This is a genomic window from Lentzea rhizosphaerae (assembly GCF_042649515.1).
Lineage (GTDB): Bacteria > Actinomycetota > Actinomycetes > Mycobacteriales > Pseudonocardiaceae > Lentzea > Lentzea aerocolonigenes.
Genome location: NZ_JBHRZI010000056.1, coordinates 1 through 54114 on the forward strand (window position 1 = coordinate 1; position 54114 = coordinate 54114).

The 54114-nt window shown below is 69.3% G+C and carries 60 protein-coding genes (1 of these 60 only partly in view); 31 read left to right on the top strand and 29 right to left on the bottom strand.

Translation table 11 applies throughout. From position 1 onward, the window contains the following. Positions 1-280: 280 nt before the first annotated feature. Positions 281-1531, bottom strand: a complete 1251-nt coding sequence (locus ACFOWZ_RS44040; RefSeq protein ID WP_382380035.1) for an RNA polymerase sigma factor — start codon at positions 1529-1531, stop codon at positions 281-283. 7 nt (positions 1532-1538) lie between these two features. Then, a complete protein-coding gene (locus ACFOWZ_RS44045) occupies positions 1539-1769 on the bottom strand; it encodes a hypothetical protein (RefSeq protein ID WP_382380037.1) in 231 nt (76 codons plus the stop codon). Positions 1770-1917: 148 nt separating this feature from the next. Between ACFOWZ_RS44045 and ACFOWZ_RS44050 the strand changes: the two genes are divergently transcribed. After that, entirely contained in the window at positions 1918-2040 is a 123-nt protein-coding gene (locus ACFOWZ_RS44050) for a hypothetical protein (RefSeq protein WP_382380039.1), read from the top strand. On the opposite strand, the gene ACFOWZ_RS44055 is transcribed toward ACFOWZ_RS44050, so the two are convergent. From ACFOWZ_RS44055 to ACFOWZ_RS44065, 3 genes are all read right to left on the bottom strand, one after another. Continuing rightward, positions 2024-2866 (bottom strand): NAD(P)H-binding protein, encoded by an 843-nt coding sequence (locus ACFOWZ_RS44055; RefSeq protein ID WP_382380041.1) that lies wholly within the window; start codon positions 2864-2866, stop codon positions 2024-2026. The genes ACFOWZ_RS44050 and ACFOWZ_RS44055 overlap by 17 nt on opposite strands. Continuing rightward, entirely contained in the window at positions 2863-3618 is a 756-nt protein-coding gene (locus ACFOWZ_RS44060; RefSeq protein ID WP_382380043.1) for a TetR/AcrR family transcriptional regulator, read from the bottom strand. Before ACFOWZ_RS44060 ends, ACFOWZ_RS44055 begins: the two co-directional genes overlap by 4 nt. A gap of 62 nt (positions 3619-3680) precedes the next feature. Next, positions 3681-3989 (bottom strand): MerR family transcriptional regulator, encoded by a 309-nt coding sequence (locus tag ACFOWZ_RS44065; protein WP_382380045.1) that lies wholly within the window; start codon positions 3987-3989, stop codon positions 3681-3683. Between the two features lie 92 nt (positions 3990-4081). Here ACFOWZ_RS44065 and ACFOWZ_RS44070 point away from each other — a divergent pair, with 92 nt between their 5' ends. Continuing rightward, the gene (locus ACFOWZ_RS44070) at positions 4082-4306 is read left to right on the top strand and encodes a hypothetical protein (RefSeq protein WP_382380047.1); all 225 of its coding nucleotides are present in this window, start codon (positions 4082-4084) and stop codon (positions 4304-4306) included. A 174-nt stretch (positions 4307-4480) separates the two neighbouring features. Here the strand turns inward: ACFOWZ_RS44070 and ACFOWZ_RS44075 are convergent, their stop codons facing one another. The 5 genes from ACFOWZ_RS44075 to ACFOWZ_RS44095 all read right to left on the bottom strand — a co-directional run bounded on the left by ACFOWZ_RS44075 (position 4481) and on the right by ACFOWZ_RS44095 (position 8279). Continuing rightward, positions 4481-4990 (bottom strand): general stress protein, encoded by a 510-nt coding sequence (locus ACFOWZ_RS44075; protein WP_382380049.1) that lies wholly within the window; start codon positions 4988-4990, stop codon positions 4481-4483. Positions 4991-5028: 38 nt separating this feature from the next. After that, positions 5029-5805 (bottom strand): arylamine N-acetyltransferase family protein, encoded by a 777-nt coding sequence (locus ACFOWZ_RS44080; RefSeq protein ID WP_382380051.1) that lies wholly within the window; start codon positions 5803-5805, stop codon positions 5029-5031. Continuing rightward, positions 5783-6292, bottom strand: coding sequence for a GNAT family N-acetyltransferase (locus ACFOWZ_RS44085; RefSeq protein WP_382380053.1), 510 nt, complete (start codon positions 6290-6292; stop codon positions 5783-5785). The genes ACFOWZ_RS44080 and ACFOWZ_RS44085 overlap by 23 nt, the downstream gene beginning before the upstream one ends. 173 nt (positions 6293-6465) lie before the next feature. Continuing rightward, positions 6466-7701 carry a hypothetical protein gene (locus tag ACFOWZ_RS44090; protein ID WP_382380055.1) on the bottom strand — a complete coding sequence of 412 codons (1236 nt, stop codon included), beginning with the start codon at positions 7699-7701 and terminating at the stop codon, positions 6466-6468. After that, on the bottom strand, positions 7698-8279 hold the full coding sequence (locus tag ACFOWZ_RS44095; RefSeq protein WP_382380057.1) for an RNA polymerase sigma factor: 582 nt from the start codon (positions 8277-8279) through the stop codon (positions 7698-7700). Before ACFOWZ_RS44095 ends, ACFOWZ_RS44090 begins: the two co-directional genes overlap by 4 nt. Positions 8280-8392: 113 nt before the next feature. Here ACFOWZ_RS44095 and ACFOWZ_RS44100 point away from each other — a divergent pair, with 113 nt between their 5' ends. Together ACFOWZ_RS44100 and ACFOWZ_RS44105 are read left to right on the top strand one after the other, a co-directional pair. Further along, on the top strand, positions 8393-8626 hold the full coding sequence (locus ACFOWZ_RS44100) for a hypothetical protein (RefSeq protein ID WP_030465980.1): 234 nt from the start codon (positions 8393-8395) through the stop codon (positions 8624-8626). A 500-nt stretch (positions 8627-9126) separates the two neighbouring features. Continuing rightward, positions 9127-9855 (top strand): SDR family oxidoreductase, encoded by a 729-nt coding sequence (locus ACFOWZ_RS44105; RefSeq protein WP_382380059.1) that lies wholly within the window; start codon positions 9127-9129, stop codon positions 9853-9855. Here ACFOWZ_RS44105 and ACFOWZ_RS44110 read toward each other — a convergent pair. Both ACFOWZ_RS44110 and ACFOWZ_RS44115 read right to left on the bottom strand, forming a co-directional pair. Further along, the gene (locus ACFOWZ_RS44110; protein ID WP_382380061.1) at positions 9837-10340 is read right to left on the bottom strand and encodes a DUF2087 domain-containing protein; all 504 of its coding nucleotides are present in this window, start codon (positions 10338-10340) and stop codon (positions 9837-9839) included. The two genes, ACFOWZ_RS44105 and ACFOWZ_RS44110, sit on opposite strands and share 19 nt — an antisense overlap. A 62-nt stretch (positions 10341-10402) precedes the next feature. Next, positions 10403-10879 carry a hypothetical protein gene (locus tag ACFOWZ_RS44115; RefSeq protein WP_382380063.1) on the bottom strand — a complete coding sequence of 159 codons (477 nt, stop codon included), beginning with the start codon at positions 10877-10879 and terminating at the stop codon, positions 10403-10405. Positions 10880-10928: 49 nt separating this feature from the next. On the opposite strand from ACFOWZ_RS44115, the gene ACFOWZ_RS44120 reads away from it, so the two are divergent. After that, complete coding sequence (locus ACFOWZ_RS44120) at positions 10929-11897, top strand: helix-turn-helix transcriptional regulator (protein WP_382380065.1); 969 nt, start codon at positions 10929-10931, stop codon at positions 11895-11897. Here ACFOWZ_RS44120 and ACFOWZ_RS44125 read toward each other — a convergent pair. Beyond that, positions 11885-12667: a DUF3626 domain-containing protein gene (locus tag ACFOWZ_RS44125; RefSeq protein WP_382380067.1), complete on the bottom strand. Its 783-nt coding sequence runs from the start codon at positions 12665-12667 to the stop codon at positions 11885-11887. The genes ACFOWZ_RS44120 and ACFOWZ_RS44125 overlap by 13 nt on opposite strands. Beyond that, complete coding sequence (locus ACFOWZ_RS44130; protein WP_382380069.1) at positions 12639-13256, bottom strand: DUF2238 domain-containing protein; 618 nt, start codon at positions 13254-13256, stop codon at positions 12639-12641. Before ACFOWZ_RS44130 ends, ACFOWZ_RS44125 begins: the two co-directional genes overlap by 29 nt. Positions 13257-13293: 37 nt before the next feature. Between ACFOWZ_RS44130 and ACFOWZ_RS44135 the strand changes: the two genes are divergently transcribed. Next, the gene (locus ACFOWZ_RS44135; protein WP_382380206.1) at positions 13294-13857 is read left to right on the top strand and encodes a dihydrofolate reductase family protein; all 564 of its coding nucleotides are present in this window, start codon (positions 13294-13296) and stop codon (positions 13855-13857) included. 2 nt (positions 13858-13859) lie between these two features. On the opposite strand, the gene ACFOWZ_RS44140 is transcribed toward ACFOWZ_RS44135, so the two are convergent. From ACFOWZ_RS44140 to ACFOWZ_RS44150, 3 genes are read right to left on the bottom strand one after another with little or no spacing between them, the layout of a single operon-like run. After that, positions 13860-14378 (bottom strand): sugar O-acetyltransferase, encoded by a 519-nt coding sequence (locus ACFOWZ_RS44140; protein ID WP_382380208.1) that lies wholly within the window; start codon positions 14376-14378, stop codon positions 13860-13862. Between the two features lie 17 nt (positions 14379-14395). Further along, a complete protein-coding gene (locus ACFOWZ_RS44145) occupies positions 14396-15154 on the bottom strand; it encodes an SWIM zinc finger family protein (protein ID WP_382380071.1) in 759 nt (252 codons plus the stop codon). Next, positions 15154-17451, bottom strand: a complete 2298-nt coding sequence (locus tag ACFOWZ_RS44150) for a DEAD/DEAH box helicase (RefSeq protein WP_382380073.1) — start codon at positions 17449-17451, stop codon at positions 15154-15156. The genes ACFOWZ_RS44145 and ACFOWZ_RS44150 overlap by 1 nt, the downstream gene beginning before the upstream one ends. Before the next feature lie 41 nt (positions 17452-17492). Between ACFOWZ_RS44150 and ACFOWZ_RS44155 the strand changes: the two genes are divergently transcribed. The 5 genes from ACFOWZ_RS44155 (at position 17493) to ACFOWZ_RS44175 (ending at position 23670) form a co-directional block, all read left to right on the top strand. Next, a complete protein-coding gene (locus ACFOWZ_RS44155) occupies positions 17493-18248 on the top strand; it encodes a TetR/AcrR family transcriptional regulator (protein WP_382380075.1) in 756 nt (251 codons plus the stop codon). A gap of 108 nt (positions 18249-18356) precedes the next feature. Next, positions 18357-19598 (top strand): hypothetical protein, encoded by a 1242-nt coding sequence (locus tag ACFOWZ_RS44160; RefSeq protein WP_382380077.1) that lies wholly within the window; start codon positions 18357-18359, stop codon positions 19596-19598. After that, the gene (locus tag ACFOWZ_RS44165; protein ID WP_382380079.1) at positions 19595-20551 is read left to right on the top strand and encodes a glutamate ABC transporter substrate-binding protein; all 957 of its coding nucleotides are present in this window, start codon (positions 19595-19597) and stop codon (positions 20549-20551) included. The genes ACFOWZ_RS44160 and ACFOWZ_RS44165 overlap by 4 nt, the downstream gene beginning before the upstream one ends. Positions 20552-20566: 15 nt before the next feature. After that, positions 20567-22696: a serine/threonine-protein kinase gene (locus ACFOWZ_RS44170; protein WP_382380081.1), complete on the top strand. Its 2130-nt coding sequence runs from the start codon at positions 20567-20569 to the stop codon at positions 22694-22696. Then, a complete protein-coding gene (locus ACFOWZ_RS44175; RefSeq protein ID WP_382380083.1) occupies positions 22696-23670 on the top strand; it encodes a PP2C family serine/threonine-protein phosphatase in 975 nt (324 codons plus the stop codon). The genes ACFOWZ_RS44170 and ACFOWZ_RS44175 overlap by 1 nt, the downstream gene beginning before the upstream one ends. Before the next feature lie 96 nt (positions 23671-23766). Here ACFOWZ_RS44175 and ACFOWZ_RS44180 read toward each other — a convergent pair whose 3' ends face one another. Further along, positions 23767-24732: a helix-turn-helix transcriptional regulator gene (locus ACFOWZ_RS44180; RefSeq protein WP_382380085.1), complete on the bottom strand. Its 966-nt coding sequence runs from the start codon at positions 24730-24732 to the stop codon at positions 23767-23769. A 119-nt stretch (positions 24733-24851) separates the two neighbouring features. Between ACFOWZ_RS44180 and ACFOWZ_RS44185 the strand changes: the two genes are divergently transcribed. Both ACFOWZ_RS44185 and ACFOWZ_RS44190 read left to right on the top strand, forming a co-directional pair. Beyond that, positions 24852-26168 (top strand): MFS transporter, encoded by a 1317-nt coding sequence (locus ACFOWZ_RS44185; protein ID WP_382380210.1) that lies wholly within the window; start codon positions 24852-24854, stop codon positions 26166-26168. 31 nt (positions 26169-26199) lie between these two features. Beyond that, positions 26200-26967 (top strand): alpha/beta hydrolase, encoded by a 768-nt coding sequence (locus ACFOWZ_RS44190; RefSeq protein WP_382380087.1) that lies wholly within the window; start codon positions 26200-26202, stop codon positions 26965-26967. Here ACFOWZ_RS44190 and ACFOWZ_RS44195 read toward each other — a convergent pair. Continuing rightward, positions 26956-27984: a LacI family DNA-binding transcriptional regulator gene (locus ACFOWZ_RS44195; protein ID WP_382380089.1), complete on the bottom strand. Its 1029-nt coding sequence runs from the start codon at positions 27982-27984 to the stop codon at positions 26956-26958. The genes ACFOWZ_RS44190 and ACFOWZ_RS44195 overlap by 12 nt on opposite strands. 233 nt (positions 27985-28217) lie before the next feature. On the opposite strand from ACFOWZ_RS44195, the gene ACFOWZ_RS44200 reads away from it, so the two are divergent. Genes ACFOWZ_RS44200 through ACFOWZ_RS44210 form a run of 3 tightly spaced genes read left to right on the top strand, consistent with a single transcriptional unit; the run spans position 28218 to position 31036 of the window. Beyond that, positions 28218-29240: a sugar ABC transporter substrate-binding protein gene (locus ACFOWZ_RS44200; RefSeq protein WP_382380091.1), complete on the top strand. Its 1023-nt coding sequence runs from the start codon at positions 28218-28220 to the stop codon at positions 29238-29240. Positions 29241-29300: 60 nt separating this feature from the next. Further along, complete coding sequence (locus tag ACFOWZ_RS44205; protein ID WP_382380093.1) at positions 29301-30269, top strand: ABC transporter permease; 969 nt, start codon at positions 29301-29303, stop codon at positions 30267-30269. Beyond that, positions 30266-31036: an ATP-binding cassette domain-containing protein gene (locus tag ACFOWZ_RS44210; RefSeq protein WP_382380095.1), complete on the top strand. Its 771-nt coding sequence runs from the start codon at positions 30266-30268 to the stop codon at positions 31034-31036. Before ACFOWZ_RS44205 ends, ACFOWZ_RS44210 begins: the two co-directional genes overlap by 4 nt. A 336-nt stretch (positions 31037-31372) precedes the next feature. On the opposite strand, the gene ACFOWZ_RS44215 is transcribed toward ACFOWZ_RS44210, so the two are convergent. Both ACFOWZ_RS44215 and hrpA read right to left on the bottom strand, forming a co-directional pair. Continuing rightward, the gene (locus ACFOWZ_RS44215) at positions 31373-31693 is read right to left on the bottom strand and encodes a hypothetical protein (protein WP_382380097.1); all 321 of its coding nucleotides are present in this window, start codon (positions 31691-31693) and stop codon (positions 31373-31375) included. Positions 31694-31711: 18 nt separating this feature from the next. Beyond that, positions 31712-35578, bottom strand: a complete 3867-nt coding sequence (hrpA, locus tag ACFOWZ_RS44220; RefSeq protein ID WP_382380099.1) for an ATP-dependent RNA helicase HrpA — start codon at positions 35576-35578, stop codon at positions 31712-31714. Between the two features lie 214 nt (positions 35579-35792). On the opposite strand from hrpA, the gene ACFOWZ_RS44225 reads away from it, so the two are divergent. The 3 genes from ACFOWZ_RS44225 to ACFOWZ_RS44235 are packed head-to-tail and all read left to right on the top strand — an operon-like array spanning position 35793 to position 37318. Further along, positions 35793-36374: a DUF4240 domain-containing protein gene (locus ACFOWZ_RS44225; protein WP_382380101.1), complete on the top strand. Its 582-nt coding sequence runs from the start codon at positions 35793-35795 to the stop codon at positions 36372-36374. Between the two features lie 57 nt (positions 36375-36431). Beyond that, positions 36432-36992, top strand: coding sequence for a DUF4240 domain-containing protein (locus ACFOWZ_RS44230; RefSeq protein WP_382380103.1), 561 nt, complete (start codon positions 36432-36434; stop codon positions 36990-36992). Beyond that, on the top strand, positions 36992-37318 hold the full coding sequence (locus tag ACFOWZ_RS44235; protein WP_382380105.1) for a hypothetical protein: 327 nt from the start codon (positions 36992-36994) through the stop codon (positions 37316-37318). The genes ACFOWZ_RS44230 and ACFOWZ_RS44235 overlap by 1 nt, the downstream gene beginning before the upstream one ends. A gap of 400 nt (positions 37319-37718) precedes the next feature. On the opposite strand, the gene add is transcribed toward ACFOWZ_RS44235, so the two are convergent. The 3 genes from add to ACFOWZ_RS44250 form a co-directional block, all read right to left on the bottom strand. Continuing rightward, on the bottom strand, positions 37719-38693 hold the full coding sequence (gene add / locus ACFOWZ_RS44240) for an adenosine deaminase (RefSeq protein ID WP_382380107.1): 975 nt from the start codon (positions 38691-38693) through the stop codon (positions 37719-37721). Between the two features lie 475 nt (positions 38694-39168). Beyond that, the gene (locus tag ACFOWZ_RS44245) at positions 39169-39924 is read right to left on the bottom strand and encodes an alpha/beta hydrolase (protein WP_382380109.1); all 756 of its coding nucleotides are present in this window, start codon (positions 39922-39924) and stop codon (positions 39169-39171) included. 522 nt (positions 39925-40446) lie between these two features. Then, entirely contained in the window at positions 40447-40608 is a 162-nt protein-coding gene (locus ACFOWZ_RS44250) for a hypothetical protein (protein WP_382380111.1), read from the bottom strand. Between ACFOWZ_RS44250 and ACFOWZ_RS44255 the strand changes: the two genes are divergently transcribed. The 5 genes from ACFOWZ_RS44255 to ACFOWZ_RS44275 all read left to right on the top strand — a co-directional run bounded on the left by ACFOWZ_RS44255 (position 40607) and on the right by ACFOWZ_RS44275 (position 45082). Further along, positions 40607-40978: a DUF4180 domain-containing protein gene (locus ACFOWZ_RS44255; RefSeq protein WP_382380113.1), complete on the top strand. Its 372-nt coding sequence runs from the start codon at positions 40607-40609 to the stop codon at positions 40976-40978. The genes ACFOWZ_RS44250 and ACFOWZ_RS44255 overlap by 2 nt on opposite strands. A 60-nt stretch (positions 40979-41038) precedes the next feature. Continuing rightward, the gene (locus tag ACFOWZ_RS44260; RefSeq protein WP_382380115.1) at positions 41039-41344 is read left to right on the top strand and encodes a beta-eliminating lyase-related protein; all 306 of its coding nucleotides are present in this window, start codon (positions 41039-41041) and stop codon (positions 41342-41344) included. Further along, entirely contained in the window at positions 41305-42084 is a 780-nt protein-coding gene (locus tag ACFOWZ_RS44265) for a threonine aldolase family protein (RefSeq protein WP_382380117.1), read from the top strand. Before ACFOWZ_RS44260 ends, ACFOWZ_RS44265 begins: the two co-directional genes overlap by 40 nt. Next, entirely contained in the window at positions 42081-43199 is a 1119-nt protein-coding gene (locus ACFOWZ_RS44270; protein WP_382380119.1) for a site-specific integrase, read from the top strand. The genes ACFOWZ_RS44265 and ACFOWZ_RS44270 overlap by 4 nt, the downstream gene beginning before the upstream one ends. Before the next feature lie 365 nt (positions 43200-43564). Further along, positions 43565-45082: a M4 family metallopeptidase gene (locus tag ACFOWZ_RS44275; protein WP_382380121.1), complete on the top strand. Its 1518-nt coding sequence runs from the start codon at positions 43565-43567 to the stop codon at positions 45080-45082. Positions 45083-45168: 86 nt separating this feature from the next. Here the strand turns inward: ACFOWZ_RS44275 and ACFOWZ_RS44280 are convergent, their stop codons facing one another. Beyond that, the gene (locus tag ACFOWZ_RS44280; protein ID WP_382380123.1) at positions 45169-45618 is read right to left on the bottom strand and encodes a YybH family protein; all 450 of its coding nucleotides are present in this window, start codon (positions 45616-45618) and stop codon (positions 45169-45171) included. Between the two features lie 107 nt (positions 45619-45725). Here ACFOWZ_RS44280 and ACFOWZ_RS44285 point away from each other — a divergent pair, with 107 nt between their 5' ends. Both ACFOWZ_RS44285 and ACFOWZ_RS44290 read left to right on the top strand, forming a co-directional pair. Further along, positions 45726-46100 carry a YciI family protein gene (locus ACFOWZ_RS44285; RefSeq protein ID WP_382380125.1) on the top strand — a complete coding sequence of 125 codons (375 nt, stop codon included), beginning with the start codon at positions 45726-45728 and terminating at the stop codon, positions 46098-46100. Next, positions 46097-47275: an RNA polymerase sigma factor gene (locus ACFOWZ_RS44290; protein ID WP_382380127.1), complete on the top strand. Its 1179-nt coding sequence runs from the start codon at positions 46097-46099 to the stop codon at positions 47273-47275. The genes ACFOWZ_RS44285 and ACFOWZ_RS44290 overlap by 4 nt, the downstream gene beginning before the upstream one ends. Here ACFOWZ_RS44290 and ACFOWZ_RS44295 read toward each other — a convergent pair. The 3 genes from ACFOWZ_RS44295 to ACFOWZ_RS44305 are packed head-to-tail and all read right to left on the bottom strand — an operon-like array spanning position 47247 to position 49823. Continuing rightward, positions 47247-47939, bottom strand: coding sequence for a histidine phosphatase family protein (locus ACFOWZ_RS44295; protein ID WP_382380129.1), 693 nt, complete (start codon positions 47937-47939; stop codon positions 47247-47249). The two genes, ACFOWZ_RS44290 and ACFOWZ_RS44295, sit on opposite strands and share 29 nt — an antisense overlap. A gap of 10 nt (positions 47940-47949) precedes the next feature. Continuing rightward, positions 47950-48777: an undecaprenyl-diphosphate phosphatase gene (locus ACFOWZ_RS44300; RefSeq protein WP_382380131.1), complete on the bottom strand. Its 828-nt coding sequence runs from the start codon at positions 48775-48777 to the stop codon at positions 47950-47952. Further along, positions 48774-49823, bottom strand: a complete 1050-nt coding sequence (locus ACFOWZ_RS44305) for an LLM class F420-dependent oxidoreductase (RefSeq protein WP_382380133.1) — start codon at positions 49821-49823, stop codon at positions 48774-48776. The genes ACFOWZ_RS44300 and ACFOWZ_RS44305 overlap by 4 nt, the downstream gene beginning before the upstream one ends. A 72-nt stretch (positions 49824-49895) precedes the next feature. On the opposite strand from ACFOWZ_RS44305, the gene ACFOWZ_RS44310 reads away from it, so the two are divergent. The 5 genes from ACFOWZ_RS44310 to ACFOWZ_RS44330 all read left to right on the top strand — a co-directional run bounded on the left by ACFOWZ_RS44310 (position 49896) and on the right by ACFOWZ_RS44330 (position 53578). Beyond that, complete coding sequence (locus ACFOWZ_RS44310) at positions 49896-50861, top strand: aldo/keto reductase (RefSeq protein WP_382380135.1); 966 nt, start codon at positions 49896-49898, stop codon at positions 50859-50861. Between the two features lie 49 nt (positions 50862-50910). Beyond that, a complete protein-coding gene (locus ACFOWZ_RS44315; protein ID WP_382380137.1) occupies positions 50911-51600 on the top strand; it encodes a carbonic anhydrase in 690 nt (229 codons plus the stop codon). Between the two features lie 47 nt (positions 51601-51647). Next, positions 51648-52553: a transposase gene (locus ACFOWZ_RS44320; protein ID WP_382380139.1), complete on the top strand. Its 906-nt coding sequence runs from the start codon at positions 51648-51650 to the stop codon at positions 52551-52553. 120 nt (positions 52554-52673) lie between these two features. Next, complete coding sequence (locus tag ACFOWZ_RS44325) at positions 52674-53369, top strand: YncE family protein (protein WP_382380141.1); 696 nt, start codon at positions 52674-52676, stop codon at positions 53367-53369. Beyond that, positions 53366-53578, top strand: coding sequence for a DUF5703 family protein (locus ACFOWZ_RS44330; protein WP_382380143.1), 213 nt, complete (start codon positions 53366-53368; stop codon positions 53576-53578). The genes ACFOWZ_RS44325 and ACFOWZ_RS44330 overlap by 4 nt, the downstream gene beginning before the upstream one ends. Here ACFOWZ_RS44330 and ACFOWZ_RS44335 read toward each other — a convergent pair. Then, on the bottom strand, positions 53571-54114 hold the 3' portion of the coding sequence (locus tag ACFOWZ_RS44335) for an aldo/keto reductase (protein ID WP_382380145.1). 389 nt of this gene lie beyond the right edge of the window; 544 of the gene's 933 nt are visible here — the last part of the coding sequence; its start codon lies beyond the right edge, outside the window; it ends in the stop codon at positions 53571-53573. The genes ACFOWZ_RS44330 and ACFOWZ_RS44335 overlap by 8 nt on opposite strands.

The following is a 54114-nucleotide window of genomic DNA, read 5'->3' on the forward strand; positions in this document are numbered from 1 at the left end:
GAAAAGCACGTTCGGGCCGATAGATGGCCCCAACGTGCTTTTCGCGCCAAAAAATATGTCCGGTAGGCCTGAGGCGCTCTACTTCGATACAGGCGCTAGTAGATCGTCGCGGCCTAGTTGTGCTCCGTGTGAGCCCGAGGCGATGAAGGGCCGGAAATGAGGCGGGTTCCGTTCATCGAGATCAACTCCAGTCAATATGTCCGATAGGAGCTCTCCTCGGAGGTGCCACGCCGCGCTCAGCAGCGATCCGCTCGCACCAAAAGTCAGAGGCGACGGCCTACTAGTCGCAGGCCGCGGCGCGTTCGAGCAGCAACGTCCTCTCACGTTCGTTGCGGGTCAGGGAGGCGGCCTTCTCGAACTCGGCCTTCGCTTCCTTCGTGCGGCCGAGCTTCATCAGGAGGTCACCCCGGACGCTCGGCAGCAGGTGGTAGCCCTGCAACGCCTTCTCGCCCGCGATCTCGTCGACCAGCGCCAGACCGGCGGCGGGCCCGAAGGCCATCGACAGGGCCACCGCGCGGTTGAGCTCGACGATCGGGGACGGCGAGATCTGGGCGAGCACCTGGTAGAGCGTGGCGATGCGTTGCCAGTCGGTGTCTTCGGCCTTGCGCGCGCGGCCGTGACACGCGGCGAGAGCGGCCTGTACGTAGTAGGGGCCGGGCGGCTGGTTGAGCGCCTCGGCACGTTCGAGGGCCTTGAGCCCGCGGCCGATCAGCAGCCAGTCCCACTTGCCGCGGTCCTGCTCCAGCAGCAGCACGGGCTCGCCGCCGGGCCCCGTGCGCGCCTTGGAACGGGACGCCTGGATCTCCATCAACGCGACCAGGCTGTGGACCTCGGCCTCCTTCGGCGCGAGCTCGGCGAGCACGCGCCCGAGCCGCAGGGCCTCCGCGCACAGCTCGGGACGCATCCAGTCGTCGCCCTGGGTCGCGGAATAGCCCTCGTTGAAGATCAGGTAGATCACCTCGAGCACCGACACCAGCCGGGGCGCGAGCTCGGGGCCTTCGGGGACCTCGAACGGCACACCGGCGTCGGCCAGCGCCTTCTTGGCGCGCACGATGCGCTGGGCGACCGTCGAGTCGCTGACGAGGAACGCGCGGGCGATCTCCTCGGTCTTGAGGCCGCCCAGCATCTTCAGCGTGAGCGCGACGCGCGCCTCGGTGCCCAGAACCGGGTGGCACGCGGTGAAGATGAGGCTCAGCAGGTCGTCGCCGATCTCGTCCTCGATGCCCTCGCTGGCATCCGGCGTGGCCTCTTGGACGTCCCGCCCGATCTCCTCGACCTTGCGGTTGAAGTTCTCGCGCCGCCGGATCTGATCGATCGCCCGCCGCTTGGCCGTCGTCGTGAGCCACGCGCCGGGGTTGCGCGGCACGCCCTCCTGCGGCCACTGCTCCAGCGCCGCGACCAGTGCGTCCTGAGCCATCTCTTCGGCGAGGCCGACGTCGCGCGTGTACCGGGCGAGTGCCGCGATGACCTTCGCCGACTCCATCCGCCAGACCGCGTCGATGGTGCGGTGCACCGAGGTGGTAGCCCCCATGGGGGCATCAGACCACAGCCACCTGACGTATTTCCACGACGCACGCCGGAAGGGGGATGCGCCGGACGCGTTCGACGGCTTCCTCCTTCGTGCGGACGTCGATCAGCCAGTACCCGGACACCCCGAACGCGGTCGGCACCAGGTCGCCCACGTCGAGCAGGACACCCGCACGCACCAACGCGTCCTTGTGCCGCGCTGCCAACGGCTTCGGGCTCCTGACGAACACCATGAACCGCACCGGGCCTCCTCGTTCGCTCCTACTCGGACGTCGAACGAGGAGGGGCCGGAATCGACGGGTGATCAGCGGCCGCACAGATCTTCGAGGACGACGGCCACGCCGTCCTGCTCGTTGGTGAGCGTGCGCCGGGCCGCCGTGGCCAGCACGGATGAACTGCGCGACGGCCGCAGCGACCAGGAAGTCCGCGCCGTGGTGGCGCTACGAGGTCGTGTCGTTGCGCAGGAGGGTGCCGTCGAGGTCGGTCGCGATCAGCTTCACGCGGTCGCCCTGAAGTCGGCCACGTGATCACGCGCCCACTGCGCGAACGTCCGGTACGGCCTGCCCGTCACGGCCTCGAAGTCCGGCTGCACCACGTACTCGTAGTCCGCGAAGTCGTCGGGATCGCCGCCCTCGTACCCGCTGAGCCCGAGGACGTACCGCGCGATCTCCTCAGGCCACCCGAGACTCACGTAGTAGGTGAGCGCCTCCTCCGTTGTCACGTCGCGGAACCGCAGCTCGCGCCCGATCGCCTCACCGATCGCCGCGGCCATCTGCCGCTGGGTGAGCTGCGGCGGTCCGGACAGGTCGTAGGCCTTGCCCGCGTGGCCGTCCTCCAGCAGCGCCTTCACCGCGACCTCGGCGATGTCGGCCTCGTGGATCGGCTGGCCGAACTCGTCGGGGTTCGGGTGGTAGATCGTGCCGTCCGCGCGGATCGACGGGCCCCACAGGTCGATCTTGTTGGCCGCGAACTCGCCGGGCCGCACATGCGTCCACTCGACGCCGGACGCCTCGACGGCCTGCTCGGCCGGCAGGTGGTGGGTCGTGTCGAAGCCCCAGGTCACCGCGCCGGAGGACAGCGTCACGATCCTGCGCACGCCGGCCTTCACCGCCCGCTCGACCACCTCCTGGACCGTCGGCGGGTGGACGAACAGGTACAGCTTCTCCACGCCGTCGAACGGGATGCCGTCAGGGTCGTCGAGGTCACCGCGGACGGTCTCGACGTGCGCGGGGAAGCTCGTCTTGGCCGGGTCGCGGGTCATCGCCCGCACGTGCCCGGTGAGTCCTCGCACCACCAGCCGGCCGACGTTGCCCGTCGCCCCGGTCACCAGGATCGTCATCGCAGTCCCCCTTCGATGCCGTCGAGCAGCTTCTCGAGTCCGTAGTCGAACGAGTCGCGCACGGTGTCGGCGAGCGTGCCGCCGGTGTCGTAGGCGCCGGCGTTCCACAGGCTCGTCATGGTCGGGTAGCGCTCGACGTCGAAGTAGTCGTCCCAGAACAGCTGCCGCGCGCCCCACCACGAGTCACCGGACTCGCCGGTCCTCGCCTCCAGCTGTTGATCGTCCACTTCGGACGCCGCCGCGCCGTGCACGAACCCCTCGACCGCGATGTGCGCGGTCGTCACGTGGCGCGGTTCCAGACCGGAGTCGGCAAGTGCGGCGAGCACGAACTCCTGGCCGTCCATCAGGCCCGGCCCGAGCGGTGGGCGCACCATCGACACGTCACGCATCCACGGGTGTGCCTGGTACACGGCGCGTGTGCGGTCGGCGTAGTGCTTGATGCGGTCACGCCACGTGCCCTCGGGTGTGAGGTCGCGTTCCTGCAGCACCACGTCCGCCATCAGGTCGATCAGCTCCGCCTTGCCGGGCACGTGGGTGTAGAGCGACATCGTGCCGACGGTGAGCTCCTGGGCGACGCGGGCCATCGACATCGCGCCGAGCCCTTCGCGGTCGGCCACCGCGATCGCCGCAGTGATGATCTGGTCGACGCTCACCTTGGGCTTCCTGCCGACCGGTTTCGGCTCGGGCGGCTTGCGCCAGAGCAGCGCGATCGTCCTGGCCGGGTCTCCCCCGCCACTGCGTTCGGTGGCCATCCGTCCACCCCATTTCCGTAGGCCATACGGAAACAATACCGTATGACGTACGGAAACTGCCCCTACTTCTCGCCGAGACGCGTCCGCAGGGCTGCGACCTCGGCGTTCGCCGCCGCGAGGTCGTTCTCCAGCCGCACGATCAGCGCGGCCGACACCAGCAGGTGACCGTCGTCGAACAGCTCCCGGAAGCGGTGCGCCACGCCGAGCTGACGGCGGGAGTAGCGCCGGTGACCGCCCTCGGACCGGTGCGGGACGAGCACCTCGGCGGTGTCGAGGCTGCGCAGGAACGCCTGCTGCACGCCCAGCAGCTCCGCAGCCCTGCCCGTCGTGTACGCCGGGTAGTCCTCGTCGTCGAGGTCGCTCAGCGGCACGGAAGCTCCTCAAGTAGGTGGTTGACACAACCTACAGTCCGCGCTACAAAAAATCTGTACCTACTAACTGCTCTTCATCGAGGAGTGACGAGGTGCTGAGGACCAGCGAGAGGGCTTTCGCGGACCTGGTGTGCGCCGATCCGGCGTGGGTGAGCGCGGAGTTCGAGGCGATCATCGACGCCAACTTCGGCACAACGCCGACACCGCGTCCTCACTCTCGCGCAGGCGTCGCGGGCTATCCGGAACCCGCGGTTCTGCGAGGGGTGCGGCGCGCCGGGTTCGCGAGGTCGCGGCAGCGATCTCCTCCGGCCGGCTGAGCAACGTTCCTGTCCGGCTGACGCGAAAGGAGCCCGCACAGCAAGAGGGGCGGCAGGCACCGAGCCTGCCGCCCCTGCTCGTTCACCGGCCACGCCGCGTTCGACATCCCCCGAGTGACGCGAAAACGCCGCCCCGAGGATCGGGACGGCGTTTCCTGTGTGGTGGGAGCAGGTTCAGGACCGCCAGGCCAGCGCGGTCAGCATCTCCTTGCCGCGCTCGGCGCTGCGCGGGTGGCTCAGCACGTCGTAGCGGCCGGCCACGAGCTGGGTGGTCGAGGCGAAGTCGCGGCGGCCGCGCTGGGCCGAGTACCGGATCGCCGCGCCCGCCAGGCCGAAGACCGTACCGACGACCAGGCCCGTGACGATCGGGGCGAGGGCGCCGCCGGTGGAGAACAGGCCCAGCAGCAGACCGACGAACAGACCGAACCAGGCACCGGACGCGGCACCCGCGCCCAGGACGCGGCCCCAGGTCAGGCGGCCGGTGACACGTTCGACGATCATCGGCTCGATGCCGACGATGGTGACGTCCGCGACCGGGAAGTCGTTGTCCGCCAGGTGGTCGACGGCTCGCTGCGCCTCTTCGTAGGTCGCGTAGGAACCGATCGGCCAGCCCGTGGGCGGCGTGGGCAGTGCGTTGACGCCAGTGGAATTGGTTCCTGTGGCGAACGGAGTCGCGGTGGTCATTTCCAACACCTCCGAATTGCGATCCCCTACACCTGGTATTACGAACGCGCCTCCGCAAATGTTCCTGAAGTTGAGCTGATGTGACTCAGCTCCCTCTCGGTAAGCGCGATGTCCAGCGATTCCAGGGTTTTCGGGAGGTCTTCAACCTGAGAATTCTCAGATTCCCCGCCCGCGTGCTCGATCGTGAGCGTCGAGCCGACCAGACGGCGGCTCAGGCCCGGTTCCAGGCGCATCACGACGAGTTGGCGGCTGAACGGTGACCGCTCGTGCGTGGCCACGTAGTAGTTGGCCGCCATGTAGTCCACGGGCCGTTGCTCGACGTCGTCCTCGAACGCGTGCATGAGCTGCCAGTCGTCGCCGGACTGCTTCTCCAGCACCCACCGCCGGTCCTCGCGGCGCAACCGGTGGAGCCAGCCGGCCTGGTCCACGACCGCGCCGTCGGCCAGCGGCATCGGGTGCAGCATCCCGGCGCCGAACCCGACGTCGACGAGGTGGTCGTCCACGATCGACATCATGTGCGTGCGCGGTCCGGTCATCACGCGGCTCAAGCGCCGTGCGACGGTGTAGCCGAGACGCTCCAGCACGGCCGTGAAGAGCAACTGGTGTTCGTAGCAGTAACCGCCGCGACGCCTGTGCACCAGCTTGTCCTGGATGTCGACGAGATCCAGCGACGGCACAAGGCCGAGCATCACGTCGATGTTCTCGAACGGAATGGCGCGCACATGCGCCTCGTGCAACTCCGTCAGCGAACTCGACGACGACGCTCCCGTGCGCGCGAAGTACGCGTCCAGGTCAACTGATTCCACCTGCCACATGGCGTTCCCCCTGAGCTCGTTGCCACTCCGCTTTGGTCAGCGCGTACTCGACCTCGCCGTATTCCGCGCCGGGCAACGGATCGGGGAAGTCGACGTGGAACGTGCGGACGTGCCGCAGTCCGCACTTCTCCATCACTCGCCGGGAGCCGGCGTTGACGAACATCGTGGTCGCGACGACCCGCTCGACCCCACCGCTGGTGAATCCGCGCTCGATCAGGGCCTTCCCGCCCTCGGTCGCGTAGCCGAGGCCCCAGAACTCGCGGTGCAGCCGGTAGCCGAGCTCGACCTCGCCGGTGCCCTTGAACTCGAACCAGCCGACGAACCTGCCGGTGGCCTTCTCGTGCGCGGCGTGGAAGCTCGCGCCGAGGTAGTTCTCGACCGGTGCGGGGTCGAGGAACCGCATCACCTCGGGGTCGGCGTGCAGCGCGCGCAGATCGTCCACGTCGGACGCGGTGATCGGGCGCAGCGTCAGGCGTTCCGTTTCCACAAACGGAATCCTGCCCCGGTTGTCCACCGGTTTACCGCACAGCAACGACGCCACGCGATCGCGAGCCCCTGGGCGAACGGCCCCGAGATCAGGCTCGGGAAGAACCCGCGATCCACTTGTACCCGGCCGGAGCCACCGCCCGCACAGTCACTTCGCCGTGCTGACCACCTTGCCTACGGGTCGCGAGGCTTGATCGTCTCCAGCACCGCTCCCCCGGCGTCCCGCACCACCACGCGGGCGTCCGGGTACCGGTCGATGAACGGCGCGGCCAGCACGAACGTGCCGTTGCCGATCGACGCGGGCACGTCCGCCGCGCCGGGCCGGGTGTAGGTGATGGAGGCGACGCGGTCGTCGAGGACCAGGCCGACGGCCGCCGTGTGGGAGCTGGTCGAGCCACCGCCCTCGGCGCCGACGAAGTCGTAGAACGCGGCCGACGCGGCGATGGTCCTGCCGGTCAGCAACTCCATGCGGTCTGCCTCGATGGACAGGCCGACCAGGGGCTGGCCGCCGTCCAGGCAGTACAGCAGCACGCCGCCGAACCGGCCGAGCCGCAACGTGCTGGCGGGGCTCACCTTCGCCGTGACGCCGACCTCGAACTGGTCGGGGTCGGGCACCGGCCGGTCCCGCAGGCACTCGGCGAGCTTCTGGGCGTCCGGCGTGCTCCGGTCGGCGGGAGGCAGCGGCCGGTCCACGACGGGCCGGGACACCGCGGGCATCCCGCGCAGGGCGAACTCGGAGCCGTTGACCAGCGCCTTCGAGCCGTTCTCGGCCTTGGTGTAGCCGCTGGGGGCGAGGAACACCCCGTCCACCAGCGCGGGTGAGGTGTTGTCCCACCCCTTGTCGCCGATCCTGGACAGGCTGAGGAACCGCACGTCGGGCGAGGCCAGGCCGGCCAGCGCACCGGTCGGCGTGGTGAAGAGGACCTTGACCTGGCGCGGACCCTCGTCGAGCTTGGCGTTGTCCGGTGCGGAGATCGTGGTGGTGGTCGCGGTGTTCGCGCAGAAGAACACGCCGGCCGGGCTCCGGAACGCGGTGAGTGTCAGGCCGTCGCGCCTGCTCGTGGCGATGGTCTGCCACTCAGCAGCAGGCGGGTGTTCTGTGGCGGCCGCGACGCACCGAGCCAGTGCGTCGGGGTTCACCGTGCCGCGTTCGACGTGGTTGGCGACGGCCATGTCCTTGCCTTCGAATTCGCCGTTGTGCTGGTAGGAGGGGCCGGCCAGTTCGGCGTCGCCGCCGTAGAGGGCCTGTCCGGCGACCACCGCGCCCGCGGCGAGGAGGCCGACGCCGGCCGCGATCAGGGCGGGCGTGCGGTTGCTCGGCGCGGGCTTCATGCCCTCGGACAGGCGGCGGCGGGCTCGCAGGCGGACGTCGTCGGGCAGGGTGCGGTTCTCGGGCAGCTGGTCGATCATCGGGAGTCCTCGTCGGGGATCAGGTCGCGCAGCCGGGCGCGGGTGCGGGAGACGCGGGCGCGCACGCTCGACTCCGTGATGCCGAGGAGCGTGGCGGCGTCGGCGGTGGACACGTCGCCGAGCAGGCAGAGCTGGGCGATCTCGCGTTCGGAGGGCGGCAGCTTCGCGATCGCGGCCACCACCAGGGCCAATCGGCGCTGGGCGTCGGTGCGGGCGGCCACCTCGTCGGCGTGGTCGCGTTCGTCCTGCGGCGCGAGGCGGGCGACCAGGCGCAGTGCCCGGCGGGAGGCGCGCCACTCGGTGCGGGCGCGGTTGGCGGTCACGGTGTAGAGCCACGGCAGCGCGGAGTCGCGCACCAGCTGGGCCTCGCCGCGCGTGCGCCACGCGGTCAGGAACGTCGCGGAGAGCAGGTCCTCGGCCTGCGACCAGGAGGCGGTCAGCCGGTAGGCGTAGTTCCAGACCGCCTCGGCGTGGCGTTCGAACAGCTCGGTGAACGCGGCGTGGTCGCCCTGCGCGATCTGCTCCCAGAGGCGCGAGTCCGGCGGTCCGACGTCCGCGTACTCGCTCGTCTCAGTCATCACACTCCGATTGGCGCCGTCAACGCTCAGTGTGCTGCGTGACGCGCGTCACGCCGCGCGGAGGGAGCCGCCCCTACGGCAGGCGTGGAAGAGCGCGATGGCAAGATCTTCGCGTGCCGATCGAGCAGCCCGGCAGTGTTGAGCCGGAGACCCAGGTGTTCGCGAAGATCACGATCGAGGAACCGGAAGCGGCGACCATTCCAGCCACCACGCCCGTGCCCACTCCAGCCACCACACCCGCGGCCACCCCGGCGACGCCCAAGCCGGCGACCGCACGCCAGCCCAAGTCGCTCACCCGGCGGATCGCCCGCAAGATCCTCGGCCCGACTCTGATGACGAAGAAATAGGCTCGGCTAGCGGTCGGGGACCTGGCCCAGACCACCGCAGACCCGGCAGGCGGTCCGGTCCTCGTTGAGCCCAGAACCATGGCAACGGCTGCACTCCTTCACAGAAGAACAGTGTCCGCTTCTACTCCGAGTGGACGCAGCCGCCAAGCAGGGACCCTCCTGGCAATAATGGGTGACCCCCATCGTTCACGCTCGGTGATCAGGCCTGGGTGGACGGTCGGCCTGGAATCTCGTTGGCACGCGCCACATTGCCTGCGACAACTCCTGGGACGATGCCTCCGCGGTCGCCGTGCGGAAGCCGCCACCAGCCCGAGCACCCGCGCGGGCACGGGTGCGACATCTCGTGCAGCACAAGGCCTTCCGGACCGGGAACGGGTTGCTGCCACGACATGGTTCCGGACCCCGCGCACAACAGGCAGGTGTCCTCTTCGCACTCCACACCAGGTAAGTACTCCACACGGGACACTCAGTGCAATCGCTGAATCGAGGGGAGATCACCGATGGCGGTCGCGATCGTGACGGGAGCGGGTTCCGGGGTGGGGCGCGCGGCGGCGCGAACCCTGCTGGCGGCGGGGTTCCAGGTGGCACTGGCCGGACGGCGCGAGGACGCACTCGCCGAGACCTCCGACGGTTTCGACACCGCGCTGGTCGTACCGACCGATGTGTCGCATGAGGACTCCGTCGTCGCGTTGTTCGACACGGTGGTCGCGAAGTGGGGCCGGGTCGACGTGCTGTTCAACAACGCCGGCATGAACGTGCGCGCCACGCCCATCGAAGAGTTCAGCCTCAGCGCGTGGGAGAAGGTCGTCGGCGTGAACCTCACGGGCGCGTTCCTGTGCGCCCGCGAGGCGTTCCGGGTGATGAAGACCGGCGGTGGCGGCCGGATCATCAACAACGGCTCGATCTCGGCGTCCGTGCCGCGCCCGCACGCGGTGGCGTACAACGCGACCAAGCACGCGATGACCGGCCTGACCAAGTCGCTGTCGCTGGAAGGCCGCGCGCACAACATCGCGTGCGGCCAGATCGACATCGGCAACGCCGCGACGGAGATGACCGAACGGATGGGCGCCGGCGTGCTGCAGGCGAACTTCGAGGTCCGGCCGGAGCCGACGTTCGACGTGCAGCACGTGGCCGACGCGGTGCTGTACCAGGCTCAGCTGCCTCTGGACGCCAACGTGCAGTTCATGACGGTGATGGCAACGGCAATGCCCTACATCGGCAGGGGTTGAGCCTGGTAGAGGCCACCACCGCGTTCGAGGAGGCCGAAGTCGACGAGGTAGCGCCGGATCGTCACGTGGTCGAGCTCTCCCCCGTCGCACCACGCCTGGAGCCGCTCGTTGATCTCGTTCTCCTCGTAGTACGTCTGCGGCACGAAGGCCTTCGACGCGACGTGCTCGAGGATCTTGCGGCGCCGTTCGTGCGCCACCGGCAGCGAGATCAGCTTGTCCCCGCGCACGAACGGCGCGAGCCCGTCAGCGGGCATCGCCTCGGTGAGCGTGGCCGCCAGCGCCTTGAGGTCGGCGGGCCGGGCCGGATCCCCCTCGACCAGCCCGGCCTCACGGAGCTTGCGCAGCGCGGTACCGGCGTCCTTGACCTTGAGCCCGGAGGCGGCGGCGACGTCGGCGAGCGTTCCGGCTCCGAGGACGACGGCGGCGAACGCCCGCAGCCTCACCGGTTCGGCCAATGCACGCACAACGTTCTCCGGAGTGGTCATGTCTGCGACCGTAACCGCCGCGTCCACAAATTTTCAGCGCGAGGGGGCGCCCTGCCAGTCCCTCATCGCCCCACCAGCCCCTCAGCCATGACGTCCCCGAGGTAACCCTCGAAGTCGGGCACGTCCGGCTCCAGCACGTGTCGCACCCAGGCGTCGCGCTCGTGGGCCAGCGGCGGCAGCTCCCACACGCACCCGATGAGGTCTTTGGGAATGACGCTGAAGTGCGTGAGGTCCGGGTCGGTCGAGCCGAGGAACGGCTGGTCACCGGACACGGCGGTGCGGCAGTGCAGGACGTTGTCCCAGACCCAGTTGTAGGCGTTGAGGTACATGCCCGCGGCGCTGCGGTGCAGCACGGTGACCGTGGCGGGCGGGGTCGGATCGGCGAAGTCGGGGTAGATCTTCGGCAGGAACTCGTAGGCGGCAGCGCGGATGTCGTCGGTGATCTCCAGTCCCGGAGTGACGACCTCGTAGCGCTTGACGTGCCTGCCGGCGATGACCAGCGGTTCCTTCACCGCCAGGTGCTTCTCGTAGAAAGCCATGCGTCGAACATATGAGCTATCACTGACACCTTGTGGCAGTGTGTCCCGCGTGCGTGCGAGCCGGTTGGTGTCGTTGCTGCTCCTCCTGCAGACCAAGGGGCGCATGACCGCGCACGCCCTGGCCGCCGAGCTCGAGGTCTCGGTCCGCACGATCTACCGGGACGTCGAGTCGCTGCACGCCGCGGGCGTCCCGCTCTACGGCGACGCGGGTCCGCAGGGCGGCTACCAGCTGCTGGAGGGGTACCGCACCAAGCTCACGGGCCTGACCGAGCAGGAGGCGGAGTCCCTCTTCCTGGCCGGCCTGCCCGGACCCGCGGCCGAACTGGGCCTCGGGGACGCGGTGGCGGCCGCGCAGTTGAAGCTGATGGCCGCGCTGCCGTCGTCGATGCGCGACCGGGCCTCACGCATGGCGGGACGGTTCCACCTCGACGCCCCTGCCTGGTACTACGACCCGGAGCGGTCACCGTTCCTCGGGCTCGTGGCGGACGCGGTGTGGCGGGAGCGGCTGCTGGAGGTCGAGTACCGGCGGTGGCAGGCGCCGGAGGAGGTCACGCGGGTGCTGCGGCCGTTGGGGCTCGTGCTCAAGGCCGGCCGCTGGTACCTCGTCGCGCAGGGGTCCAGCCGCATCTCCACGTACCGGGTGTCGCAGATCCAGGCGGCGACGGTGCTGGAGGAGTCGTTCGAGCGGCCGGAGGGGTTCGACCTGGCGGCGCACTGGTCGGCGTCGCTGGAGGACTTCCAGGCCCGGCAGTTCACCGGCGAGGCGGTGATCAGGTTGTCGCCGCGCGGGTGGGAGTCGTTCGCTTCCAACGTGCTTCCCGCGGTGGCGCGGGCGGCCGAGGAGTCCGCTGTGGACGACGGCGAGCGGGTTCGGGTGACGATCCCCATCGAGTCGATCGGGCACGCGGCCGGGATGCTGCTGCGGATGGGCGGCGAGGTCGAGGTGCTGGCACCGGTCGAGCTGCGTGAACGGCTCGTCAGCGAGGTGCGGCGGCTCGCGTCGGTCTACCTGTCGTAGCCGAACCGGGCCAGGTGGTGCCACAGGTGCTTGACGACCTGCGGCGGTCCTGAGGCGCTCTCCAGGATCCACGGGTCGATGAACCCGTCCACCGCGATCGCGAGTCCCAGTGCGACGGACTCGGGCGTGCGGTAGTCCGCGTGGCGCAGCAGGTCCTCTGTGGACAACCGGAACCCCGCGTGTCGTTCCACCGGGCAAGGCAGGCACGGGACATCCGGAAAGCTCGGGTCGAGCACGACGGCTTCGACGTCGTCGAGAGTGACGGGGCCGTGGACGTGGGCCTCGACGTAGTTGTCGAGCGGGTCCCTGTCGTCGATGAGCGGGATCAGCGCGAACCGTTGTGCGGTGCCGAAGTCGACCGGGTCGAAGACGCTGTCCGGGTAGCAGAACGTGGTGCGGTCCAGCACCGCTTCGGACAGGCGCAGGTGTGCCGAGCCGAACCGCGGCGCGCCACCGTGCGCGAGCTTGCGGTGGTTGAGGGCGCCGTACTTGGGACGGTCGGCGGGGTTCGCGCCGTCGTAGGCGCCACCGAACAGCCGGCTCTCCCACTCCCAGCGCGCACCACCGGGGTGCGCGGTCAGGCCTCCGTTGCTCGTGCCGGTCTCGAACTGCGAGCGGTAGACGCCTTCACGGGCCAGCGCCTCCAGGACACCGCGGCCGGGGTGGAAGTTGAGCGTCACGCGCAGATCACGCGGCATCGGATCGCCTGTCGACCGGCGTGCGACGTGCTCGATGGCCCGCTCAAACGACACGAGCCAGCTCCCGGTCATGCACCCGCGCCAGCGTCACCTGCGCCAGAACCGCTCCGAGCAGAGCCATGAACATGTCCCACTGGGTGTCCCAGACATCGCCCTGCGTCCCGAGGAAGTCGTCCGCCGCCGATCCCCCGATCACCGCCGACCCCCACTCCAGCAGCTCGTAGCCAGCACTGAACCCGAGACAAACACACACGACGAGGAAGAACAGCCACCCGCCCGGCCTCAGCGGCGTCTTGCGCAGAAGCACCTCGCGAGCCAGCAGCGCCGGCACGAACCCCTGGACGAAGTGACCGAACCGGTCGTAGTGGTTGCGGGCGAGGTCGAACAGGTCCTGCACCCAGAACCCGAGCGGCACGCGGGCGTAGGTGTAGTGCCCGCCCAGGATCAGGACCAGCGCGTGCAGGAAGATCAGGCGGTACAGCAGGGGCGTGAGCGGAAAGCGGCGGTAGGTCGCGACCAGGATCGCGCCGCCGATCACCACCGGCGCCACTTCGAGGTACCACGTCGTGCGGTCGTAGGGCCCGATGCCGGAGACGACCAGGGCGACGGCCGTCAGGGCGAGCAGGACCAACGGCTCGGTGGGCTTCTGGGGAGCGGTCATGGTCCTCTCACGGTTGCACATCCAGGACGATGACAACATGCGGAAACTGACGTTCGGCATGAGCGTGAGCGTGGACGGCTACGTCGCCGCGCCCGGTGACGACCTCGGCTGGGGTGTGCAGAGCGACGAGCTGTTCCAGTGGTGGTCCGACCGGGTCGGGGCGACGGGTCTGGCGCTGTACGGGCGCAGGCTCTGGGAGACGATGAGCTCCCACTGGCCGACCGCGGACCAGCAGCCGGGTGCCACACCGGCGGTGATCGAGTACGCCGGGCGCTGGCGGGACGTGCCGAAGGTGGTGTTCTCCTCGACGATCAGCGAGGTCGGCTGGAACGCCCGCCTGGTCACCGGCGACGCGGTCACCGAGATCTCCCGGCTCAAGGCCGGGGACGGCGGCACCATGGACATCGCCGGCGCCACGCTCGCCGGGGCGGCCATGCGGAACGGACTGATCGACGAGTACGCGGTCGTCACGCACCCGGTCCTGGTGGGAGGCGGCAAACCGTTCTTCACGGCCCTGGACAACTGGGTGAACCTGAACCTCGTGGAGACAAGGGCGTTCCCCGGCGGCGTGGTCCTGACGAGGTACGAGACCAGGCGCTGAGGTCACAGTTCGCGGATCACCTTGCAGGGGTTGCCGACGGCCAGCACGCGCGGCGGGATGTCGCGGGTGACCACGCTGCCCGCGCCGATCACCGCGTTGTCGCCGATGGTCACGCCCGCGCAGACGATGACGCCGCCACCCAGCCACACGTTGTCGCCGATCGTGATCGGTGCGGCTGTTTCGAACCGTTGCCGCCGTGCCTCGTGGTCCTCGATCGGGTGCAGCGCGGTGAGCAGCTGGGCTCGCGGACCGATGGAGACGTCGTTGCCGATGGTGATCGTGGCGCAGTCCATGAGGATGGCGTCGTAGTTGAGGAAGCTGTTGGTGCCCATGTGGATCTGGTAGCCGTAGTCGCACTGGAACCGCGGCATGACCCACGAGCCCTCACCGATCGATCCGAAGAGCTTCTCGATGACCGCGTGGGAACGCGTCGAGTTGAACTCGTCGACCAGGCGTTGGGCGGACAGCCTCTCGGCCACCAGTTCGGGGTCGGAGTCCTTGTACAGCTGGCCGGTCAACATCTTCTGCTTCTCGGTGATCACCCTTCGAGAATGCCCGAACGCAGCAGCGCGCGTGCTCGCTCAGCGGCGATCTCCATCAACGCCACGAGGTCCGCGGCCTCGAATCCGGGTGGCGGTTCGACCGCGAGCACCACAGGTGTGGTGGTCGGAAGCGCCGGCCGGGCAGGTAGTTGACCTGCGTCTTCGTGCGAAACCACCACAGGTGTTCTGGTCCCGACGGGTCCGGCGACGCGTTGCTTCAGCGCGTCGAGGAGTTCCTGTTCCGGTTTTCCCTTGAGCAGCAGGAGCACGAACGGGTCGGCGTCGAGCAGCCAGCCGACCTGGAACGCGAGTGCGGCGGCGTGGCGGCACGGCAACTCCCAGCCGTCGCAGTCACACGAAGGCTCCAGGTCGCCGATGCCGGGCAGCAGGTCCACACCGGACTCTTCGGCAGCGGCGACGAGGTCGCGCGGCATGTCGTTGTCCAGCAACGCGGCGATGTGGCCCGCCTGCTCGGCGACGCGGTCGAGGAACCGTCCCCATTGGACTTCGGTCAGCACCGGCACGTTGACCGTCGTGCTGTAGACGGTGTCGTCGTCGTGCACCTGCGCGTGCAGACGGCCGGGGCTGACGGTGATCGGGCCGACGACGCCGGCGTGGGCGTAGCGGCGGCCCAGGCGGATCAGGGCGAGGTCGAGCGCGGTGTCCTCCAGCGCCTTCACCCACGCCTTGCCCCACCACGTCGTGGCGACGCGGCGCTTCACCTTGGGGAACGCGGCGAATCCGCGTGCGGTCATCAGGTGCTCCTGAGTTGGACGAGTTCGGCGAGTTCGGCGTCGGTGAGGTCGGTGAACGCGGTCTCGCCGCCGTGCAGGACGGCGTCGGCGAGGTCGCGTTTGTCCTGCAGGAGCGCGGCGATGCGTTCCTCGACGGTGCCTTCGGTGACGAGCTTGTGCACCTGCACGGGCCGGGTCTGGCCGATGCGGTAGGCGCGGTCGGTGGCCTGGTCCTCGACGGCGGGGTTCCACCAGCGGTCGAAGTGGATCACGTGGTCGGCGCGCGTCAGGTTCAGGCCGGTGCCCGCGGCTTTCAACGACAGCAGGAACACCGGGGCCCTGCCCTGCTGGAAGTCGTCGACCATCTGCTCGCGCTGCGGGATCGGCGTGCCGCCGTGCAGGAACCTGGTGGGCTGTTCGATGTGCTGTTCGAGCAGCCGGGCCATGCCGACGTACTGGGTGAAGATCAGCGCCGAGCCGTCCTCGGCGACGATCGTGGCGAGCAGTTCGTCGAGCAGGTCGAGCTTGCCGGACGTGCCCTGCAACGACGAGTGGCCCAGGAAGTGCGACGGGTGGTTGCAGATCTGTTTGAGGCCCGTCAGCAGCTTCAGCACGAGTCCGCGGCGGGCCATGCCGTCGCTCGCCGCGATCCGGTCGAGCGTGTCCCTGGTCAGCGCCTCGTACAACGCCGCCTGCTCCGTCGTCAGCGAGACGAACCGGTCGGTCTCGGTCTTGGCGGGCAGTTCAGGAGCGACGCCGGGGTCGGACTTGCGGCGTCGCAGCAGGAACGGCCGCACGACCTTCGTGAGCGTGTCGTCGGGCTCTGGCCAGCGGGTGCGGAACGCGCGGTGCGTGCCGAGCAGGCCAGGGGTCGTCCAGTCCAGGACGGACCACAGCTCCGACAGCGAGTTCTCCACCGGAGTGCCCGACAGTGCGACGCGTGCGGCCGCGGGAATGCTGCGCAGTGCCTTGGCGGTGCCGGAGTGCGGGTTCTTGACGTGCTGGGCCTCGTCGGCGACGACGATGCCCCACGCGTGGTTCTTCAGCGTTTCGGCGTCCAGGCGCATGGTGCCGTAGGTGGTGAGCACGACGCCGTGGTCGGCGAGCGTCCGTTGTGGACCGTGGTAGCGGGTGACGGGTGTGCCGGGAGCGAAGCGCTGGATCTCGCGTTCCCAGTTGCCGAGCAGGGAGGCCGGGCAGACGACCAGCGTCGGGTGCTCGTGGTCGCGGTGCAGGTGCAGGGCGATGAGCGTGATGGTCTTGCCGAGTCCCATGTCGTCGGCGAGGCAGGCGCCCAGCCCGAGGCCGGTCATGTGGGCGAGCCAGCGCAGGCCGTGCAGCTGGTAGTCGCGCAGGGTCGCCCGCAGTGCGGCGGGCTGCGGGAACTCGGGAACGGTCGTGATGGCCGCGGTGAGGCTGTGCGGGACGACGTCGACGTGCTCGCCGTCGATCACCGCGGTACCGGTGAGGGCGGCGGTGACGGCCTGCACGGCGGTGATCGGTTTGAGCTGTTGCCGGGCCTTGCGCCGCAGCGCGGGGTCGACGAGCACCCACTGGTCGCGCAGCCTGATCACGGGACGGCTGGCTTCGGCGATGACGTCCATCTCCGCCTCGGTCAGCACGTCGTCGCCGAGGGCGAGCTGCCAGTCGAACGTGAGCAGGTCGCCTGCGGAGAACCTGCCGCCGGGTTCGCCGATGACGGCTTTCGCGGACAACGACGTGGTGAGGTTTTTGGGCCAGTGGACCTCGATGTCGGTGGTGAGCAGCTCGGCGACCTCGTCGTCGGTGAGGTCGGCCTGGTCGAGCAGCCGGTGCAGCGGTGGCCAGGTGGAGCGGCCGATCGCGCGGATGGCGTCGAGCTCGCGGCCGGAGCCGCGGACGTCGCGCGGGTGGGGGTCGGTGATGGCGCGGACCTGGACGATCGCACGGAACCGCAGGTCGTCGGTCGTCTCGATGCGCAGGGAGAGCTTGATCTGCTCGTCGGCCCACGCCTGCAACTCGGGAACGTGGCGGGGTTCGGCGGCGGCGAAGGGACCTTCCGCCCCGCCGCGGGGCAGCACGTCGGCCACCGCGTCGAGGTAGGCCCGCAGCTCGTCGTAGTCGCCGTGAGCCGCCAGTTGCCGCAGGTGCAGCTCGTCGGCGTGGTCGAGCGGGCCGATCCGCCAGGTGTCGTGGCCGTCGGCGGTCACGCTCGGCACGATCCGGCCGCGCGCGACCAGAGCGAGCGCCGTCGTGGTGGCCACTCCCCAGTAGCCGGGGTCGTTCAGCGCGTCAGGCAAGGCTTCGAACAGGGACTTTCCGCGGAGGTCGCCGAACATACTCTGTACCGTACACCATACGGTACGGTAAGGTCACGCTCGTGATCGAACACACGGGCAGCGGCGACCCCGCACGGACGCTGGCGTTGCTGTGGCGCACCCAGGAGCGCACGAGCCGCAAGGGCAAGCCGGACCTGAGCGTGGACCGGATCGTGCAGGCCGGCATCGCGCTGGCCGACGCCGACGGGCTGAAGGCGCTGTCGATGCGGCGCGTGGCCGAGTCGCTCGGCGTGGGCACGATGTCGCTCTACACCTACGTGCCGGGCAAGGGCGAGCTGATCGACGTCATGGTCGACACCGTGCAGGCCGCGACCGGCCGCACGCCCGTCGACGGCTGGCGCGAGCACCTGGCGTACGTCGCGCGGGAGAACCTGGCGCTGTACCGGCGGCACCCGTGGTTGCTGCAGGTGGCGCCGTCGCGGACGGTGCTGGGACCGCAGGTGGCGGCGAAGTACGACTTCGAGCTGCGCGGCCTGGAGGGCGTCGGGCTCTCGGACGTGGAGATGGACTCGGTGCTCAACCTGGTGCTCGGGCACGTGCAGAACTCGGCGCGTGGGCTGACGGCGGCGGCCGTGACCGAGAAGGAGACGGGGCTGACCGACCAGCAGTGGTGGGACGCGGCGGCGCCGTTCCTGATGACGGTGTTCGACCCCGCCCGCTACCCGGTGGCCGCGAGGGTCGGGGGTGCTGTCGGTGAGGCGCACCAGAGCGCGTTCAGCCCGGAGCACTCGTTCGAGTTCGGGCTGGAGATGATCCTGGACGGTGTCGATCGGCTGATCGAGTCACGCCGGTCGTAACGGGCGAGTGACACCTCGCGCGGGATGCGTCGTTAATTCCCACGCGGTGTCCTCGGGGTGCCTACAGTTACGCCAGCCGATCAACTCGCCCGCTTGGGAGGCCCGCTCGTGGTGATCGACTCGCAGCCGCGGCAGGCGCTGGTGCGCCGGGTCACCGGTCTGGCGCGGTCGACACCGGGGCGGTTGAGCCTGATCGCGATCGTGCTGGTTCTGGCGAGCCTGGCCAGCGGGTCGCTCGCGACGTGGAGCGTGAACCGGCAGGAGCAGGCGCTGCAGGACCTGGCGACGCGGTCGGAGCCGCTCGCACACGCGGCGCAGGAGGTCTACCGGTCGTTGCAGGACGCCGACGCGACGGCGGCCAGCGCGTTCCTGTCCGGTGGCCTCGAGCCCGCCCGGCTGCGGGAACGCTACGAGGCGGACATCGCGCAGGCGCAGGCGGCGCTGTCGGTGGCCACGGCCTCCTCCCCCGACCTCACCGCCACGCTGGCCGCGCAGCTGCCGGTCTACACGGGCCTGATCGAGACGGCGCGCACGAACAACCGGCAGGGCTTCCCGGTGGGCGCGGCCTACCTGCGCGAGGCGTCGGGGTTGATGCGCACGCAGCTGCTGCCGGCGGCGCAGGAGCTGTACCGGGCGGAGACGGACCGGGTCGCGCGTGCCCAGGACGAGGCGGGCTTCCCGGTCGCCCCGGTGCTGGTGGCGCTGGCGTTCGTGATCGGGCTCGTGCTCACCCAGCGCTACCTGACCCGCAGGACGAACCGGCTGCTCAACATAGGCCTGCTGGTGGCGACGGGCGCGGCGGTGGTGTCGCTGCTGTGGGTGACGACGGTCTCGGTGCTGGTGATGCGGGACGTGGCGGACTCCCGCACCGCCTCGGCCAAGGTCGACGTGCTGGCGCAGGCGCGGATCGCGACACTGACGGCACGGGGCGACGAGACTCTGACGCTGGTCGCGCGTGGTGCGGGCCAGGCCTACGAGAAGAGCTTCGTCGAGGTCTCCGAACGGCTGGAGGGGCAGCTGGAGCAGGCGAAACGGCTGGAGAACACCGAGGCGGTGGACCAGGCGATGCGGCACTTCCGGCAGTGGCAGCAGGTGCACCAGCGCATCCGCGAGGCCGATGACGCGGGCCAGTACAACGACGCGGTGAACCTGATCGACAACCCGTACTTCGACTCGTTGGACTCCGACCTGGTGCGGGCGATCGGTGAGGCGCGGCAGGACTTCAGCGACGAGGTGGCGGTGGCGCGGGCGTCGCTGGCGGGCACGGTGGTCGGGGTGCTGGTGCTCGCGGTGATCAGCGCGGCGGGGTCGACGATGGGGTTGTGGCAGCGCCTCAAGGAGTACCGATGAGACGACTCGCCCTCGTGTCAGTGGCTTTGATCAGCGCGTGTTCGGCGGGCCCCGCGCCGAGTGAGATCGTGCCGCGCACCGCCGGGGCGCCACAGCCGGCAGGCGCGAGCACGGTGACCTCGGCGCCGAGCAGCACGACGGGCCCCGCGCCCTCGTGCGACGCGACGGCGAGCCTGCGTCCGGGCGCGTTGCCGCCGGCGGGTCAGATGCCGGTGGGGTCGACCATGGAGCGGATCCTCAAGCGCGGCCGGTTGATCGCCGGGGTGGACCAGAACTCGTACCTGATGGGGTTCCGCAACTCGTTCACCGGCGAACTCGAGGGCTTCGACGTCGACGTGGCGCGGCAGATCACCAAGGCCGTCTTCGGTGACGAGAAGAAGGTGCAGTTCAAGGTCGTCACGTCGGCCGAGCGGATCCCGATGTTGCAGCGCGGTGAGGTCGACCTGGTCGTGCGGACGATGACGATCACCTGCGACCGGCTCAAGGACGTCGAGTTCTCGTCGGTCTACTACCAGGCCGGGCAGCGGGTGCTGGTGCGCCGCAACTCCGGGATCGCCGGGGTGGACGGCCTCAAGGACAGGAAGGTGTGCGTCGCGGCCGGGTCCACGTCGCTCAACAACGTCGTGAGCAGGGTGAAGACGACGGTGAGCGTGCCGAACTGGACCGACTGCCTGGTGATGCTGCAGCAGGGGCAGACCGACGCGATCTCCACCGACGACACGATCCTGGCGGGTCTGGCGGCGCAGGACCCGTACACCGAGGTGGTCGGGTCGCGGTTCACCGAGGAGCCGTACGGGGTGGGCATCCCGAAGGGGCAGGAGGACCTGGTCCGGTTCGTGAACGGGGTGCTGGAGCGGATGCGCGCCGACGGGACGTGGGGCGCGATCTACCGGCGGTGGCTGAACACGCTGGGCCCGGCACCAGCACCGCCGGTCGCTCGTTATCGGGACTAGGGAGGGAGTCGCGAGATGAGTGAGGAGCTGGACCTGCCCGTCACGGGGCCCGCGACGTCACCGGGGACCGCACCCTGGTCGGTGTCGCAGGAGGTGCCGCGGTCGAGCTCGGCCCGCGCGCGCCGGGGCAGCGGGCGGTCGATGAGCCGCGGCCGGTTGGGGGCCGGCCTGGTCGAGGTGCCGCGGGTGCCGTACCGGGACCCGAAGACCGCGGTGCTGGCGAACCCCGAGGTTCCCGAGGCGAAGCGGTTCTGTTCGAAGTGCGGCAAGAAGGTCGGCAGGCAGAAGGACGGCAAGCCGGGCCGGGTGGAGGGGTTCTGCCCGCAGTGCGGTCACGCGTACTCGTTCACGCCGAAGCTCGAACCGGGTGAGGTGCTGCACGACCAGTACGAGGTCCTGGGGTGTCTGGCGCACGGCGGGCTGGGCTGGCTGTACCTGGCGCTGGACCACGCGGTCAGCGACCGGTGGGTCGTGCTCAAAGGCCTGCTCGACTCAGGTGACGCGGACGCGATGGCGGCGGCGCTGGCCGAACGCCGGTTCCTCGCCGAGGTCGAGCACCCGAACATCGTGAAGATCCACAACTTCATCCGGCACGCGGACCGCAAGACCGGCAACCTCGTCGACTACATCGTGATGGAGTACGTCGGCGGCGAGTCCATCAAGGACATGATCACGCACCGCCGCCGGGAGGGCCGCGGCGACGAGGCGTTGCCGCTGGCGCAGGCCATCGCGTACGTGCTGGAGATCCTGCCCGCGGTCGGCTACCTGCACGGTGTGGGGCTGCTGTACTGCGACTTCAAGCCGGACAACATGATCCACACCGAGGAGCAGCTCAAGCTGATCGACCTGGGCGCGGTGCGACGCATCGACGACCACCACTCCCCCATCTACGGCACGATCGGCTACCAGGCGCCGGAGATCGGCACGATCGGGCCGTCGATCTTCTCCGACATCTACACGATCGGGCGAGCTCTGGCGGTGATGAGCTTCCCGTTCGACTTCCGCGGCAAGTGCAAGGACCGGCTGCCCACGGTCGACGAGGAACCGCTGCTGGGGCGTTTCGAGTCGTTCCACCGGCTGCTGCTGCGCGCCACGAACCCGAACCCCGAGCTGCGGTTCTCCAGCGCGGAGGACATGGCCGACCAGCTCACGGGTGTGCTGCGCGAGGTGCTGGCGATCGAGGACGGCGTGCAGCGGCCGGGTCCGTCGCGGCAGTTCACGCCGGAACGCCGCCGGTTCGGCGTGGAGGGCGCGCTGGACCTGGGCGAGGTGGCGCTCGCGTTGCCGGCACCGAGCGTGAGCACCTCCGACGCGGCCGCGTCGTGGCTCGCGACGGCGACGACGTCGGATCCGGCGGGTCTGCGCAAGGCACCGGAGCTCACGGTCGAGGTGCGGCTGCGGATCGTGCGGGTGCTGATCGAGTCCGGAGACACCGAGACGGCGCTGCGGGAGCTGGAGGCGATCACGGCGCCGTCGATGTTCGACGAGCCGGAGCTCGACCCCGAGGACTGGCGCCCGGACTGGTACCGGGGTCTCGCCGCGCTGACGGACAGGCGGGCCGAGGACGCAGGGCGGTTCTTCGACGCGGTGTGCTCGGCGGTGCCGGGTGAGGCGGCGCCGAAGCTCGCGCTGGGCGTGTGCGCGGAGGCCACCGGCGATCTGGTGGCGGCCGCGGGCTGGTACGAGCTGGTGTGGCGCACGGACCACGCGTACGTGTCGGCGGCGTTCGGGCTGGCGCGGGTACTGCTGGCGTGCGGTGACCGCGGGCGAGCGGTCGAGGTGCTGCTGTCCGTTCCGGACACGTCTTCACAACATCTGGCGGCGCAGATCGCGGCGGTGCGCGCGCAGCTCGGGCACGGCGACGCCGACGACCTCGTCGCGGCCGGGGAACGGTTGCACGCCTTGGACATCGACGTTCATTCGCACACCCAGCTGTCGGCGGAACTGCTGGAGGCGGCGTACGACTACGTGACCCGCAATCAGGCCGCCGAGGGGAGGGTGCTGGACTGTGCACTCTCCGAACACGAGCTTCGGCTGGGTCTCGAGCGGCGCTACCGCACGCTGGCCCGGTTCGCGGCCACGCCGGAGGAACGGATCGCATTGGTGGACCGCGCGAACGCGGTAAGGCCTAGGACGTTGGTTTGATGGACACCCTGAAGTGCCCGGAGTGCTTCGCGCCCGTCGCGCCGGAAGACCGGTTCTGTGAGGCGTGCGGGCACAACCTGCTGGTCCGCCGCACGCCGCTGGGCGGGCCGACCGGTCCCGCGCAGGCGTCGTGCATCCTGTGCGGCTCGCCCGACATCGACGACGAGGACTACTGCACGCAGTGCGGCAGGCACCAACCCTCGGCGCGTGACCGGGTCGAGTACACGCTGGGTGCGGTGTCCGGGGTGAGCGACCGGGGCAAGCGGCGGGCTCGCAACGAGGACTCGATGGCGTTCGGGCACGTCGCGGGCAAGGGTGTCGCCGCCGTGGTGTGCGACGGGGTGGCGTCCTCGGAACGCGCGGAGCAGGCCTCGCAGGCCGCTGCCGACGCCGCGGTGGACGTGCTGCTCAACGCGCTGATCGACACCGCCGACCCGGAGCAGGCGATGATCGACGCCGTCGCGGCGTCGTGCTTCGCGGTGGAGCAGCTCGTGGAGAACGAGCCGCTCGAGGCCGGCGGGCGGGGTGTCGCGCCGTCGTGCACGTTCGTGTCGGTGCTGGTCACAGGAGACTCGGCGACCATCGGCTGGGTCGGTGACTCACGCGCGTACTGGCTCTCCGCGGAGGGTTCCAAGCAGCTCACCACGGACGACACCTGGGCGGCGCAACTGGTCGCGGAGGGCGTGCTGACCGAGGAGCAGGCGCGCACGGACCGTCGTGCGCACGTGCTGTCGCGGTGGATCGGCGCGGACGCCGGACGGGTGGAGCCGCAGGTCGCGACGCTGCAGCCGAGCTCGCCCGGGGTGTTCGTGCTGTGCTCGGACGGCCTGCACAACTACCGGCCGCAGCCCGAGGACCTGCAGCCGCTGCTGGGCTCGGGTCCCGAGGAGTTCGTGAAGGTCGCCCTGGATGCGGGTGGCCACGACAACATCACCGTGGTGCTGGTGCCGTTCACTCCTCAACCCGTAGAGTAACCGCGCCGCCGCTCTCCGTTATGTTGGAGGCGTACGGGATGGGCACTGGTAGGCGTTCGTTCTTGCTGGGAACGGCGGGCGGCATCGTCAACGGCATCACGGGGCGTGCGGCGGACGGGCGCGGGATCGAGTGGGATCCGGGAGTGGCGTCGTCGGGGCCGAACACGGACTGGCGGTGGCTTGAGCAGTGGATCCCGCACTCGACGTGGTTCCTGTCCGCGGTGGCCGCGGGATAGCGGCGGCGAGGTCGAGCAGCGTCATCGCGTCGTGGTCGGGGGTGCCGGGCGTGGCGAGGTAGACGATGAGGCGCTGGCCCTGGGCGCGGTTCAGGGTCAGTCCCTCGTGCGACAGCGTCATCGTGCCGACCTCGGGGTGGTGCATGGTCTTCTCGCCCTGGCCGATGGTGCGGACCTCGTAGCGTTCCCAGTGCCGGTTGAAGTCGGGGCTCTTGACGATCAGCTCGCCGACGAGCGCGGCGAGGTCGGGGGCGTCGGGGTCGGTGCCGGCGATCGCGCGGAGCTGGGCGACGCAGTCCTGTGCCTTCTGGTCCCAGTCGTTCCACAGCTCACGGGCGGCGGGGTGCAGGAAGGTGTAGCGGATGGTGTTGCGCTGCATTTCCGGCCAGTCCTCGATGCCGTGCAGCAGCCGCAGGCCGCCGGGGTTGGTGGCAAGAAGGTCGTTGGTGCGGCTCACGACGTAGGCGGGGTTGGGCCGCAACGTCTCCAGCAGCAGTTTCATCGTGGAACGGACGCGGCGTGAGGGCAGCGCGCGGGGTGCGGGTGCCTGGCGGGCGGCGGTGGCGGCGAGTTCGCGCAGGAAGTCGCGTTCCTCGCAGTTGAGGCGCAGTGCCGCGGCCAGCGCTTCGACGACGGCGGGGCTGGGACGGGTCTCCTTGCCGCGTTCGAGCCGCACGTAGTAGTCGATGCTCACGCCGGCCAGTGCCGCGACCTCTTCCCTGCGCAGGCCGGGGGTGCGGCGCGGGCCGGTTCTGGTGGGCAGCCCGACGTCGGCCGGGCTGATGCCGCCGCGGCGTGCTCGCAGGAACCTCCCGAACTCGGTCATGGTCGTCAGTCTGCCAGCGGGAGGCCACGGCTCCCTGGCCCTGTCACACCCCCTCTGGCGGGACCCGGAAGATCACGGTCTGCCCCGCCCGCGCGTTCGTGACCAGCCTTGCTCAGGTGATGACTCTCGCAGCACCCCAGCGGACGGCGGGACCGAAGCTGGTCCTGGCGACCGCGTTCCTGGGGATCTTCCTGCTCAACCTCGACTCGATGGCGATGACCGTCGCGCTGCCGCGCATCGGGCGCGAGTTCGGCGGCAGCACGGCGGCGCTGCAGTGGATCGTGGACGCCTACCTGTTGATGTTCGCGGCACTGCTGCTGTCCGCGGGCGCCCTGTCGGACCGCGTCGGGGCGAGCCGTGCGTTCGGTGCCGGTACCGCGGTCTTCACCTTCGCCTCGGTGGCGTGCGGGCTCGCGCCGGGGCTGGCCGAGCTGATCGGTGCCCGCCTGCTGCAGGGCGCCGCGGCGGCGGTGATGCTGCCGTCGTCGCTGGCCCTGGTGCGGCAGGCGTTCCCGGACGCCGCGGACCGGGCGCGGGCGATCGCGCTGTGGACGGTCGGCGGTGCGCTCGCGATCGCCTGCGGCCCGGTCGTCGGCGGGGTGCTGACGGGCACGCTGGGCTGGCGGGCGATCTTCCTGATCAACCTGCCGGTGGGTGTCGTGACGCTGTTCGTGCTGGCCCGCACGCCGCGGTCGCCGAGGCTGGTCCGGCCGCTGGACCCGTTGGGCCAGGTGACCGCGGTCGTGGCGCTGGCGGCGTTGACGTTCGGGGTGATCCACGGCGCGGACCCGGTGATGCTGGGGGTGGCCGCGGTGGCGGCGTTCGCGTTCGTGCTGGTCGAGGCACGGGTGGCGGCGCCGATGGTGCCGCTGGGCCTGTTCCGGTCGCGCACGGTGACGGTGTCGGTGGTGATCGGGTTCGTGGTCAACGCCGCGTTCTACGGGCTGGTGTTCGTGCTGAGCCTGTACTTCCACGACGTGCTGGGGCTCTCGGCGATGGCGGCGGGGCTGGTGTTCCTGCCGATGACGGCGGTGATCGCCGCGGCGAACCTGGTGTCGGCGCGGGTGGCGGCCAGGTTCGGGCCGCGGGTGCCGATCGCGGTGGGCCCGGTCGTGTGCGCGGCGGCGCTGGTCGGGTTGTTGTGGGTGGACGAGACGACGGCACGGCCGGTGATCGCCGCGCTGCTCGTCCCGATCGGGTTCGGCCTGGGCCTGGTGGTTCCGTCACTGACCGCGGTGCTGATGGGTGAGGTCGCCGCGGACCGGGCGGGCATGGCGGCCGGGGTGCTGAACTCGTTCCGGCAGACGGGCGGCGCGCTCGCGGTGGCCGTGTTCGGGGTCGTGGGCCTGCGCGCCGGGCTGGGTGTGGCGGTGGTGCTGCTGGTGGGCGCCACGGCCGCGGCGTTGCTGCTGCCGCGCCGATTCACCACTGACTGACCAAGCGTTGCGGACCCCTCATGATGGGCTGATGCGCAGGGCGATTTGGATCGCGGCGGTGGTGGTTGTCACCATCATCGCCGTGGTCTTCGCCTTTCAGCGCAAGCTGGTCTACTTCCCCTCCCCCGGTCCGCTGCCGTCCGCGGAGGAGGTTCTGCCCGGTGGGCGCGACGTGCGGCTGGTGACGGCGGACGGTCTGCTGCTGGACGGGTGGCACTTCGAGGTGCCGGACGCGCCCGCGACGGTGATCGTGTTCCCTGGCAACGGCGGCAACCGGGCCGGGCGGGCACCGTTGGCGCGCGCGTTGACCGAACGCGGGTTGTCGGTGCTGCTGTTCGACTACCGCGGTTACGGCGACAACCCCGGTAAGCCCACGGAGGAGGGCTTGACCTACGACGCGCGGGCGGCGCTGGATCTGATCGACGGCCCGGTGATCTACTTCGGTGAGTCGCTGGGCGCGGCGGTGGCGGTGGAGCTGGCGACCCATCGCCCGCCGGTCGGGATGGTGCTGCGGTCGCCGTTCACGTCGCTGGCGGCGGCCGGGTCGCACCACTACCCGTGGCTGCCGGTGAAGATGTTGTTGCAGGACAAGTACCCCGTGGTGGAACGGTTGTCCGGTGTGGACGTTCCCACGGTCGTGGTGCTGGGGACGTCGGACTCGGTGGTGCCGCCCGCGCAGAGCCGCGAGGTGGCGAGCGCGGCGCGGGCGAAGCTGGTCGAGGTCGCGGGCGCGGACCACAACGACGAGGTGCTGTGCTGCGGCCCGCAGGTGGTCGACGCGGTGCTGTCAGTGCGGTGAGATCTCGCCGGACCCGCGGCGCACGAGCGAGGCGGGTACGACGGCGTGCACGGGCGGTGAGGTGTCGCCGTCGATGCGGGCGAAGACGAGCTCGGCGGCCTTGCGGCCGATGCCGGGGACGTCCTGCCGCACGACGGTGATGCCGGGTTCGAGCATGTCGGCGAGCGGGAAGTCGTCGAACCCGATGAGCGCGACGCTGCGCTGCACGCCGCGGGCACGCAGCACGCGCATGGAGCCGACTGTGACGAGGTTCTGCGCGGTGAACAGCGCCGTGGGCGGCTTGGCGAGGTCGAGCAGCGCGGTGGTGGCGGCCTCGGCGAGGTCGGCGCCGTGCAGGTCGGTGCGCACGAGCTCCTCACGCAGGGTGAGACCGGCCTGGGCGAGGCCTTCGAGATAGCCGGTGTAGCGCTCCTGGCTGGTCCACAGGGTGCGGCGGTCGCCGAGGAACGCGATGTCGCGGTGGCCGAGCGCGGCGAGCTGCAGGACGGCTTCGCGGGAGCTGTCGCGGTTGGTGGTGGTGACGCAGTCGGTGCCGCCGAAGGTGGGTGGGCGGTCGACGAGCACCATCGGGGTGCCGCGTTCGCGTTCCTGCTGCAGGGCGTCCTGGTGGCCGCCGGCGGCCATGACGACGACGCCGTCGACGCGCCGGGCCGCGAGGGACCCGAGGAGTTCTCCCTGCAGGGCGCGGTCGTCCTCGCTGCTGCCGGCGAGCACGAGCACACCGCCCTGGCGGGCCCGGTCCTCGACGGCGCGCAGCAGGGCGGAGTCGAACGGGTTCGAGAGGTCCTCGAACAGCACGCCGATGGTGGCGCTGCGCTTGTCGGACCGGCGCAGGCCGCTGGCGGCGAGGTTGGGCCGGTAGCCGAGTGTGCGGGCGGCGGCACGGACGCGGTCGACCACTTCCTGGCCGGCGCCGGGCAGTCCGTTGATGACGCGCGAGACGGTCTTGGTGCTGACCTTCGCGAGTGCTGCGACGTCGCGCATCGTGGGTTCGCGTCTTGCTCCTGCTTGATCCATGTCCACCCACCCCGGGTAACGCTTGCGTAACACCCGCTTGTCGTGTCTTCTGCTGGAAAGCTAGCGTCAACGATGACGTAATGGAATCCCCGGTTTGTCCGCTCCTGGTTCGAACGGGCTGGCTCGGCCAGGGTTTCCCGCAGCACTCGGTTTGATTACCTGCGTAACCGCGCCCACTTCACCACCAGCTCCGAACCGCGGCCGGTTACGTCAACGTTGACGTAGGAGGAGTCATGTCGCGCAGAGCGTTCGGTCTGACGGCGGCGGCGTTGCTGACGCTGGCTGCGGCGGCTTGCGGGAACGGCGGGTCGTCGGGAGGCGGCGGCGCCACGCTGGTCGGCCTGGTGACCAAGACCGACACCAACCCGTTCTTCGTGAAGATGAAGGAGGGCGCGCAGAAGGCGGCGTCGTCCTCGGGTGTGACGGTGCAGTCGTTCGCGGGCAAGCAGGACGGCGACAACCAGACGCAGGTGGACGCGATCGAGAACCTGATCGCCTCGGGTGCCAAGGGCATCCTGATCACGCCGAACGACTCGAAGGCGATCGTGCCGTCGGTGGACAAGGCGCGCGCGGCGGGCCTGCTGGTGATCGCGCTGGACACGCAGCTGGAGCCGGCGACCGCGGCGGACGCGACGTTCGCGACCGACAACTACAAGGCGGGTCTGCTGATCGGGCAGTGGGCGAAGGCGAAGTTCGCCAAGGACGGCAAGCAGGCCAAGATCGCGCTGCTGGACCTCAACCCGAACCAGGTGTCGGTGGACGTGCAGCGCGACCAGGGGTTCCTGGAGGGCTTCGGCGTCGACGTGAAGGACAAGAACAAGATCGGTGACGAGTCGGATCCGCGGATCGTGGGCCACGACGTGACCGACGGCGCGCCCGAGGGCGGCCGCACGGCGATGGAGAACCTGCTGCAGAAGGACCCCGGCGTCAACCTGGTCTACACGATCAACGAGCCCGCGGCCGCCGGTGCGTACGAGGCGTTGAAGGCGGCGGGCAAGGAGAAGGACGTCGTGATCGTGTCGGTCGACGGCGGCTGCCCCGGCGTGAACAACGTCAAGGCGGGCGTGATCGGCGCGACGTCGCAGCAGTACCCGCTGAAGATGGCGCAGCTGGGTGTGGAGGCGGTGGCGAAGTTCGCCAAGGACGGCTCGAAGCCGCAGAACACCGACACGGGCGTCACGCTGATCACCGACCAGCCGGCCGACGGGGTGGAGTCGAAGGACTCGGCGTTCGGCCTGCAGAACTGCTGGGGCTGAGCCATGACGACAACGGCTACCCGGCCGCCGGCCCCGTTGCCGGAGCATCGCGACCGTTCAGTGCTCACGCGCCTTCAGCACCTGTTGCACGCGCAGGCCACGATCGGGCCCGCGGTGGTGCTGCTGGTGGCGGTGATCGTGTTCGCGCTGCTGTCGGAGCGGTTCCTGACGCCGGGCAACATCTCGTTGATCCTGCAGCAGGTCGCGGTGGTGGGGACGCTCGCGGTCGGGCAGACGATCGTGATCCTCACGGCGGGCATCGACCTGTCGTGCGGCGCGATCATGGTGCTGACGTCGATCGTGATGGCGAAGTTCGCGGCGGAAACGGGTCTGCCGGGGCTGCCCGCGTTGCTGCTGGGTTTCGTGGTGGGAACGCTGTGCGGGTTGGTCAACGGCCTGCTGGTGACGCGGTTGAAGCTGCCGCCGTTCATCGTCACGCTGGGCACGTTGAACGTGTTCTTCGCGTTGAACCTCTGGTACTCGGGCAGCGCCACGATCCGCGGCACGGACATGCCGTCGCTGCTGCTGTGGACCGGCCAGACGCTCAACATCGGCGGCACGCGCATCACCTACGGCTCGATCATGCTGGTGGTGCTGGTGGCGTTGACGGCGTTCGTGCTGAAGAACACCGCGTGGGGCCGGCACGTCTACGCCACCGGTGACGACGCCGAGGCTTCGCGCCTGTCCGGTATCCGCACCGCACGGGTGCTGCTGAGCGTGTACGCGGTCGCCGGGCTGGTGTACGCGCTGGCGGCGTGGACGTTGATCGGCCGGATCGCCTCGGCGTCCCCGCAGGCCGGGCAGCTGGACAACCTGGACTCCATCACCGCTGTGGTGATCGGCGGTACGTCGCTGTTCGGTGGCCGCGGCGCGATCGTGGGGTCGCTGCTGGGCGCGTTGATCGTCGGTGTGTTCCGCAACGGCCTGGCGCTGGCGGGCGTGGACGTGCTGTGGCAGACGATGGCCGTCGGTGTGCTGATCATCGTGGCGGTGTCGCTGGACCAGTGGATCAGGAAGGTCAAGCCATGACCACACCGGTGTTGCAGGCCACGGGTCTGGTGAAGCGCTACGGCAAGGTGACCGCTCTTGCGGGCGCGGACCTGGAGCTGATGCCGGGCGAGATCCTCGCGGTGATCGGCGACAACGGCGCGGGCAAGTCGTCGCTGATCAAGGCCCTGTCCGGCGCGGTCGTGCCGGACGAGGGCACGATCTTCGTCGACGGCTCCGAGGTGTCGTTCTCGACGCCGCTCGACGCCCGCCGCGCCGGCATCGAGACGGTGCACCAGTCGCTGGCGGTGTCGCCGTCGCTGGACATCGCGGCGAACCTGTTCCTGGGCCGCGAACGCCGCCGTCCGGGCGTGCTGGGTTCGGTGTTCCGCATGCTCGACCGCGCGGGCATGCGGGAGGAGGCGCGCCGCCAGCTCGACGCGCTGGGGATCATGACGATCCAGAACCCGGGCCAGGCGGTCGAGACGTTGTCCGGTGGCCAGCGCCAGGCCGTGGCGGTGGCACGCGCGGCGGCGTTCGGCAGCCGTGTGGTGATCATGGACGAGCCGACCGCCGCCCTGGGCGTGCGGGAGTCACGGGCCGTGCTGGACCTGATCCTGCAGGTGCGGGACCGGGGCCTGCCGGTGATCCTCATCAGCCACAACATGCCACACGTGTTCGAGGTGGCCGACCGTATCCACATCCAGCGCCTGGGACGCCGCAAGGCCGTGGTGGACCCGAAGTCGGTGACGATGTCGGACGCGGTGGCGATCATGACCGGCGCGATGGAACCGCCGGAAGCCGCCTAGCTCGTCGCGCCACCGGCCGTCCTCGTTCCGGCGAGTGACGGCCGGTGGCGGTGCCGGGCTCAGCGGTGCCAGTGCTTTCCGTCCACCGGGCAGACTCTGCCGGTGCCGTCGCACGTGGTGCAGTCGCCGAAGGTGAACTGGATGCTTCCCCGTCCTTTGCACGTGCCGCACTCGACCGTTCTCCGGTGGCAGCGCGTGCATTCCGCAGCTGTGCCGCTCATGTGCACCTCTCTCTCGGTCTCATCAGGGATGTCGCAGCCCTCATGTCGACCGTTGGCGCACAGGTGTTTCGTGGCCTGTTCTTCTGGACATTTTTCTGGACACCGCTGACGGCGGTCAGCGGGCGATCTCGCGGATGACCGACTCCAGCGGCGCGATGAGGTGACGCGACCGCATCAGCTCGCCCGACACCTCCACGGTGTCGGCGTCCACCCGCCGCCACACCTGGCCTTCCGCCGCGATCTGGACGAGATGCAGGTGGAAGACGGGCTCGTGACCCAGTTCCCGGGTCAGGTCACCCACCACCTCCCGCAGCGCCTCGTTCACCACCGCTCTGGCCTCGTCGGCCTGACGCACCGCCTCGGGTGAGGTCGGGTTCAGCCCGTCGGTCGTGCCGGTGCTCGTGACCACCCACGTGGAATCCCCAGGTACGTCCATGTTCCACGGTAGCCCGCCCTACAAGGGCACAGCGTCCAGCGCCTTGTAGATGCGCTTGTCGCTGACCGTGTAGCGGGTCCCGATGGTCTGCGCGAAGTACGACAGCCGCAGTTCCTCGATCATCCACCGGATCTCGTCGAGCTCCGGCGCGGGTTCGTCGGCCGGCGTCTGCGCCCGCAGCTCCCGGTACTCGGCGTGCACCTGATGGACCTTCTCGGTCCACTCCAGGTCGCGCCGCGGGTTCTCCGGCAGCTTCTCGACGCGCCGCGCGATGCCCTTGAGGTACCGCACGAGGTCGGGCAACCGGTCGTACCCGGTCTTCGTCACGAATCCCTTGTACACCAACGAGTTCAGGTGGGCACGGATGTCGGCGACCGAGTCCGGCGCGCCCTTGAGGCCGTTGAGCTTGAGCTCGGCTTCGTGCGCGGCTTCCAGGACCTTGCGGACCTCCTGGACGACGACCCAGGTGGTGTCGTTGAGCGCCGCCTGGACCTTCTTCAGTTGCGCCGCATAGGACTTGGCGTCCCACGCGGGTTCGCCCATGAGCCGGTCGACGGCGGCCGTGATGCAGTCCGACAGCAGCGCCGCGACCCCGCCGTGCGGGTTGCGGGTCAGGGCGAGCTTGGCGGCGTTGTCGAGGTGGCGCTGCAGGTGCTTGACGGGCGAGTTGATGCCGAGCAGCAGAAGCCTGCGCACGCCGCGGCGGTGGGCGTAGGCCTGGCGGCCGGGGGTGTCGAGGACCTTGACGGCGACGGCGTTGCCCTGGTCGACGAGTGAGGGGTAGGCGGTGACGGTGATGCCGGACTGCCGTTGCTCGATCGTCTTCGGGAGGCTGTCGAAGTCCCACGTCGTCAGCCCGGTTCGTTCCAGGTGGCCGGCGGCCTGGCTCAGCGACTCCCGGACCTCGTCACGCAGTTTCTCCTTCAGCGCGGCGATGTCCTTGCCCTCGGCGAGGGTGCGGTTGTCCTCGTCGACGACCTGGAACGTGAGCTTGAGGTGGTCCGGGACGGCGTCGAACTGCCAGTCCTCGCGGTGCACGGTGACACCGGTGAGTGCCTTGAGCTCGCGTTCGATCCCGTAGAGCAGGCTGGTTTCCTCGGGCTTGATGCGCGCGAGGACGGCGGTGGCGACGTCGGGCACGGGCACGAAGTTGCGGCGGATCTGCTTGGGCAGTGACCGGATGAGCGCGACGACGAGGTCGTGGCGCAGGCCGGGGATCTGCCAGGAGAACGCGTCGTCGTCGAGCGTGGTGAGCGCGGGCAGCGGCAGCTGGACGGTCACACCGTCGTTCTTGGTGCCCGGTTCGAAGTGGTAGCTCAGCGGCAACGTGAGCTCGCCCTGGCGCCACTGGTCGGGGTAGGCGTCGGGGCTGACGTCGGCGCGGTCGTTGACCAGCATGTCCTTGGTGAAGGTGAGCTGGTTCTTGTCCTTCTGCTTCTTCCACCACGAGTCGAAGTGCCGCGCGGACACGACCTCGGGGGCGACGCGCTGGTCGTAGAACTCGAACAGCGTCTCCTCGTCGACGACGATGTCGCGCCGCCGTGCCCTGTTCTCGAGCTCCTCGACCTCCTCGAGCAGGGCGCGGTTGGTGTGGAAGAACTTGTGGTGGGTGGTCCACTCCCCCTGCACGAGGGCGTGGCGGATGAACAGCTCGCGTGACAGTTCGGGGTCGATGCGGCCGTAGTTGACCTTGCGGCCGGCGACGATCGGCACGCCGTAGAGCGTCACCTTCTCCAGGGCGACGACGCTGCCGCGTTTGCTCTCCCAGTGCGGCTCGGAGTACTGGCGTTTGACGACGTGTTCGCCGAGCCGTTCCGCCCATTCGGGTTCGATCTTGGCGACGATGCGGCCCCACAGGCGGCTGGTCTCGACGAGCTCGGCGGCCATGACCCACTGCGGGGGTTTCTTCGCCAGCGCGGAGCCGGGGAAGATCGCGAACTTCGCGTTGCGGGCGCCGAGGAACTCCGTCATCGGACGGCGTTTCTCGCCTGGCGCCTGCTTCTTGAGGACGTCCTTGACACCGATGTGGCTGAGCAGACCGGACAGCAGTGCGATGTGGATGTTGCGGGGGTCGCCGGGCTGGTCGTCGAGGTGCATGCCGAGCTGCTTGGCGACCTGGCGCAGCTGCAGGTAGATGTCCTGCCATTCGCGCACGCGCAGGTAGTTGAGGAACTCGTTCTTGCACAGCTTGCGGAACTGGTTGCCGCTGAGCGCTTTCTGCTGTTCCTTGAGGTACTGCCAGAGGTTGAGGAACGTGACGAAGTCCGATTCCTTGTCGACGAACCTCGCGTGCTGCTGGGTGGCGGCCTCCTGGTGGTCGGCGGGCCGTTCGCGCGGGTCCTGAATGGACAGCGCCGCCGCGATGATCATGACTTCTTTGAGGCAGCCGGTGGTGTCGGCTTCCAGGACCATGCGGCCCAGGCGGGGGTCGACGGGCAGCTGGGCGAGCTTGCGGCCGGTCGGAGTCAGCTTCTTCTCGGCGGCGTTGATGGCGCCGAGCTCCTGCAGCAGGCCGATGCCGTCGTTGATGTTGCGCGAGTCGGGCGGGTCGATGAACGGGAACTTCGCGACGTCACCGAGCCCGATGGCGGTCATCTGCAGGATGACGCTGGCGAGGTTGGTGCGCAGGATCTCCGCGTCGGTGAACTCGGGGCGTGCCTCGAAGTCCTCTTCGGAGTACAGGCGGATGCAGATGCCTTCGCTGACGCGGCCGCAGCGGCCCTTGCGCTGGTTGGCGCTCGCCTGGCTGATCGGTTCGATCGGGAGGCGCTGGACCTTGAGGCGGTGGCTGTAGCGGGAGATGCGGGCGTTGCCGGGGTCGATGACGTACTTGATGCCCGGCACGGTGAGGCTGGTCTCGGCGACGTTGGTCGCCAGGACGATCCTCCTGCCCGAATGCCGTTGGAAGACGCGGTGCTGCTCGCCGACGGACAGTCGTGCGTAGAGCGGGAGGATCTCGGTGTTCTTCAGGTCCTCTTGCTTGAGGGCGTCGGCGGTGTCGCGGATCTCGCGTTCGCCGGACAGGAAGACCAGGACGTCGCCGGGGCCTTCCGCCTGCAGTTCGTGGACGGCGTTGATGATGCCCTGGGTCTGGTCGTCGTCCTCCTCCAGCGGCCGGTAGCGGGTCTCGACGGGGTAGGTGCGGCCGGAGACCTCGATGATCGGGGCGTCGCCGAAGTGCTGGCTGAAGCGCTGCGGGTCGATCGTGGCGGAGGTGATGACGATCTTGAGGTCGGGGCGGCGCGGCAGGAGCTGCTTGAGGTAGCCGAGCAGGAAGTCGACGTTGAGGCTGCGTTCGTGGGCCTCGTCGATGATGATCGTGTCGTAGCGGCTCAGCGTCCTGTCGGTCTGGATCTCCGCGAGCAGGATGCCGTCGGTCATGAGCTTGACGAGGGTGTCGTCGCCGGACTGGTCGGTGAAGCGGACCTTGTAGCCGACGGCGTCACCGAGCTTGGTGTCGAGCTCCTCGGCGACGCGTTCGGCGACGGTGCGGGCGGCGATCCTGCGCGGCTGGGTGTGGCCGATCTGGCCGGTGATGCCGCGGCCGAGCTCCAGGCAGATCTTGGGCAGCTGGGTGGTCTTGCCGGAGCCCGTTTCGCCGGCGACGATCACGACCTGGTGGTTCGCGATGAGCTCTTTGATGTCGTCCTTGTGCTGGCTGACCGGGAGCTCTTGCGGATAGGTGATCTTGGGAACGGACTCCCTGCGCAGTGCGACGGCGAGCGCGGCCTCGTCGATCTGGGCGGCGATCTCCTCGGTGATCTTGCGGCGCGCCAGGGGGTCTTTGACCTTGCGTACGCCGTCGAGGCGCCTGGCGAGCCGGCGTTGATCACGCGGCATGAGCTCGGGCAGGCGTTTGTGCAGTTCAGCGAGCGGGGTGTCCATTTGCGCTCAAGGATAGTCAGGGTGCCCGGTCCGGTTCGCGTCAATAACCGTCAGGCGTCCTCTCGGCGTGGCGGCGCGGACACGCCGGACGCCTCACGGCTGCTGCCGCTCCAGTGCCGTCGGCCGCTGGGTTCGGCGATTGCGGGCGTTGCCCGGAAATGGCCCGATCGGTGGACGCCGAGAATTGTCAGACCCCCTCGATAACGTCGCCGGTATGGATCTCGACGTCTTCTGGGGACTGCTCGACCAGTCGGCTTCCGTCACCTCTGACCAGTGCGAACGCCGTGAGTGGCTGGCGTCGCGGCTCGCGTTGCTGCCGCCTGGTGACATTTGCGGGTTCGAGACTTTGTTGTCGGCGTCTCGTGGTCGTGTGAACACGTTCTCGCACTGGCACGCGGCTTATGTGTTGTGCGACGGGTTGTGTTCTGCGGAGCGGTTCTTCGCGTTCCAGTCGTGGCTGGTCGGGCTGGGCCGGTCGGTGCTGGCGTCGGTGGCGGCGTGTCCGGACGCACTGGCGGAGGTGCCGGCGGTGCGGACGTTGCTGGCGGTGGGCGCCCAGTCGTGGCCGGACGCGGCGTGGCCGGTGTGGGAAGGGCTGGACCGGGTGCCGCACGACGCGTTCTTCACGGCGACCGGGCAGTCGCTTCGCGGGGCACTGGCGGCCCTGGGGCACGTGCCGGTGACGGACGCGGGCCCGTTCACGGGTCCGGTGTGGGACCTGGACTCCCCGCTGGAGGCCGCGGTGCGGTTACCGAGGCTGTGGGAACTCGCGACCGGCCTGTCAGAGGCGGCCTGACCAGCACGGATCCGGAGGCTCCCAAAATTGTCAGACCCCCTCGCTAGCGTGCTCGACATGGACCTGAACGCGTTCTGGGCCCTGGTGGAGTCCTCTGGTGCGGAGGCTCGTGACCAGGACGATCGGCTGGAGCGGCTGACCGCCGCGCTGGCCGCGCTGCCTCGTGCCGAGGTGGTGGAGTTCGCGCTGCGGCTCGACGAGGTGCGACGTCGGGTCGACACGTGGGCGCACTGGCAGGCGGCGTACGTGATCTGCGGCGGCCTGTGCTCGGACGACGGGTTCTTCTACTTCCAGGCCTGGCTGGTCGGCCAGGGCCGGGAGGCGTTCGAGGCGGTGGCGGCCTCGCCGGACGCGCTGGCGTCGCTGCCCCACGTGCGGCTGCTGGCCTCACGCGGCGGCGTGCACGCGTGGGCGGACGACGACTGGCCGGACTGGGAGGGCCTCGACCACGTGGCGGCCGAGGCGTTCGACGGCGACCTGGACGCGGAGCTGGCCTCACGCGGCCTGGAGTTGCTCACGTCGCCGGAACCACCGGGCGAGCAGTGGGACTTCGCGGACCCGGCGGAGATCTCCGCGCGAATTCCGCAGTTGGGCACGTTGTTCGGAAAGGTGGCGTGATGGACGTCGGTGTCGACGTGGTGGTGTGGCGGGCGCCCGGCCCGGCGTCGTCCGCAGAAGCGGCGGCCCGCTACGCCGAGCTGCGCGCGTCACCGCTGGGCGCCTTCGACCCGGCGGTGGCGGCGTTCGTGCGGGAGCTGCGGCAGACGTCGCCAGACCCGTCATCCCCGGTGTCGTGGGACGAAGCCCTCACGGTGGGGAACGACGCCGTGATCGTGCACGTGGTGTGGCCGACCCGCCGCCAGGTGCTGGACCTGGTGGCGCTGCTGGCCGAACGGCACGGCCTCGTGTGCTTCGAGCCGTCGCGGGAGGTCGCAATGTCCTGACCCGCCAGCGCCGTCGCATCGCCGGTAGTGGCACACGAGCGGCAGGCACCGGACGGAACGTTCGCTGACGTTGCCCCAAGCGACATCCGCGATCGGGCTGTCCGGGATGAGGAGCAAATGCGCCTCGTCCCGATGTCCCGCCGCAAGGCCGTCGTGGAACACGACACATCAGTGGCGGTCGTGTCCACGTAGACGGTCCAGAGTCATTCGCCGGCCTCCCGGATCGTGGATGCCTCCACGCGGCGCGATCAACCTGACCCGCCTGGGTTCCGGTGGCGCCTCGATCGGCACACGCGACCAAGCGAGGCGGCCCGTGGCTACGGGCGTACCAGGCCGTGACGCCTCAACGCGGCACAGCCTTCGTGCCCGAAGACCGCGTTCGAGGCAGCGCGGTCCCGGATCACGAGCCGGCGCGCCAGGCAGCGATGTCCTGGCGCAACGAGGTCTTCGTGTCCTCGGGCGCGAAGGAGGCGTCGACGGCGTTGGTGGCGATGCGCGCGAGTGCGTCGTCGTCGAAGCCGAGGACGTCGCGCAGGAGCCGGTACTCGCTGGTGAGCGTGGCGTCGGTGGAGGAAGGGATGTCGGTGCTGAGCGTCACGACCAGCCCGGCGTCGATGAGCAGTGGCAGCGGATGAGAGGAGACGGATTCGACCAGTCCCAGCGCGACGTTGGACGAAGGGCACACTTCGAGCGGTATGGCGCGGTCCCGCAGCAGCTTCAGGACTTCCGGATCCTCAAGCGCGCGGAACCCGTGTCCGATCCGGTCGGCGAGCCCGACGGCAACGGCCTCGGCAACGCTCGCCGCCCCGCAGGACTCCCCCGCGTGGTGCACGAGCCCGACCCCGGCCTCCCGCGCGGCCCGGAACACACCGGCAAAGGGAGCCAGCGAGTAGTCCTCAGCACCGGCCATCCCGATGGCCACGACCTGAGGATGCGCCAGCGCAAGCCGGAGCGAGGCCTCGAACCGTTCAACCGACCGCTTCCTGGGGTGGTCCACGATCACACGGCATTCAATGCCGTGGGCGGCCTGCCCTGCGGCGAGCCCGGACAACACCGCCTCGAGCGGCATGTCCGGATCCCCGAGCCGTTCCCCGTGCGCTGCCGCGGTGAACGTGACCTCGGCATAGCGAGTCCCCTGCGCTGCTTCCTCGGCGCAGAACTCGTAAGCGATCCGGCTGAAGTCCTCAGCTCGCCGCAGGCAGTCCCGCACGGCCCCGTTGTGCGCGGCAAACGGAGCAAACCCTGCAAACCCCCCATCGTGCACCGGCACATCAACCCCGTGCTGATCAGCAAGCTCGGCAACCGTGCCGGCCAACACAGTGCTCTCCAGATGCACATGCAGGTGAGCCTTGGGCAACGCAACAAGATCACGCATGACCACCGACGCTACCCAGCCCCAAACCCCACCGCCCGCGATTTTTCCCCGCTCCCACCACCACCCGGACGAGTGAATCCCGTCCGGATCCACGCCTGAGCCCGTCTGGTAGATGTCCGGAATTCTTGATCAACTCACCTCCGCAAGGAAGGAGGAGCGCGGGGCTGCGGACAAGGAGGCCAGGCGTGGTATCCCGACGGCGCACTACCGGGCACGCCCACCAGCGATGCACGAACCCGACCAACTCCAGCTACTCACGCAGGCCGACGCCGGCCAGGCAAACCGGCACCGGCCCACAGGAACGGCACCAGCACGTAGAACGGACCCCGACGGGCAGCCCGGACCCGATGGGCATCCCAGGCCCGACGGACAGACCGGGCCGGGCATGTAAAACGGACCTGGCATGTAAACGACACCGGCGCAGCCACCCGCTCACAACCCGAGCCGCCCTGCACTGAGCCACCCCTGCCCCGACTCACTCGGTACCAAGCCGCCCGACCCCGAGCCGCTCAGCGAGGAAGGCCACCGCACTGCAGATCTCGCCTTCAGGCACGTCGCCGTGCCCACCGGGATTGGCGTGCAACGCCTTCTCACGGGACGCGAACGCGTCGAACATCGCCAGCCCGGCCTCACGCGCGATCAGCTGGTCGTCCCACTGCAGGAGAAACCGCATCGGCACCGTCACGCCCGCCGCGGCCAGCGCCAGCTGTTCGGTCCTGCCCACCAGCCCGAACACCGCCGCCACCACCCTGGGCTCGGCCGCGACCAGCTCGATCCCGATCACGCTGCCCATGGACATCCCCCAGAACCCGGCCCCGCCCCCGCTGCTGATCTCGGGCAGCTCCAGCACCTCGTCGAGCACGGACCGCCACTCGGGAACGGCTTGGCGCGCAAGGCTCGCGTTGTACTCGGCGACCAGCTCGCCGGCGTCCTGACCCGCGGCGACCCGCGACCTGATCCCGGCCACCATCCGTTCGTCCTCCGCGGACCGCGGCCGCTCGCCGTGTGCGGGCGCGTCGAGCGTCACGACCGCCATGCCCGCGGCCACGCACCGCGCCGCGTGATCGACCGACCGGGGTGCTCGCTTGTGCTGGCCGCCGCCGTGCGCGCCCAGCACGAGTGGCGAGGGGGCGTCGGTGGCGGCTGGGGTCCAGAGGACGCCGGGGACGCCGTCGTGGACGAAGTCACGTCCGGTGACGCCGTTCGTGGTCGTTTCGGAGAGAAAGCGCATGATCGATCGCCTTTCGGGTGGCTGCTGTGAGCGCTCCCGCGGCGACGCGCGACTGAAGGCGTCAGGCCCGAAGTGTGGAGGAGCGCCCATCTGGGGTGACCGCGTTGATGGGACTCACCTCCTCGAGTTGATCGCGTGGCGCGACCCTATCAAGCGGTCACCGGTCCGGTCGTCGGAATTCGGCAGGACCGGGCATCTGCGGCCGAAAGGACGTTCGCGGCAGGACAGTCTCCTTGGCAGGGCAAGACCCGCACCAGGACAACACCCGTGGCAGGGCGGCGGTTGCGACCGCGCGACGTTCTCGGCCTGGGCAACGGTTGCAGCCGAGGGATGTCCGCGGCGAGGGCAACAGGTGTGGCGGGCGATGTTCGCGGCACGACGACGCAGAGCCAAGAGCGACCGTGACCGGAAATCGGCCTCGCCAGCAGAACCCAATGACACGACCCCCCACCGCGCCAACTCCGATCACCACCACCGCCATCGCCTCACCACGATCGCCTCACCACGATCGCCTCACCACGATCACCTCGCCGCCACCATCTCGCGCCCACCACCACCGCGTTCCCGCCCCACCGCCACCACCACGGCATCACCGCCGCCACCGCGGCGTTCCGCACCCTCCCAGCCCACCGCCCGAATTCCGGGCGACACCGCCACCACCCCGCCGCTAGGTTCCGGTGCCATGCCTGATGTTGTGCAAACGCGCCACGGCGCGACGGTCCTCATGTGCGCCCCCGACGGTCCGCCCATCCACGACGAGCAGTCCGCTGTGGACTTGATCGGCACGTTGTGGGGGCAGGACGTGCAGTGGTTGGTGCTGCCCGTGCAGCGGCTGGCCGAGGACTTCTTCGTCTTGCGCACGCGCGTGGCGGGCGCGGTGGTGCAGAAGTTGCAGCAGTACGGGTTCCGGGTGGCCGTGGTCGGGGACATCGCCGCACACGTGCAGGCGAGCACGGCGTTGCGGGACTTCGTGTACGAGTCGAACAAGGGTCGGCAGCTGTGGTTCGTGGCGGACGAAGAGGAGCTGGACGCGCGACTGAGCGCAGCCGCCTGACCACGAGCAAGACACGCCACCCTCTATTGCAACTCACTGGCAATAGCTAGGCTCCGTTGTATGGAGATTCGCCGTTCCCTGACGAGCCACGCCGGCCCGCGCCGATCGCCCCACGAGGTCCTGCGGCGCCTCGCTGAACGCGTCGGCCCGGATGTCGCGCCCGAGGATCCGGTGCGAGAGCTGGAGGAACGGGTCGCGAACCTGCTGGGCAAGCAGAAGGCGTTGTTCTTCCCGTCGGGGACGATGGCGCAGCAGGTGGCGTTGAGGGTGCATGCCGAGCGGCGCGGCAGGTTCGCGTTCTCCCACACCCGCAGACGCATCTGCAGGTGTGGGAGAACCAGGGGTACAGCGCCGTGCACGGCCTGAGGTTCCACGCGGTGGGCGACTACAACGCGCTGCTCACGCTCAAAGACCTCCAGGCCGTGCACGAGCCGCTCGCAGCCGTGGTGATCGAGCTGCCGCAGCGTGACATCGGCGGGCAGCTGCCGACGTTGGAGGAGCTCCAAGCGCAAACCGAATGGGTGAAGCGGGCTGGGGCGGCGGCGCATTGCGACGGTGCGCGGTTGTGGGAGGCGCAGACCGGGTACGACGCGGAGCTGCACGAGATCGCGGGGCTGTTCGACACCGTGTACGTGTCGCTCTACAAAGGACTCGAAGGTGTCCGCGGCGCGGTGCTGGCCGGGGATGCGGAGACGATCGGGCACGCGGCGGTGTGGCGGCGGCGGTTGGGTGGTGCGATCGCGGACGCGTGGCCGTTGGCGGCGATCGCGTTGATGGGCATGGACGAGAACCTGCCGCGGATGGCGGAGTTCGCGGCTCACGCGCGGGCGCTGGCGGAGGCGATCAACGCCGACGGGTTCGCGCACACGACGCCCGCCGAACCGGCCACTCCCCTGTTCCACGTTCATCTGCCTCTGTCGAAGCGGGATGCGGAACAGGCCGCGAGGAACCTGCTGGAGGAGACGGGGATCAAGTTGTTCCTGTACGCGCGGTCCAGCCCGGATCCAGGGCGGTGCCGCTTCGAGATCAGCGTGGGGATCGATGCGCTGGGGTTCGCGCCGCGCGAGGTCGCGGAGTTGATCAGAGGTCTACGATCGCGGGTGTGAGCCTGCCTGAACCCGTCGCGCACGCGCTGGTGCGGGTGTCGCACTCGGTGCTGATCGACGGTGAGGCGCTCGCGCGCGTGCGGGAGCGGTTCGACGACGAGCAGGCGGCGTCGTTGAGCGGGTATCTGCGCAGTGCGCAGTCGCCGAACACCGTGCGCGCGTACCGGTCGGACTGGATCGCGTGGGCGGGCTGGTGCCAGGCCGAGGGGCGGCAGGCGTTGCCGGCGGATCCGCTGGACGTGGCGGTGTACCTGGCGGCCGCGGCGGACACGGTCAAGGAGGACGGGTCACCGGCGTTCGGGGCTTCCACGTTGGAACGCAAGTCGGCGGCGATCGCGGCGGTGCACGCGGCGAACGGGTTGCCGAGTCCGACGCGCAGTGACGTGGTGCGGCTGACGCTCAGAGGTATCCGGCGCACACGCAAGTCGCAGCCCAGGCGCAAACGGCCGGTGTTGCTCGACACGCTCGAAGCTCTGCTCAACGAGCGTCCGGCGGAAGGGCCCGCACGGGCGAGGGACGCGTTGCTGCTGCTCGTGGGGTTCGCGGGGGCGTTGCGGCGCAGTGAGCTCGCGCAGATCGAGTTCGAGGACGTGAGCGTGGACGTGGATCCGCGCACGCACGAGCCGTTGTTGTTGATTCGGCTGGGGACGACGAAGACCGATCAGACGGGCCGTCATCAGCAGTCGGTGGTGTTGCCTCGCGGGAGTCGTCGTCCGACGTGCCCGGTGTGCGCGTTCGCGGACTGGGCGGACGTGCTCGACGGCAAGGACGTCGCCGAGACGGGCCTGCACCGCTGCCACTCCTATGCCCAGCCACCTCGTCAGGGCGCGGTGTTCCCGGTGATCAACCGGCACGGCGGCATCGGGTCGCAGGCGATGTCGGGGCGTGCGGTGGCGGAGCTGGTGAAGCGGTACGCGCTCAAGGCGGGGCTGGATCCGGCGTTGTTCGGCGGGCATTCGCTGCGGGCGGGGTTCGCGACGCAGGCGGCGCTGGGCGGGGCGAGCGATCGGGAGATCATGCGGCAGGGCCGGTGGACCAACCCGCGCACCGTGCACCGCTACATCCGGACGGCGAACCCTCTCGAGGACAACGCGGTCACCCGTTTAGGCCTGTGAATTTGTGACCCAGATCTCAGGTCGCGAGGTTAACTGTAAACAAGATCCCCTCCGGTAGGGCTGCACCAACCGGAGCAGCGGACTGGACCGTCCGCACGGCTGAACCCGAAAGTTTCCGCCGTGTTTCCACACTGGTTGAGCTGCTCTTTTGTTCCACCATCCGGACAAAAGACGGTCTCCTGACCAGCACTGCTACGCGATTTGTGAAGCAATCTCGCATCTTGGGAGTGGCTGGTTCCATGCACTGAGCGCAATACGATCACCACGCCCGGTCATCGACGATGGTCGGGATGTTCCACGGTGATCGACCCGGCACCCCTGTAACGCCGGGGCGAGCACCCCCTGCACCGGAACAAGGAGCGTTCATGAAACGCACGACCCTGGGCATCACCACCGCCCTGGCGTTGGCCGCCACGGGCACGCTGGGTGCCAACGCGGCACCGCAGCCGGTGAACCCGTTGCTCGCCAAGGCTGACGCCCTGCACGCGGCGGCCCAGCAGGCGGGGACGATCTCCTCCGCCCTCGGCCTGTCCGGCGGCGAGCAGCTCGTGCCCCGTGACGTCGTGCGCGACGCCGACGGCACCCACCACCTCCGCTTCGACCGGACCCTCAACGGCCTGAAGGTCACCGGCGGCGACCTCGTCGTCACGCAGAAGGCAGGCCGCCTCACCGGCGTCACCAAGGCGTCCGAGGCCGCCCTCGCAGGCCTCGACACCACCGCACCCGCCACCGCGGCGGCCGCCGGAGCCACGCTCGTCGTGTTCGCCCTCGACCACGCCCCCGTGCTGGCGTGGGAAACGGTCCAGCACAGCGTCAAGGACGACCAGACGCCCAGCGAGCTGCACACGTTCACCGACGCGAAGACCGGTCAGACGCTGCTGTCCTACGACGACGTGCACAACGTCGAGGGCACCGGCCAGTCCACCTACACCGGCACCGTCAAGCTCAACACCACCCAGGCGGGCAGCACGTTCCAGCTCAAGGACCCGGCACGCGGCAACCAGGCCGTCAACAACCTCAACAACGGCTCCGGCACGGGCACCCTGTTCACCGACGCCGACAACAAGTGGGGCAACGGCACCTACACCGACAAGGCCACCGCGGGCGTCGACGCCGCCTTCGGTGCCGCCCAGACGTGGGACTACTACAAGAACGTCCACGGCCGCAGCGGCATCAAGAACAACGGCGTGGGCGCGCTGAGCAAAGTCCACTACGGCAACAACTACGTCAACGCCTTCTGGTCGGACTCCTGCTTCTGCATGGCCTACGGCGACGGCGCACAGAACCGCAACCCGCTGACCTCGATCGACGTCGCCGCGCACGAGATGTCGCACGGTGTCACCTCGGCCACCGCCGGCCTGGTGTACTCGGGTGAGTCCGGCGGCCTCAACGAAGCCACCAGCGACATTTTCGGCTCCACCACCGAGTTCTACGCCGCGAACACCGCCGACGCCGGCGACTACCTGATCGGCGAGAAGATCAACATCCGCGGCGACGGCAAACCGTTGCGCTACATGGACAAGCCCTCCAAGGACGGCCGCAGCCTCGACTACTGGACCTCCAGCGCGGGCAACGTCGACGTGCACTACTCCTCCGGCATCGCCAACCACTTCTTCTACCTGCTGTCCGAGGGCAGCGGCCAGAAGACCATCAACGGCGTCGCCTACGACTCCCCCACCTACGACAACCAGCCTGTCACCGGCATCGGCCGCGCCAAGGCCGAGAAGATCTGGTACCGCGCGCTGACCACCAAGTTCACCTCCAGCACCAAGTACGCCGCCGCCCGTACCGGCACCCTCGCCGCCACGGCCGACCTCTACGGCGCGAGCAGCGCCGAGTACGCGGCGGTCGACCGGGCCTGGGCCGCGGTGAACGTCAAGTAGAAGACCCTCCACGAAAAGACGCCGAGGTCCGGACCGACCCCCTGCACGGTCCGGGCCTCGGCACATCCCTGTCACGAGCCCGCTGATCAGGGCTCCAGATCGGTCGCCGCCAGGAACGACCCGTCCATGTAGAACGGCACCGACTGGTGCTCGTGCGTCACCAGCCACCGCCCATCACGCCGTCGCAGCCCCACGGTCGTGCGCGTCCACATGGAGAACCCTTCCGGATAGCCCACCGGCACCGCCGCCAGCCGCTGCAGACCGTGCACGAACGCCACGTCACCGGACACCGCGACCTGCAGGTCGCGGTGCTCGACCGTGATCGGCCCGTCGAACCCCGCCATCCACCCCGCGAGGGCCTCCGGGTCGCGCGCGTCCAGGCCGGTGTTGCGCAACGGCGGTGCCAGCGTGAACGTCACCGCGTCCTCGGCGTACCGCGCGACGACACGCGACGGCGAACGGTCCCGCATGCCCTCCACGAGCGCGGTGAACAACGCCCGGATCTCCACCTCGTCCTGCACCAGCGTGTGAGTCATCTCGAAACCTCCGTCGCAGTCGGCTGACACACCGATGTCGAAGCACGGCCCGCGGTCTCGACATGGCGGTGAGAAGATTTTTGGAAGCCCAGCAGCGGAGGCCGGAAGTGAAGTACCTGATCCTCATCTACAGCAACCCCAAGTCGCGGGCCGCGTGGGACAAGCTCACCGACGAGCAGCAGATGCAGTTCGGCCAGGCCCACTACGACCTCACCGACAAGCTGCGCGCGTCCGGGGAGCTGATCGCGAGCGAAGGCCTCCCCGGGCCCGAGACCGGCAAGGGTGTGAGCATCCGCAACGGCGAGGTGGTGGTCACCGACGGGCCGTTCGCCGAGGCCAAGGAGTACCTGGCCGGGTTCTACCTCGTCGAGGCCGACACGATCGACCAGGTCATCGCCCACGCGGCGACGCTGCCCGACGCGCACAACGACGGCATCGAGGTCCGGCCGGTGTGGGACATGTCGATGCTGGACGACATGTGACCGACGCACCGCGGATCGAGGGCCTGCTGCGCGAACTGGCGCCGCAGGTCCTCGGCGTGCTCGTGCGCCGACACGGCCAGTTCGACGTCTGCGAGGACGCCGTGCAGGAAGCCCTCCTCGGCGCCGCCCAGCAGTGGCCGGAAGAAGGGGTGCCCGACAACCCCAAGGGCTGGCTCATCACCGCCGCGTCCAGACGGTGGATCGAGCAGTACCGGTCCGACGTGGCACGCCGTCAGCGCGAGGACAAGGTCGTCGCCCTGACCCCTCCGCCGGCGGACCCGGTGCCGGCGCAGGACGACACCCTCACGATCCTCGCCCTGTGCTGCCACGAGTCACTCACCACCGCCTCGCAGATCGCCCTCACCTTGCGCGCGGTCGGCGGCCTCACCACCGCGGAGATCTCACGGGCGTTCCTCGTGCCGGAAGCCACCGTGGCGCAACGCATCAGCCGCGCCAAGCAGAAGATCAAAGGCACGAAGTTCAGGGCACCCAAGGACCTCACGGCCGTCCTGCACGTGCTGTACCTGATCTTCACCGAAGGCTCCACCGCGAGCTCCGGCGACGACCTGGTCCGCGTCGACCTCACCGCCGAGGCCATCCGCCTGACCCGTCAGCTGCACAAACGCAGGCCCGACGACGGCGAACTGGCGGGACTGCTCGCGTTGATGCTGCTCACCGACGCCCGCCGGCCCGCCCGCACCGACCCCCACGGCGCCCTCATCCCGCTCGCCGAGCAGGACCGGGAGAAGTGGGACACCACCGCCATCGCCGAAGGCACCGAACTCATCAAGAACGCCCTGCAGACCGCCCAGATCGGCCCCTACCAGCTCCAAGCCGCCATCGCGGCCGTCCACGCCGACGCCAAAACCGCCGACGACACCGACTGGCACGAAATCCTCGGCCTCTACGAACTGCTCACGGTCACCGCGCCCGGGCCGATGGTGTCACTGAACCGGATCGTCGCCGTCGCCATGGTCCACGGCCCGCAACAGGCCCTCGACGAACTGTCCACACTGGACCTCGACCACCACCGCGTCCACGCCGTCAAAGCACACCTCCTCGACCTGCGAGGAGACCACGACGCAGCCAGAGAAGAGTACGAGAAGGCCGCGAAACGAACACTGAGCGTGCCCGAACAGCGCTACCTCAGGTCCCGGTCGCGCCGCCCACGGTAGCGTCCGACGACGGCTCCTCCTGCGGCGGCGCCTTCGGCACCACGCCCGTCAGATCACCACCGTTGTCGTTGATGCGCAACACGAACGGCCGCGTCTGCGTGTACTGCACCACCGAAATCGAACACGGGTCGACGACGATCCGCTGAAACCCGTCCAGGTGCACACCCAGAGCATCAGCGAGAACCGACTTGATCACATCACCGTGCGAGCACAACACCCACACCGCACCCGGCCCGTGCTCCTCCGTGATCCGCGCGTCGTGCGCCCGCACCGCCGCAACAGCACGAGCCTGCACAAAAGCCAGACCCTCACCGTCGGGGAAGATCGCCGCCGACGGGTGCTGCTGAACGACCGCCCACAACGGCTCGTTCAGCAGATCCTTCAACGCCTTGCCGGTCCACGCCCCGTAGTCCACTTCGGACACGTCCGGCTCCGCGACCGCCTCGAGAGCACGATCCGCCAGCAACGGCGCCAACGTCTCCTCGCACCGCTGCAACGGAGAAGACACCACCGCACTGATCGGGATGTCCCGCAACCGGCCGACGAGCGCCGCGGCCTGAGCCTGCCCCCGCTCGTCCAACCCCACACCCAACGACCTCCCGGCGAGCACACCGGAACCGTTGGCGGTCGAACGCGCATGTCGAAGCAGGATCACCGTGGCCACAACGTCCACCTTAGATCGGCTGCAGCAAACCCATCGACAGCAGCCCCATCAGCACCAGACCCAGCATCAGCCGGTACCACACGAAAGCCGAGTACGAGTGCTTCGAGACGTACTTCAACAACCACGCGATCGTGGCATACCCCACCACGAACGAGATCAGCGTCGCCACGATCATCTGCGGAATCGACGCCTGCACACCCTCACCGGAGCGCTCCAGCACGTCCGGAATGGAGAACAACCCCGCACCGAACACCGCCGGAATCGCCAGCAGGAACGAGTACCGCGCCGCCGCCTCACGCGTCAGCCCCAGGAACAAACCAGCCGTCAACGTGCCACCCGACCGCGACACGCCCGGGATGAGCGCCAGCGCCTGCGCCAGCCCCATCCCGATCGCGTCCTTCATCCGCAGCTCGTCACGCTGGTGCTTGGCCAGGTGATCCGCCAGACCGAGCAGCAGACCGAACACCACCAGCATCGTCGCCGTGATCCACAGGTTCCGCGCCGACGTCCGGATCTCGTCCTTGAGCAGGTAACCCAGAACCGAGATCGGCACGGAACCGATGATCACGTACCACGCCAGCCGGTAGTCCTTCTCCTGACGCGCCGCGGCACTGAACAACCCGCGGAACCAGGCGGCCACGAACCGCCCGATGTCCTTCGCGAAGTAGATCAGCACCGCCACCTCGGTCCCCAGCTGGATGACCGCGGTGAACGACGCACCCGCATCGTTGCCGAAGAACAGCGTCGACGTGATGCGGAGGTGCGCCGAGGAAGAAATGGGCAGGAATTCCGTCAGTCCTTGGACGAGTCCGAGAACCAGAGCCTGCAACCAGCTCAACTACCCACTCCTGCCAGATCCAGAGCTTCGGCCGCGGTGCGAAGACCCGCGATCCCCTGCTCCAGATCTTGCAGCATCGGCGAAACGGACAGCGTGGTGACCCCCGCGGCAGCGAGCGCCTTCATCTTGTCTGCTATGCGCTCCTTCGGCCCCAGCAGCGACGTCGCGTCCAGGAACTCCAGCGGGATCGCCGCCATCGCACCGGCGTAGTCACGCGCCAGGTACTTCTCCTGGATCTCCTCCGCCTGAGCCGGGAAACCCATGCGCACCATCAGGTTGTTGTAGAAGTTCTGCTTGCGCGAACCCATACCGCCCACGTACAGCGCCGTGTACGCGCGCACCGGATCCGCACAGGCCTTCCAGTCGTCACCGACGATCAACGGCACCGTCGGAACGACGTCGAACCCGTCCATCGTCTTGCCGGCCTTCTCCCGACCGGCCTTCACGCTGGCAAGGGACTCCTCCGAGTACTCCGGCGAGAAGAAGATCGCCAGCCACCCGTCCGCGATCTCACCCGTGAGCTCGAGGTTCTTCGGACCGACCGAAGCCAGGTAGATCGGAATCTGCTCCCGCACCGGGTGCACCGTCAGCTGCAACGCCTTGCCCGGACCATCCGGCAACGGCAGCGTGTAGTGCTCACCCTCGTACCGCAGCTTCTCCCGCGACAACGCCTTCCGCACAACCTCCACGTACTCACGCGTGCGTCCCAGCGGCTTGTCGAACCGCACACCGTGCCAGCCCTCCGACACCTGCGGACCCGACACACCCAGCCCCATCCGGAACCGGCCACCCGACAACGTGTCCAGCGTCGCCGCCGTCATCGCCGCCATCGCCGGCGTCCGCGCCGGAATCTGGAAGATCGCGCTGCCGACGTCGATGCGTTCGGTCTGCGCGGCCACCCACGCGAGCACCGTCGGCGCGTCGGAACCGTAGGCCTCCGCGGCCCACACCACCGAAAAGCCGAGCCGGTCGGCCTCTTTGGCCAGCTCAAGGTTCGCGGCGTCGTTGCCGGCGCCCCAGTATCCGAGGTTCAATCCGAGCTTCACGAGCCGAGACCCTACCGGTCAGTAACACCGATTGCCAGGCTCAGCCGATGATCACCCCTTAGCATCGCGCACGTGGAACAGCGATACCTCGGCCGCAGCGGCCTCCGCGTCTCCAGGACCGCACTGGGCACGATGACGTGGGGCCGCGACACCGACGCGGACGAGGCCGCCACCCAGCTCATGGCCTTCGCCGACGCCGGCGGCACCCTCATCGACACCGCCGACGTCTACACCGACGGCGAAGCCGAACGCATCCTCGGCGGCCTCCTCGGCGAAATCGTCCCCCGCGAAGAACTCGTCATCGCCACCAAAGCAGTCGCCCGCCGCACCGAAGGCCCCTTCGGCGGCGGCGCCTCCCGAGGCGCACTCCTGCACGCCCTCGACGGATCCCTGCGCCGCATCGGCGTCGACCACATCGACCTCTGGCAACTCCACGCCTGGGACGCCGGAGTCCCCGTCGAAGAAACCCTCTCCGCCCTCGACCAGGCCATCTCCTCCGGCAAGGTCCGCTACGCCGGCGTCTCCAACTACAGCGGCTGGCAACTCGCCACGGCCGTGCTCACGCCGTCGACCTACCCGTTGATCTCCACCCAGGTCGAGTACTCACTGCTGGAACGCGGCATCGAACGCGAAGTCGCACCCGCCGCCCTGCACCACGGACTCGGATTGCTGCCGTGGGCACCACTGGGCCGCGGCGTCCTCACCGGGAAGTACCGCAACGGCACACCGCCGGACTCCCGCGGCGCATCACCCCACTTCGCGGGCTACGTCGAACAGCACCGCAACGAACGCGCCGCCCGGATCGTCCAGGCCGTCGCCACCGCGGCCGACGGGCTCGGCACCTCGCCGCTGTGCGTGGCGCTGGCGTGGGTGCGGGACCGGCCAGGAGTCGTCGCGCCCGTGGTCGGTGCGCGGGACACGAACCAGCTCATCGCGTCGCTGGAAGCCGAACAGCTCACGCTGCCGCCCGCGATCAGGGCGGCGTTGGACGACGTCAGCGCCATCGAACTCGGCTACCCCGAACGCCCCATGCCGTAGGACACCCCCGCGACATTAGGCCGAACGGAGCAGGTCTACGTTGCGCGCCGTGCCCGAATTAACACGCCGCGCCTTCGTCGGCCTCTCCGCGACCGCACTGGTCACCACCCCCGCCGCCAGCGCACTCCCCACCGGCCCCCGCGCCGCCGACGACGCCTGGGCCCGCCTGATCGAGGGCAACACCCGCTTCGTCGAAGGCCGCCAGATCCACCCCCACGCCACCCGCCACTGGCGCGAACAGCTCGTCGACGGCCAGCACCCGTTCGCCTGCGTCCTCGGCTGCGCCGACTCCCGCGTCCCACCCGAGATCGTCTTCGACGACGGACTCGGCGACATCTTCACCATCCGCGCCGCGGGCGAGGTCCTCGACTCCAGCGTCCTCGGCAGCATCGAGTACGCCGTCGAGCACCTGCACGTACCCCTCGTCGTGGTGCTCGGCCACGCCGGCTGCGGTGCGGTCAGGACCACCATCGACGTCGTACGAGGACAAGGCCACGTCACCGGCGACATCAGCACGCTCGTCCGCACCATCGAACCCGCCGTCCGCGCCACCGCGCCGAACACCGACGACCGCTCGTTCCTCGCCGCCTGCGTCGCCGAACAAGCCCTCCGCACCGCCGAGATCCTGCAGGAACGGTCCGTCATCATCCGCACGGCCGTGAGCCGGAACGGCCTCGCCGTCGTTGCTGCTTCGTACGACTTGAGTTCGGGCCGGGTCATCAGACTTGGTGAGTATTAGTTTTGGTCAACACTGAAGCGATAGAGAAAAATGATAATGTGTTCAGCGTGAAGCTCGTGGTCCAGGTCAAGCTGCTGCCAACCGCCGCGCAGGAGGCGACGCTCGCGGCGACTCTGCGTGCCTGCAACGAAGCCGCGAACTACACGTCGGGGATGGCGTTCGAACGAAATGCCAAGTCCCGCAACGAGTTGCAGAAGCTCTGCTACCACGAGATCAAGGATCGGTTCGGCCTGTCAGCGCAGCCCGCAGTGCGGGTGGTGAAGAAGGTCGTCGACGCCTACACAACCCTGCATGCCGCCATCAAGAGCGGAAACCTCGGCGGCGAGACGTCCAAGCGTCGGATGAAGGCAGAGTCGAAGCCGATCTCGTTTCGGAGAACGGCAGCGCAACCGTTCGACGACCGCTGCCTCTCTTGGAAACACGACGCGGGCATGGTGTCGATCTGGACCACGGCTGGACGGCTGAAGGACATCCGATTCGTCGGCTCGGCTGATCAACTCGCCACACTGCGCGCGCACCGCCAAGGTGAGTCCGATTTGCTGTGCCGTGACGGCGCGTGGTTTCTGATCGCAACGTGCGAGGTACCAGAGGCGCCCCAGTTCGAGCCCACCGACTGGATCGGTGTGGACCGCGGTATGAGCAACCTGGCCACCACCTCGGACCTGGCCAACTACCAGGGCCGCCGACTGCAGCGGTATCGCCGCTGGCATGCCCGCAAACGCGCCGAGTTGCAGGCCAAACGGACGGTATCCGCCACCCGTCGCCTCAGGAAGCGAGCGCGCAAGGAACACCGTCACGCGACCCACGTCAACCACCGCATCGCCAAGGACGTAGTGGCTGTTGCCGAACGCACTGGCCGCGGCATCGCTCTGGAAGAACTCCAGGGCATCCGCGACCGGGTCACGGTTGCCAGGCACCAGCGAGCCACCCGGTCCTCACCGAGTGTGGCGTGACTTGTCGCCGGTAGATGCAGCCCGCACACCACAGCCAGTGGTGAACGAGGAATGCGACTCGGCCGTCCGGGCCGAGAAGTTGACCCCACCCCTTGCGTGACCTTTCTTCCAGCATCGTGGATGCTGGAAGACCACGACGTACCCCAGGAGGACCCGATCTTGCGCCGGCTCGCTGCTCTGCTCCTGACCACCGCCACGCTGGCCGCGTGCGGACAGAGCGAGGGGTCACAGGATCCGCTGCAGGTCGCGGAGACGCTCGAAGCCGCCAAGCCCGCCCGCTCCCCCGCCCAGAACGCCTCACTGCCCGGCCAGGTCACACCCGGCGGCGGGTTCACCGAGGGCGACACCACGCTGAAGTTCCAGGTCAACGGCCGCAACGTCGAGCTCGACCGGTTGCGCAGCGCGGTGTTCGAGATGACCACCGACGACAAGGGCGCCGAAACCCGCGGCGCCGGCCTCAGGGCCGGTGACGGCGCCACCAACGCCGTGCCCGACCGCTTCGGCCGCCTGCTCGTCGTCGACACCCGCGGCGGCGAGTTCATCGCGTTCTCGGTCAACCCGCTGATCATGCGCCAGCGCTACCCCGTGCCGGGCTCCCCCTACGGCATCGCCTACGACGCCAAGCGCGACATCGCGTGGATCACGCTGACAGAGCGCAACGAGGTCGTCGGACTCAACGTCGCCGGTGGCGAACCGGCCGAGAAGTTCCGGTTCGCCACCGTGCGTCAACCCAACACCGTCAGCGTCGACCAGGAGACCGGACGTGTCACGGTCACGTCCGGCGACAACGGAGGGATACAGGTGATCTCGCCATGAACGAAGGGGTGATCGACGGGGACTGGGAGTACCGGCCGCTGCGTCTGCCGCCGGGCGTCTCCCGCCGCACCGCGACCACGCAGCTGGCCATCCACGCCGAGTTCGCGGGCTGGGAACTGTCCCGCACGCTGCTCTACGGCGACGGCTCCCGGAAGGTCTGGCTCCGCCGCAAGCGCCAGCCAGCGCTGTTGCCAGGCCTGATCACCTGACGACGACCCCGGAACCGAACGCGGCAGGCTCGCACTCCGCGATGAAGTCCGCCGGAAAGCCCCGCTCGAACGGGGCCGCCGCCTCCAGGCGCGCGACCGCTTCCGGCGGCAGCACCACCTCGCCCAGGCAGTCCAGGACCTGCTCCGGCGTCCGCGCGCCCACCAGCGGCAACGCCCCGGCGGCACGCACCCACGCCAACGCCACCTGAGCCGGCGTCGCCCCCAGTTCCTCCGCGACGACCCGCACGGCCCGAGCAGCACGGTCCTCCCGCTCGGTGAGCCCACCACCCCGTCGCGTGCCACCGGACAGCTTCCCCGCGGCCAGCGGCGCCCACGCCGCCACGCTCAGCCCCATCGCGTCCGCCATCGGCAGCAGCTCCCGCTCGACATCGCGCTGCAGCAGGTTGTACGGCACCTGCAACCCCGAGAACGGTGTCCAGTCCCGCCACTCCGCCAGCGTGTTCGCCCGCGCCACGAACCACGACGGCGCGTCCGACACCCCGACGTAGAGCACCTTCCCCGCCCGGACCACGTCG

What these genes read in the sequence shown, in the direction of transcription:
- ACFOWZ_RS44165 (WP_382380079.1), top strand. Translation starts at nt 19,595, where the DNA reads ATGAGACGACTCGCCCTCGTGTCAGTGGCTTTGATCAGCGCGTGTTCG.
- ACFOWZ_RS44170 (WP_382380081.1), top strand. Translation starts at nt 20,567, where the DNA reads ATGAGTGAGGAGCTGGACCTGCCCGTCACGGGGCCCGCGACGTCACCG.
- ACFOWZ_RS44245 (WP_382380109.1), bottom strand. Translation starts at nt 39,924, where the DNA reads ATGCGCTTTCTCTCCGAAACGACCACGAACGGCGTCACCGGACGTGAC.
- ACFOWZ_RS44150 (WP_382380073.1), bottom strand. Translation starts at nt 17,451, where the DNA reads ATGTTCGGCGACCTCCGCGGAAAGTCCCTGTTCGAAGCCTTGCCTGAC.
- ACFOWZ_RS44185 (WP_382380210.1), top strand. Translation starts at nt 24,852, where the DNA reads ATGACTCTCGCAGCACCCCAGCGGACGGCGGGACCGAAGCTGGTCCTG.
- ACFOWZ_RS44235 (WP_382380105.1), top strand. Translation starts at nt 36,992, where the DNA reads ATGGACGTCGGTGTCGACGTGGTGGTGTGGCGGGCGCCCGGCCCGGCG.
- ACFOWZ_RS44135 (WP_382380206.1), top strand. Translation starts at nt 13,294, where the DNA reads ATGCGGAAACTGACGTTCGGCATGAGCGTGAGCGTGGACGGCTACGTC.
- ACFOWZ_RS44210 (WP_382380095.1), top strand. Translation starts at nt 30,266, where the DNA reads ATGACCACACCGGTGTTGCAGGCCACGGGTCTGGTGAAGCGCTACGGC.
- ACFOWZ_RS44195 (WP_382380089.1), bottom strand. Translation starts at nt 27,984, where the DNA reads ATGGATCAAGCAGGAGCAAGACGCGAACCCACGATGCGCGACGTCGCA.
- ACFOWZ_RS44055 (WP_382380041.1), bottom strand. Translation starts at nt 2,866, where the DNA reads ATGACGATCCTGGTGACCGGGGCGACGGGCAACGTCGGCCGGCTGGTG.
- ACFOWZ_RS44125 (WP_382380067.1), bottom strand. Translation starts at nt 12,667, where the DNA reads ATGACCGGGAGCTGGCTCGTGTCGTTTGAGCGGGCCATCGAGCACGTC.
- ACFOWZ_RS44250 (WP_382380111.1), bottom strand. Translation starts at nt 40,608, where the DNA reads ATGGCACCGGAACCTAGCGGCGGGGTGGTGGCGGTGTCGCCCGGAATT.
- ACFOWZ_RS44255 (WP_382380113.1), top strand. Translation starts at nt 40,607, where the DNA reads ATGCCTGATGTTGTGCAAACGCGCCACGGCGCGACGGTCCTCATGTGC.
- ACFOWZ_RS44180 (WP_382380085.1), bottom strand. Translation starts at nt 24,732, where the DNA reads ATGACCGAGTTCGGGAGGTTCCTGCGAGCACGCCGCGGCGGCATCAGC.
- ACFOWZ_RS44260 (WP_382380115.1), top strand. Translation starts at nt 41,039, where the DNA reads ATGGAGATTCGCCGTTCCCTGACGAGCCACGCCGGCCCGCGCCGATCG.
- ACFOWZ_RS44140 (WP_382380208.1), bottom strand. Translation starts at nt 14,378, where the DNA reads ATGTTGACCGGCCAGCTGTACAAGGACTCCGACCCCGAACTGGTGGCC.
- ACFOWZ_RS44075 (WP_382380049.1), bottom strand. Translation starts at nt 4,990, where the DNA reads ATGACCACCGCGACTCCGTTCGCCACAGGAACCAATTCCACTGGCGTC.
- ACFOWZ_RS44190 (WP_382380087.1), top strand. Translation starts at nt 26,200, where the DNA reads ATGCGCAGGGCGATTTGGATCGCGGCGGTGGTGGTTGTCACCATCATC.
- ACFOWZ_RS44095 (WP_382380057.1), bottom strand. Translation starts at nt 8,279, where the DNA reads ATGACTGAGACGAGCGAGTACGCGGACGTCGGACCGCCGGACTCGCGC.
- add (WP_382380107.1), bottom strand. Translation starts at nt 38,693, where the DNA reads ATGCGTGATCTTGTTGCGTTGCCCAAGGCTCACCTGCATGTGCATCTG.
- ACFOWZ_RS44230 (WP_382380103.1), top strand. Translation starts at nt 36,432, where the DNA reads ATGGACCTGAACGCGTTCTGGGCCCTGGTGGAGTCCTCTGGTGCGGAG.
- ACFOWZ_RS44050 (WP_382380039.1), top strand. Translation starts at nt 1,918, where the DNA reads ATGAACTGCGCGACGGCCGCAGCGACCAGGAAGTCCGCGCCGTGGTGG.
- ACFOWZ_RS44115 (WP_382380063.1), bottom strand. Translation starts at nt 10,879, where the DNA reads ATGGCTTTCTACGAGAAGCACCTGGCGGTGAAGGAACCGCTGGTCATC.
- ACFOWZ_RS44200 (WP_382380091.1), top strand. Translation starts at nt 28,218, where the DNA reads ATGTCGCGCAGAGCGTTCGGTCTGACGGCGGCGGCGTTGCTGACGCTG.
- ACFOWZ_RS44090 (WP_382380055.1), bottom strand. Translation starts at nt 7,701, where the DNA reads ATGATCGACCAGCTGCCCGAGAACCGCACCCTGCCCGACGACGTCCGC.
- ACFOWZ_RS44130 (WP_382380069.1), bottom strand. Translation starts at nt 13,256, where the DNA reads ATGACCGCTCCCCAGAAGCCCACCGAGCCGTTGGTCCTGCTCGCCCTG.
- ACFOWZ_RS44080 (WP_382380051.1), bottom strand. Translation starts at nt 5,805, where the DNA reads ATGTGGCAGGTGGAATCAGTTGACCTGGACGCGTACTTCGCGCGCACG.
- hrpA (WP_382380099.1), bottom strand. Translation starts at nt 35,578, where the DNA reads ATGGACACCCCGCTCGCTGAACTGCACAAACGCCTGCCCGAGCTCATG.
- ACFOWZ_RS44325 (WP_382380141.1), top strand. Translation starts at nt 52,674, where the DNA reads ATGCTGGAAGACCACGACGTACCCCAGGAGGACCCGATCTTGCGCCGG.
- ACFOWZ_RS44175 (WP_382380083.1), top strand. Translation starts at nt 22,696, where the DNA reads ATGGACACCCTGAAGTGCCCGGAGTGCTTCGCGCCCGTCGCGCCGGAA.
- ACFOWZ_RS44110 (WP_382380061.1), bottom strand. Translation starts at nt 10,340, where the DNA reads ATGACCACTCCGGAGAACGTTGTGCGTGCATTGGCCGAACCGGTGAGG.
- ACFOWZ_RS44105 (WP_382380059.1), top strand. Translation starts at nt 9,127, where the DNA reads ATGGCGGTCGCGATCGTGACGGGAGCGGGTTCCGGGGTGGGGCGCGCG.
- ACFOWZ_RS44040 (WP_382380035.1), bottom strand. Translation starts at nt 1,531, where the DNA reads ATGGGGGCTACCACCTCGGTGCACCGCACCATCGACGCGGTCTGGCGG.
- ACFOWZ_RS44060 (WP_382380043.1), bottom strand. Translation starts at nt 3,618, where the DNA reads ATGGCCACCGAACGCAGTGGCGGGGGAGACCCGGCCAGGACGATCGCG.
- ACFOWZ_RS44145 (WP_382380071.1), bottom strand. Translation starts at nt 15,154, where the DNA reads ATGACCGCACGCGGATTCGCCGCGTTCCCCAAGGTGAAGCGCCGCGTC.
- ACFOWZ_RS44275 (WP_382380121.1), top strand. Translation starts at nt 43,565, where the DNA reads ATGAAACGCACGACCCTGGGCATCACCACCGCCCTGGCGTTGGCCGCC.
- ACFOWZ_RS44215 (WP_382380097.1), bottom strand. Translation starts at nt 31,693, where the DNA reads ATGGACGTACCTGGGGATTCCACGTGGGTGGTCACGAGCACCGGCACG.
- ACFOWZ_RS44225 (WP_382380101.1), top strand. Translation starts at nt 35,793, where the DNA reads ATGGATCTCGACGTCTTCTGGGGACTGCTCGACCAGTCGGCTTCCGTC.
- ACFOWZ_RS44330 (WP_382380143.1), top strand. Translation starts at nt 53,366, where the DNA reads ATGAACGAAGGGGTGATCGACGGGGACTGGGAGTACCGGCCGCTGCGT.
- ACFOWZ_RS44280 (WP_382380123.1), bottom strand. Translation starts at nt 45,618, where the DNA reads ATGACTCACACGCTGGTGCAGGACGAGGTGGAGATCCGGGCGTTGTTC.